Here is a 57671-nt window from a genome sequence, read left to right on the forward strand (position 1 = left end):
CTAAATAAATCCGGAATCAGTGTTCAAATGATTCCAGAATAGGTGTTCAAGTGTTTCCGGAATCGCTGTTCAGATCCGGCCGGAATATGCAGTCATTCAAAGCAGTATGTCTATGACTGTTTCAATGCCTTCCTTTTCTATGGGCAACGCAGAGCGGCGTTGGCATTACCCATGGGCAAAAATATCTTCCGTCTGCCTAAGGAAAAGAGAGAAATTAGGGTTAAGCAAGGTCGCCCAAATCAAATCATTCCCAAAGGCAAAGCGTTAGACGAATACGATTATCACGTGTTTGAAACTGGCAAACGCCTGTATCGCACCCGTAACGGACTGAGCATTAAAGCCGTGTATGAGCGACTCATGCAAAAGCACTACTTTGCGTCGCGCGTGAGAAATAGCATTCAACAAGAGCGAAAAACAAATGAACGATTCAAAGTCACATTAAAGCCAATCACTGAACGCCCAACGTTGTCGCAATTCGCCTACTGGCTGAACAAGGAATTCGGCGGCAATCTTCCAGCGCGAGACAGAAAGCGTAAAAACCCTATTGAATTCAACAAGGATCTCGCTGGCCGTACTGGGGACGCGTTTTTGAATGATGACGGATTTGGCAAAGTATTTGAGCTAGATGAAACGCCATTTGATGAAGAGCTGGTATCTGAATTCGACCTAACACGCCAGACAAAAATCGGTAAAGCAACACTGTATTTCGTGATTGATCGTTTTTCGCGCTACATCGTCGGGATCTACATTACGACAGAAAGTCCGTCATACAATACTGTGCGGCAAGCACTATTCAATGCGGCAACTAACAAAGATCGTTTTTTAGAGCAGTATGGCTTTGCTCCGGGGGAAATCACGTGGGATTTCTTTGGTGTTTGCACAACACTGTTTGTTGATAACGCGGAGTTTCGTAATCGTAAATCAGAATCCGCAGTGAGCGACTTGAACATTGATGTACAGTTTGCTCGCAGAGGAAGAGGCGATGACAAACCGCATGTTGAGCAACTATTCCGTACTTTTTCGCTTTTCTTTCAGGGACTCAGTAAAGCACATCAAACCAAGTCGCGTGCAGATATCGCAGCGCAACTAGCGCGAAAGAATGCTGCAATCACACTCACAGAGCTTTATATCATTGCGATTGTTTACATCAACTTCTACAACAATCACAGACGCATCAAAGACTATCCGTTTGCTAGAGAAATGCTGCAAGACTCTGTAGAGCCGGTGCCAGTAAAGTTGTGCGAGTGGGGCGCAAAGTATCGCGCAGGTCACATCATTAAATACGAAGAAAATGAGCTTTATCTGAAGCTCCTGCCGAGAAAACAAGTGTCTGTTCATCAAAAAGGCATTTATTTCCCGGGTGAAAAGCTCTGGTACAACAGCGAATTTACGTTTGAGAGTGGCTTACAGCATCGCAGTGACAGCAGAAATACCGTTATCTATTTTCAAGCACGTTTCAATCCAAATTTCATCGACATCATTTTTCTTGAAACCGAGCAGGGTTTAAAACCTGCAACGCTTGATATGCATCGGTCTGGGGCTTTTAGCGGCTTGTCATTCTATGAAGTAGAACTTCAGCAAAAAGCACTAAAGGTTCACGAAGAAAATTCCGCTCAAGAGTTACTTGAATATCGTTTAGGTGTACAGCTTGTCATCGACAAGCTCGTTAAGGCTGCTAACAAAGAACGCATCCCTGGGACGTTACCACAGCTGGCAAAAATCAACGAAAGCAGAAAAGCAGAAGCGATTATTAATCGCTATTCAGACATTGAGCGTTATCTCGAAGCTGTTCGCGCCGGGATAGAACCACAAGACCAGCCGGATCAATCTGAGCATAACGATAGTAATCGCAGTATCTATGACGACTTCTATGGAGATGATGATGAATAAGCTACCTGTTCGCGTTGCTAAAGCACAATATACACCGTCCGATATCCCCGACTATTCAGGGAATCCACTTGTAGAAGCGCTACCACCTCAGCTCGCACCATATTTACTGAAGCAGCGTTTGACGGTCATGCCGACCAGCGAGTTCATCGAGGGGATGGCACGCAAAGATCGCGAAGATCACTTAGAAAAAATCTATCGCGCAAGACTCATATCAACGCAACATCTTGAGCTGTATTTAGATATCTATAACTTAATTCGGCATGGATACTTGCACAGGAACCCGCTAAGAAGCGAAGTTATAGCATGGAGTTATGACATTGCTGATCCGAATTTAAACAATGCTGACGTCATACAACCATTGATTGAAAGTACGCTTGTCCCAAGCGTCGCCGATGCCATGTTTCTCACGGGATTTTCTGGCAACGGCAAATCTACGATGACGAAGCACATTCTGTTCAACATGTTGCCTCCTGTAATTGAGCATACTCTCGTCGAATTTGATGAGCCGCAAGTTGTCTATCTCTACGTTGATATGCCGCATGATGCCTCGCGCAGCGATCTCATTCTCAGACTACTCACAGAACTAGATAGTGCTTTAGCGAAAACGACATTTGGCAATCCGGAGTATCGTAAAGTTGTCACGAAAAAGAATGGTGATCCTGTGAAAATCGACTCTATGCTCGATGTGCTCATCACGGCTTTAAATCGACATCACGTTGGTGTGCTCGTTATTGATGAATTTCAGAATATGTTGGTCGCCTCAAAGCGGTTTCGAACTGAAACACTGCAAATGTTTGATCAACTCGCGAATCAGCTATTTATTCCAACACTAAAAATCGGCACGCCAGATAGTTTGTCGCTGTTTGACAATAACTCGCGCCACAAGCGTCGCGTGGGTAGACCGTTCGAGCTGTCTCGACTCAACGAGCAGCAAGTCTGGAATGACATGCTGAACATGCTCTATGGCTTTCAGCCAATAAAACATCCCATTACTCGTGATGAAAAAATCGATGCATTGCTACTCACGTTAACTGCTGCCGTACCGGGTTACACACTTGGATTATGGAAAGCCACGCTATTGAACGCGATCAGACTCGGTAAAGAGCGCATTACAGAGTCACTCATTAAGCAGACATTTAAACAGCACTTTCCACTACTCAGATCTGCAACTCGTAACATCAACTTGGGAAAGAAAGGCGGCTACGCTGATTTACTCACAGTACAGCAGTACTTAGATATGAATAAAAATAGCACTGCGCTCAAACACCTGGAAAACTTTATCGAAAATAACAATGTCAAAGGAGCAGCCGCTACAGATGTCATCAACGATATTACTGACGCTGTTGATACTCACAACTTTACCGCTACACAAACAAAGAAACTCGAATCGCTCAAAACTAAGCTCGCGAAAAAAGCACAAGAGAAACTGGGACCGCAAACATTGGAGCACAAGCCGTAATGAAGCGACTCCAGTTATTTCCGAATGAGCATGTATACAGCGGCTTGATCCGCTACCGCTTTCGGTCTGCACAAGCTTACATGAGTGATAAGCGATTCTTTGCACACAATCATTTGCCGTATCAGTGGTTTCGCTCGCAAGTGCCGCTTAATCATCTGATGAGCCAAACTCTGGATAGCATTGCACCGGAGTCCGCTAAGCAATTCGCCTTACGGTTGAACCATACGCCGTTTGCGCCCTGGTTATTGTCGTTGCCTGATGGCATGGCCCCGCATACTCTCAAAGAGTCAAATCATCGGCCTAATACGGAAGAAAACCCGTTTCAAGTGGATCGGCGCTGGAAGTATTGCCCGAGCTGCATGCAGATGCAAAAAGCCAAATGGGGGGTGAGCTACTGGAGAGCCGCTCATCAATTACCCGGGGCACTTGTCTGTGACGAACACGGCACGCCACTGTATAGTCATGATGCGCTACGCTATTTGAATTTCACGTTGCCTGATAAATGGGAGGGCACCAGCACCCCCGTCCCAATGGTGGATGCGTGGCAAGTCAGTTGGCAGCCATTTATTTACGCTATCGCAGGTCGCCTTCAATGCCAACCAACGTGGGGCGTTGAACTCCGCGACAGTATCTACGAAGTCTTGAAACTATCGAAACCTCTTCGACGAGGTGATCGCACGGTCGTGAATGCCCTGTTTGCGCAAATGCGCAGCGAATTAGGCGAGGCGTGCCTAGCCGGGCTATTTACCGCGTATGCCCGGCAGTTTACCCGCCCGACGAACGTATTGTGGATCACGCTCTCGCCTTTCGGGCAGTCAAAGGGTCTGCGCCATCCGTTGTATTGGCTGGCTATTGTGTTTTGGCTAAGGGAGCAGCTACCCGCACTCAAGGATGAGTATGAAAACGGTGTCACTACAACCTTATGAAACGCTGTTTAGTTGGCTAAGCCGCACGCACATCCGCTACGGTGTGGGGCCCGTGGCTCGCACGTATTACGCATTGCTAGGCAAAACCAAGGTACGGCTGCACCCGTATCTTCCCCAAGGGCTTAGGGATTTTGCAGCGCTCACCGAAAAAAGTACGGGCACATTACTCTCACAGCATACGCTGTATCCGCTGTTTCGCTTTTTCCATGCGGATGAGCAAGGGCGTCTTAAGCAAACGCTGCTGACCGGTGAGGGCTCATCGATCCATGCGGCAAACATTCCTCATGCGCGGCTACATATCCCGTTACATCACAAATACTGTCCACTGTGCGCCCGTGAACAGCGTCTGAGGCTGGGTTTTGCCTATTTTGATATCAGGCACCAGCTTCCCGGCCTTATCGCTTGTGAGCGCCACCAGGTCACTTTAACCGGTGTGCTGTGCGGAGATGGAGCGCTAGACAGTGCCATTGCCCTACCACAAGAAAAACGCCCGGTATCTGCGGTGTCCGTTATCACATCTGCCTTCAGTCAATTCTGTGTCGCGGTAAGCGAGCAGTGCAGTACCTCCGTGATGCAGCCCTACCAGATGGATAACTATCGCCACCTCCTTGACAGAAAAGGCTATCTAACACGCCACCACCAATTGCGCTTACAGCAAGTCAAGCAGGCTTTAGGGGCGCGTTATGAGGCGCTGCAACTCGATAGGGGCACCGAGTCTCTGCGTGATTATGCGTTTTTAGGGCCGCTGCTGCGCCAGCGGACAGGGTATCCAGCGCATCCGTTAAAACACCTTCTTCTCGGGTTTTGGCTCTTTGATGGTGCGTCAACAGGGTATCTAAAGACCATTACACCGGTTGAGCAACAGGTGCTGCCGCTGGCGGATACCGCCAGTCTGGAGGCTAAAACGCTGGCGTTACTCAAACAACAGGTGAGTTTTGCCACGATTGCGAAACGCTTGGGTAAATCACGGTGTTATGTACGGCGTATCGCTCAGCTCAACCAGGTAAGCTATCGGCACAATGCCCTGATGTTCGATGCCCGCGTGCGGCATCGTGTGATCATTCAAGCCTTGTTAGGGCGTCATCGACGTACCATCGCCAACAACCTCGGCGTGGGAATGGGTTATGTGGAGCAAGTGATTGCAAATACCCGGAGGCTTCGTCAATGGCGACAAGTCCTCACCCACAAGCATAAACGCGTAAAGGCGATCTATGTGATTAAGCAGGCGCGAATAGCCCATCCTGATTGGCTGCAAAAGGATATCAAGCAACAGGAAAGCCAGGCGTTTTTCTACCTGTATCACCATGATCGGGAAGCGCTCAAACAGTGTCTGCCACCCCGTCGAGCGCCGACTCCGCCGCCTTTTGATTGGGCCAAAGAAGATATGCGGCTGATCGCAGCGCTCAAGCAGCTTACTGCGCCGTACCCGCAGTCGCTCAGTGCCGCAGGCAGAGCGATAAGCGACAACGGGCACTTACGGAAAAACCTGACCAAGTTGCCGCGTACCCATGCGCAACTCGTTGCATATCAAATCATTGATAAATAATGGCTTTGTGGTCAAACCAGTCACTCTCTCGTGCCGGAATCAATGACTTAGCATTTTTTTTAAAATCGTTACTGTAAAAACCCAAAAAAGGGTCCTACAGATATAAATAAGGTAATACGAAAGAGATAACGCCCCTTAAATTGATAAGCAATTGGTGTGATAGGGCTTTTATTGGCTAATGAACAGAATGGATTTTTATCCATTTTGCGTGAGATAGGTAAGTGAAAACAACACATCGTGTAAAGCAGGCGACCTACTGGAACACGGCCAAGCGAAGCTTGGGAAAATAAGAATGGGTTGAAACCAATAAACCGCCCCCAAACCCAATTTTTTTTGAGGGGGGCTACCTCAGGATGAAAAGCATGACTCGTTGGACAACCACGCGTATTGATAACCACAGCCTCGCCCGTTTTATCGGTTCCCATCCCTATGTGGTGCTGTCGTGTCACGCTGCTATTCCCGCGCCTCATTTATTTCTATTTTTACGCCTGATGCGTGAGCTCAATACACTCGGCGCAGATGATTGTGAGTTTCATGTCTTTTACATTGATGTTGATGAGAGAACCGGTATTCCTACACCACAGGTGGAAATCATAGGGAGTAAGAGTAAACAGGGCTTATTCGAGGCGTTAGCATCACGTTATGAGAAAAGTTACAGGCAGACTTAATTCTTGCAGAGATGATCGGGAGCAAACTGCTTTACTCCCGCGCTATAGTCTTCGATTAAACCGCTTCAGCATTTAATTGCGCTTGATATTCTCTTGCTAACAATGGCAAATCAAGCATGCTATACCTAACATTCGAAGAAACTGGGTAAGTGGAGTAAACAAAATCTATAAATTCATTGAAATACATTTTGCTGGTTTTCTTGATAATCGCATCAAGAATATCAATCTCACCTGAAGCTAAGTGTTGGTCAACGTCGTTGCCATGGTAAGAAATAACAAATTTATCTGAACCATAGACAGTTTCTTCTCTTTCGATAAGAAAATCATCATCAAACTTGGCAATATCAGTAATATTATCAACATAGGGCCCGTAATGATTGAAAAGCCATTTTATGTCAGTCATTTGGGCGTCATTGATTAAGGACGAATACCAATCAGCCAGATATACTAGCTTGGTTAATCGCGCTTTAGATAACTCACTTTTATGAGGATAGTTAGAACAAAAGTAAGCCATAATTGCTTTTATCTTATTCACTCTTTCCTCCCACAGTCCTTTTTAGTTCGTTGAGTAACTCTAGCTCTATGTCTTGACGATGTGGTGCTCTCGCTGACTTATCTAAACGGATCGCACTCTTAATAAAATCAACCATGTAGCTTTGGTATGTTGAACAATAGCTTGTAATCTGATTAACCTTTTGAGAACTAAACGCTTTCTTCCGTTCAGACTCTATGACTATTACCCCTATGGGCTTATCAGCCTCCGAAATAGCAATGGCAACAAAACTACAACTTTTTAGACATAACGCATCGACTTTTGTTTCATCATAGCCGTAAACTCTGTGCATGTAACTCTTATATTCACCACTGTTTTCACTATAGGGTGTACATTTATCAATATCAACATGGACACCGTGTTGCCAAGCTTTACTAATAACACCTTGGTTTCGTGGGAATTTCTGTCTGTGAACTTCGGCGTATAAGGGATTCTTAGAGTGCCGAGCCAGTAGATAAAATTCTTTGTTCACATAGTAGTAAATGGTCGCACGTTCGTGAGTTTCCAGCTTCAGTTGCCTCGAGCTTCCTTTGAGCCATGTTTCCACCAGTTTAATCTGCAATTCTAATAGTTTATTTTGTAAGTCATTCGTGTCTTCAGAGGCGCTTTCGAGTTTCTGCTCCAGTTCACTTACCTGTGCATTTTCTTCTTTCAATCTCTTATTTTCTTTATCGAGATTAGACAAATCTTCAAATGTGCCTTTCCCCCCATAGAGGATCAATCCAATACCCAAAATAATGGCATAGCTCCATGGGTTACAGTAAACGGGGTCATATCCCTCATACCCTGCATAAAAAGATGCTGCCACACTTATAATCGCTGAGCCGATGGCAGCAAACGCGATATACCACCATTGACCTACTTTGACAGAAACATCTTTGATTGTTCGGGAGTTTCCACTAAAGCCAAATCTTAAGCTAGATGGGCTTTTGTCGAACTGACGCTGATTTTTGCGATTTTCCTTCATCATTAATACAGAATTGCCTCTCACTAGGTTAAAGGTATCATTTTTAGCTCTCAAGCCGAAGTACAATGAATCCAAAGTTCGAGAATTCGAGAAGAGCAATGAGTATTTTGATAAAAACTACCTCAACGTGCGAAAAGAGAATAGAACCGTCAAATACATCACTTACCCCCTCGAAAAATGTCCTGATTTGCGAAGTTTAGTGATTAAACATAATGTCTTCTTATGCGCCATTAGGCCCAAAATTGCGGTTGACGGTCCTTTTCCCCTGAACGTGTCATTTATCGCACGTTTCGCAAATCCCCACCGACCACCCTCTGGCATTGCCCCAAGCAACGTACACGGTGCATCAGCGCTGGGATGGCGCATTCGTGATAAGCTCCAAGTAAAAAGGGGGGAGCACACTTGCTTAAACCGTGGAGCGCTCCTTTCCCGCAACGGGCCTATGCCAAACGATAATGGAGCTTGAGTAGCATGACAATCCCGGGATCCCAGGCGCGGCTGGCGCAAATTGTCGAAGCGCTGGCGCGATTAGAAAAACAAAAAACGGCGTTGCTTAATGAACGTAGTGCGCTTTTGCAACAAAGCATGGCGCATCAAGCACAGTACTTCAGTCAGTCTGAGACGCCCGAGGCCAAGGTTGCCCTGTTTAAGCAATACTTTCGCGGACGCGAAGATGTTTACCCCTTCCGCTGGGAGTCTAAGCAAGGGAAAGCCGGATACAGCCCTTCCTGTGCCAATGAATGGCAAGCTGAGATCTGCAACAAGCCCAAAACGGCATGTTCAGAATGTGCCCACCAAGCCTTCCATCGCTTTGATGACAGTGCCATTAATGCCCATCTTCGAGGGCAACGCACGATTGGGATCTACCCGTTAACGGCGCAAAATGAATGTTACCTGTTAGCGTTTGACTTCGATAAAACGGACTGGTTTGAGGCAATATCGGCACTGCGAAACGTGTGTGAGTCACTGTCTATTGACTACTTAGTTGAGCGTTCCCGTAGTGGACAAGGCGGCCATTTGTGGCTCTTTTTTGAAAAAGCGACAGAGGCAAAATCCGCACGCCAATTGGGCACAGCGCTGCTCAATCTGACCATGGACACATACCCGGCCCTTAACTTTGACTGCTTTGACCGCATGTTTCCTAACCAAGACGCCTTACCCAGCGGCGGGATGGGGAACCTCATTGCATTACCGTTACAAAAACAGCCTCGCTTGTCGGGGAACGCCTGCTTTATTGATGCTGACGGAGGCGTTGTCGAAGATCAATGGCAAGCACTGGCGGCGACGGGCAAACTATCACCTGACACTATACGGCAACTACTCGAGCGTCTCGCCGATTACGTGGACGTGGAACCGCAAGTCGCCGAGTTAAAACCCTGGGAAAAATCGACGACCCTTAATACGCCCAAAATTGACGACTGCCCCGCGACAATCGACATCGTTGTGGCTGACAAGCTGTATATTGCTATTGCGGTTTTACCCAACAAACTGGTCGCAACGTTAAAGAAGTTAGCGGTGTTTGCCAATCCTGATTTTTTTAAACGCCAGGCGATGCGATTTTCAACGATTGGCGTACCTCGCTATCTGTGTGCGGCGCACATTGAATCGGGCTATCTGCACCTGCCCAGAGGATTAAAAGGGCAAGTTGAAGCGTTACTGGAACAACAGGCTTGTACCATCCGATATCAGGATAAACGCTATGCTGGTCAGCGACTCCCGGCCCTGCGTTTTGAGGGCACACTTCGCAGCCAGCAAGCGAAAGCGCTAAAAGCCTTACTGGAGAATGAGCATGGACTGGTCATTGCGAATACGGGGTTTGGTAAGACCGTTGTTGCACTGGCATTAATCGCCAAACGCGCAGTCAATACATTGGTATTAGTGCACAATAAGGCGCTCGCGGAACAATGGATTGAGCGATGCAAGATATTCCTCAAAGACGCTGAGATGGGATCACTCCTGGGCGGAAAGGATAAATTAAATGGACGAATAGACGTTGCGACGTATCAAAGCCTGATCAGTAGAAATGGCATTGATATTCATGACAAAGTAGATAGCTACGGGCAAATTATTGTCGATGAATGCCATCACATTCCGGCCTCAAACTATGAAACGTTGTTAAAGAACGTCGCGCCTCAATTCCTGGTTGGCTTTACCGCGACACCCAAAAGACAAGATGGGTTGGAAAAGCTAATGTATTTTCAACTTGGGGCGGTGTTATTTGAGTCTAAACCAGAGTCGGTAAAATTCAGTCAAACGGCCTATGGCTGTGATACCCAAATCGCTTTTCCTCCGTCTTGGGTGGATGGTTCGGAGCCGGTAAAAATCACCCAGATGTATCAATACCTGCAAGACAATGCGTCTCGAAATCAGCTCATCACGCGCAGCATTGCCCAGGCAATAGAAGCCAAGCATCAATGTCTGGTGCTCAGTGAACGTAAAGAACATATTGCAATACTCAGCGAGCAATTAAATACACAAGGTATCAATACTATTGAGCTGCATGGTGGCGTGAGTACTAAGATCCGTAAACAGCGGATTGAACAGATTCAGAAGGGATTACCTGAAAGGACTGTCATCATTGCGACGGGTAAATATGTGGGGGAAGGCTTTGACTTGCCTTATCTGGATACCTTGTTTTTGGCGCTCCCAATTTCATGGAAAGGGGTTGTGGCCCAGTACGCTGGCCGTATTCAGCGTCACTACCCGAATAAAACAGAAGTAACGGTGCACGATTATATTGATGATTTTCCCATGCTACAGAGAATGTGGAAAAAGCGTGCTAATGGATATAAGGCCGTTGGGTATAGTGTCAAAAGGATCGGTAGCGGCAAAACTGACAAGCTTCTTTGACCCAGAATGCTAATCCATGTTTATCTAACTGGCTGCATAATTCGAAGTGTACTCCGTGGTATTTTTAATTCTTTTCTCGTTGATACCTACGATACATTAACCCTAATCATGAGTCGTTAATCGGCTCGCCAAGATAGCTAGCGCTGCTTGTTGATTGAGATACTGTGACGGCAAGTCCACCGAGCGGGCAATGAAACCGGTAGGCACATGCAGGACTTCTACCCCGACATGGGTGGCAGCCAAGCGGGTGATCGACGATGGGATGACCGTAAAGACCAAATCAGCGGAAAATGACGACATCGGTATGTTCTTACTATCGCATGCGCTCGACCGTCAGGCCGTGGGCCTGGGCGAAGGCTAGGACTTTGCTTTCGGTCGCGACCACATTGTGCTGATAGCGACAGCAGAAAGCAATCCAATGTTGTTCGGATTTGAAGACAGCTCGCACATCATTCAAGCCATGATCAATGCCATATTGGGTGGTATCGATGGGCACAGCCTCATGGGCGTGAAAGTGTTCCCGCGCAAATTGGGTCAGCAGATCGCGAGGCTCCGTATCTGCATCCACCTTCCATACATAATTGCAATATACAGTCATGGTGTCTCCTTTATGCTTGGTCTAGGGAAATGTCGCTGAGCCGGATACGCTGCACGGTCACGTGTGCCGCACGCCAATTTGCCAGCTCGCTGTCCAATAACACCCGTTGCAATGAGCGCACGCAGCCCTCTTTGAGTGGATGCAGTATTGAGATCTCTCCATTTGAGGCGGTCCAATGATAGCTACCTTCTTCCGTGTGGATAGGTACAGCACCTTGTCTTGCGCAGTGAACGCTCATCGAATTGTCATTGAAAAGCGTGACGAGACAAACCTGGGTAGCGGCGTTGTCAGCGGTTAGTGTGTAAAGTAGCCAGCCATCGGGGTAAGTGAGCATGTCATACTATCGTGTCAGTGGTATCTCTCTTTACGCTAGTATAAGGTAAGGGTTAGATCAATAGTCTCTTATAAACAATGAGTTAGTATCACTTTGATACTAACTCCCGTGCGAATCGTTGTTAGTAGCTATGTGCTTGTAATTACGCTAGAACTTAACAAGGATTCGGATAACCGGCTGGTCAATACGCCAATTTTAGGGCGATGACTGACGTATAATAAAAGGAGAGATAAAGTGGAACCACAAGAGCATGATGATGAAGCATTCGCACTTTTGGCATTTATTGCGATAGGTGAGCAAACTCTCGCAGAAAATTCTCAAACGTTTGAAGATGTAGAAGCCTTTTTGCTAGATCTTTAAACGACTATGCTTAAGATGTAGGCACATCAGTGGGCCTCTTAACAGTCTTCGTTTTAATTTGATATTTATAGAAATCGAATGGGTTTTATTCAGAGGTCTATAAGACTACTTTGTCTTCGTTTTAGTTAAGCCGGTTCAGATACGTCTGGAGCCGCAAGATCTGTGAAATTTCCAACGTTGATTTTATCTTCGTCCGGAATTTTATCCAGTGGATATAAATAACTCCCCTAAAGCATTTTTCTTCTTTTTGCCTTGAAGGCAAAAATTCAGGCTTTGGTACAGGTTGCATATGTACTTTTCTGCGGTATGTTGTCTATGAATTCCGGCAATTTACGAAGTATGACAAAGGAATACCCCGATCGATAATTATATTCATGTTAGGGAATAATTGATGTGGAAAAGTCGTTCAAAAATTGAAAGTGCAGGTTTCTGGTTTATTCTTATCTTCATTTCTTTGATGTTGGCTGACTATTTTTTCTTTAGCAGTTAACTGTATTGGAAGTGTGGCTTGAATAAACGCTTCTCACGGCAATATCGGTACATTATTTTTCAAGAGATAATGTGATTGATTTAAAGAATGGATGTTTCACTTCATAAAGGTTGTCACACCAAAATAAATAGTCTGTTAGAGCAATTGATGAGAATTCGAAATAACCTGCAACTAAGTTTACCCGTTGTCGGGACACTCTTTTACCGATACCTTTTAGTCACGCTGAAATCGAAAGTGTGCTGATTGAAGAAGTGGAAATCACAAAATAGTCGTAAAGAACTGCTCGTATATTTAAAACCTTGAGGTCAGATATGCGGGCAGTATCCCAAATACTTCTTTATTTGCCGGATTACTTATTAATATTTTCAAAAATTCATTGTGCTGTGTGTTTCATCGGGACATTTACGGTTACATTTAGTCGCAAACATATTTCCTGATAAAGTGGTAGAATAATCCGCTTCGTACGGGCACTTTCGTTCGTGAGAGTCCTTTTCTTTCATTACCAAATATGAATTTTCAGAAGCATGACCATTTTCACACGTCTTTTCCGGGTCTTGTCAATAAGTTTGAGCGCGTTTTCACTCCTGATCTTTACGCAAAGTGCGTTTGCAAAGGGTGTATCGGGCCTTCTTCCGCTTAATTTGTCTCTGGTTTTTGAGCAAAAAATTGAACAGGTGTTCGCTGTGACCGGCGACGCGCCGTTAACAAAACCTTATCACGTTAAGGCATTGCTGGAACGGGTTGATAGTATTAAGTCGACTTATCCTGCGCTTTATGCCGGTATTCAGCCCTATCTTGAAGTGTATAAGAAGCAGGCAGGGCTTACTCAGGCGCGCGTCGATGTCACACTGGCTGAAAGTGGAGACATGAATCTACCAAATCGTCGCGGAACGCAGGTTGATGATCCTTTTGTATTTTCTGCCGGCGGTTTCTATCAACCTTCAGACTATTTGCTGTTTGCTGCAGATGCCATTTATAGCGACGAGGCAGGCATGCGTCATGCCGCCTCCTATGTCGCTGTTGGTGGCAGTTATATGCAAATGGAGTTTGGATATCGGGATCACTGGTTTTCTCCTTTCGCTTATTCATCCATGTTGGTCAGTACGCACGCGGAAGCATCACCTTCTGTCACGTTGTCAAATGCTGAACCTATTTCAGACTGGAATATTCAATACACGCTTTTCTACTCCAAACTTGAGCCCCATGAGCAGATACGGCTGGGAGATACAATGTCGCCGGGAAGCCCGCGTCACGGGGGAATCCATATCAGTTTATCGCCATTGGAAAACTGGACTATCGGCGTTAACCGCACCTTGCAATTCGGCGGGGGAGAGCGGGATTTCTCATTTGGTGACGTACTCGAAGCGCTGTTCGACCCCGCTGGTAAAGATAATGTTGGTGACGTAGAAACCGATGACCCGAATTACGAGTTTGGTAATCAGCAAGCATCGATAACCACGGCCTATCAGTTTAACTGGGGGATGCCGGTACAGCTTTATGCTGAGTTTGGCGGCGAAGATACCCGTGACGAGTCCAATTATAAGTTAGGCAATCAAACTTACGGGGTAGGTTTATTTTTACCTGTGGTCACCGATAAGATGTCATTGCGCGCGGAATTAAACCATTGGGCAGACAAGTGGTATGTCCATCATCTTTATCCTGCGGGCTATACCAATAACAACATAATTATGGGGCACTGGGCTGCAGAGCAACGTGAAGACGGTGATTCACCTGCTTCGACGGTGCTGACGTTAGGTATGGACTACCAGATAGATGCTGAGCGGCACTGGTCAACCAGGGGAACGCTGATTTCTAATGACGACGAAGGACAGGCCGGTTATGAAACCGGATATTTGTTACAAATCGACTATTCGCAAAATACTGGGACAGGAGATCTTGGCGTAGGAGTGTTTATCAGTAAAAATACACTTGGCGATACTCAAAGCGCCCTTACATTGTCTTTTTCCTGGAACTAGCATGCGAACCACTGTTGCTGAACTGTCGCGAGCTCGTAAAGCGTTATTTATGACGCATTTAGCTTTAGGTGACTACCTCTATCAGCGCACATTTCTGAAGCAAATCCGGCAACAGTACCCACAGTTGCAACTGGATATCTGGTTTGATGACTTTCGTAAGCAGAAGAAATCTTGGCATCAGGGCCGCACGTCTTTGCTTTCCGGCTGGCTTCAGCAGGAACCATTTATTACCAACATTTATGCGCAATCCCGGTCTGAAGCCCATCGTGCTGAGCAAGTGGCTAGAGCAAAGGCAGAAAAATACGATGTTGTTTTTTTCATCGCCAATACTCGCAGCACGGTATTTTCACGTTATGCACGGGAAATCGGCGGCAATAAAGCATGGTGTGCAGGTGCGGTAAGTGCAGGTGGCTGGCAGTGGCTGAATCGCTTCAGGTACCGTCATTGTGATGCCCTCTACATTCGCGAAAATAGCCATAAACCGATGCCGATATTGCAACAATATCAACGTGCTTTTTCGACTTTTTCCCCCCTGGAAGATGTTAAAACTCTTGAGCCGTTGGATCTGGATGCTGCAATTGTAAAGGCGACTCAGTCGATGTTGACGCAGTGGCACCAACAGCACTCTACATCCCGCGTGCTGTTGATAAATGGAATTTCAACAACCTCCAAGCGTGATTATCCTGACGAGAAATTGTCTGACGTATTGATTAAGATGGCGTCTGCGTGTTCCGATACACTGTTTGTAATTAATACACCACCGCATCGCTTAGCCGGTATTAAAAAGCTGGCTGACGTTTTAGTGCAGAAACATCAGGTGAAATGTGAGGTGTTTACTGCCACGCAAGGCATAACAGAATTAGCGGCGATGGTTGCGGGTGTAGACGGGGTGCTGAGTGTGGAAACGGCCATCATTCATTTTGCGGCCGCGACAAATACACCTTTCGTGGCACTTATGCGAGAGAAAACCGCACATTGGTGCCCACCCCAGTCACTGTGTACACTTTATTCACCGGGACATGTGAGTGAGCTCTCCTCTGCGTTAATCTCAAAAGTATGTCTTAAGTATCTGATTTAAGAGCTGATTTTTTATCTGTAACTGCGAGTTGTTCGGCTTTGGTTATTGTCTCAACTTCCACAGCGGTACTGCCCTGAACTGCATTTTTTGTCACGCTGGCAGGGGTGACGGCGCTGATGCCTTTTAACAGCCTGCCGAGAATATCCGCCCCGGTGATGATGCGGGGCTGTGCACCCCAAACCAGTACTACGTCAACGTCGATGGTTCCATCGTCATGGGCATCCAGTGTTTCCTGGGCTTTCAGGTGCCACAGCACTTCAGATAACATCAGCGATTCGTCCCGCACGATTAACGGACGGTGACAGAAATCATAAATATCAAACGGTTTGTCGGTATCAAAAAGGGCTGCCCTCAAAGCACCGTCAGCATCAAGAATGAGTAACGGATTGTCTTTCTCATCGGCGAGCACAACCCATTTATGTCCGCTCTGATTAATTTGCTTCAGAAGCTCATCTGCGCTGTTACGCACAAATTCAGGCACAATGGGAAAGTCTAGTTTGGCTGGCAGCCGGATAATGGATTCCGGCTCCAGCAATTCGCCTTCCTGCATCACCGATACTTCATCGATGGCAAGGAAGTTCAGTGCACCGGTACCTTCCACATGATCAACCTCTGCCTCTTCGGCATCCACATGCTGTTTAATCACTTTACGTAGGTCGTTATCCCGCATGTATTCAACGCCTTCCCGGCCCAGCCAGCCATCAAGCAGCAGGGCAGAAGGCTTGGATACGGGATACAGGATAATCTGATAGAAGCGCATTACCGGTGATAACACTGACGCCATACGCATTGCATTTCTGGAGAAATAAGCCTGCGGCATGATTTCACCGAAAATGGTAATAAAACCGGTGGAGAACAGGAACGAAGCTGCACCCGTCAGCACGGAGTCTGACAATAACGCCAGTAATACGTTAATGCCTACGTTGCCCCATAAAATAGTAGTGAGCAGGAAGTTTGAATCTTGTCTCAGCTTCAGAATTTTAGCTGCGGTTTTATCTCCGTGGCTTACCTCCATTTCCAGTTGCAAACGGCTGACCGAAAAGAACGCAAGATTGAGTCCTGAGAACATGGCTGATTGTGAGATACAGAAAAGGATCCCAAGCCATACATAAAGTTCCTGATTGCTTAACGCAAAATCCATAAATAAATACTGCCTGATATTAAACGGGTGGCGAGTGTAAACCGGTTACGCAAATATGGGTAACCGGAATTTTTATCGACACGAGATAACTACAATCGTAGCGTATAAAAAGGGAACGGCAACACAATGCTGCGCCTGAGCGGTAACATCCGGATGGAAAGACAAAAAGGCTTCTTTACTGCGGTATAAAGAAGCCGTAAATCACCTCAGATAACCTCTTTACTGGGCTTGAATAGCAATACACCAAACACCGGACCCGCGGTGTTTCCTTGTTTCGGCTCAAACCTCACGTTTACTTTATCCTTCGCTTTGGTTAGTGCTTCAGGGATATCGTAAACCATATCAAAGAATTTCCCCGGATGATCAAAATTAAGCTGCTGGGTCGCCACTTTTTGGCCATCAATGAAAATATAAAATTCTCGCGGGCGCTCCTCACCCCAATACGTAGCTTGAAGTTTTAACGGACCGGACGCGGTATCGAAATCGAAACTAAAAAATCCACCCGTCCTCGCATCACGGCCCTGTTTGCCCCTGTAAACAACAGGGTAGCTGATTTCCGACTCTAAATTATGATCACGTTCGGGCTGCATTTCTCCTAAATGCATGACATCTACGGAACGCTCTGCCAGATCTTTTGAACGGGCCTGCTCTTCAGCGTAAGCAATTTCAGCTTTCGACCATTCCGCGTTGGTAAATTTCTCAAAATACACGGCACTTCGCCGGTGATGATTGGCATAGAATGGTGAGAATGTCATGTCGGCAGGACGACCAATACCTTTGGATTGGTATATAGCTTTTTCTGGTTGCAGGCTGATGAGTCCGCCAATGAGATCGTCCCCAACCAGAGCGGGGGCAGTGCCGTTCCACGGCTCATCACTACTGCCAAGATCTGCCGCCATTACCATTGGGCCTTGCAATACTGCTACTACGTTGTCGTTACCCGGAGTGGCTTCCAGGCGAAGTGGCAACGGAAGCATCAGTTCCACTTTGTCGCCTGCTTTCCAGCGACGGTGAATAGTTGCGTATCTTCTGGATTGCGAAGCCCCGACAGGAGTCCCGTTGACGGTAACCGACCAATCATCGCCAGCCCAGGCTGGAATTCGCATGGCAAGACGAAATGCTTTGTCCGCTTTATTTACAGTAAGCGTTACAGAGCCCTGATAAGGGTAAGCGGTTTCCATAGTGAGTGCGGCCTTGCCTGCAGCCCAGTTTACTGTAGAAGGAATAAATAAATTCACAAAGAGTGTGTCGTCACCTTGCCACCAGATAGAGTCACCATGTTTGGCATGGGTCTCCATACCTGAGCCGGTGCAACACCAAAAGCTGTCAAATTTGCTTGAGTGATGGCGGGCTGCTCCTGACATAAGCGGCGTCATGTACGTTACCATGCCGGTGGCAGGATCGATTTGCGCTAACATATGGTTGAGGTGGGCGCGCTCATAATAGTCGAAATATGCCGCGTCAGGCTGCCAGCTATAAAGATGACGGGTTAATTTCAACATATTGTAAGTGTTGCACGCTTCGCAGGTTTGCTCGGTGATATGGTTAGCAATACTGTCTGGAGTAAAGAAATATTCGCGGTCAGCATTACCACCAATTACATAGGAGTGGTGATTGGTTACGGTTTCCCAGAAAAAGTGTGCCGCGTTTTGATCACTGGCTTTCCCTGTTAGTTCATAGAGTCGGGCCAGACCAATTAATTTGGGGACTTGCGTATTGGCGTGAATATTCGCCAGCTCATCTTCACCGTTAGCCAGTGGTGCAAGCACTTTTTTATGGTACAAACGTTCTGCAAGCGAAAGCCAGCGTTTGTCACTGGTTCGCGCATACAATTCCGCGAAGCTTTCGTTTATCCCCCCATGCTCGCAATCCAGTACGGTTTGTACCTGTTCATCCGTGAGGGCGGCAAATAGGTCTTCAATGTAGGTCGCCAGCCCTGCTGCAACAGGAATACCCGTGTCCAGGCCACAGTATGTTTGTGCGTCAAACAAACCCGCAAACAGCTTATGCCAGTTATAGAAGGGCACCCAGCAACCGTTTAAGTCAAAACCTGCTGAACGAATATCACCGCGCTTGATTTCAGGAAAGATTTCTTTGCCATCAACGATGGTTTTGTCTTTACGCTTGCGGGTGAATCCTGCGACGTAGCCATCTCCCTGTGCTTCCTGGCACCTGGCAAGCTCATCGATAATATAAGCTAGGCGTGTTTTTGCTTCTTTCTTACCGGTTTGAGCGTGCAAAAGCGCTAATGCGGACATGTAATGACCAAGGCTGTGTCCGGCTATCGTGTCTCCCTCCCAGCCGCCATAAATCTCACCTTTCGTTTCTAATCCGGAAAATTTGTGGAAGTTGTGTAAAAAGCGGTCCGGTGAGAGTTCCATGAGGTAATGGCTGTTTGCCGTGACGGCATTCAGAAAGTCAGAATCGAGCAGGCGCACGTCGTTAAGAGGTAACGCACTGGCTGAGCCGGGCAAAGTAGCTGCGCTGTTCTGTTTTGCCTCTTTTCCGGAGCAGGCCGACAGCGAAATGGTGGAAAGCGTGGCAAGGGCAGACATGCCTTTTAAGACCCGCCGGCGATTGGGTTCCGGACACAGATGACACATAACGATTCCTTTTAGTTGCTGGCACTGTGACAGTACTAAATATTTGTACGGTATATCTTTATCCATTGTTTGAATAAATAAAACCGTATAGCAAATGTTATTTATGCCAATAGCGCCGTATTCATAAAGGTATCGCTTTTACGATAAACCTCAACCGCGGATTAGGTGTCAGAGCGTCGAAAGGGTAGCAGGTTACGAGTTGAACCTCTTCTTTGTTCCGTTCGATCAACCAGCGGCCTGATTGTGAATCAACAATATCGGTCTTACTTACCCGATAGGTGCGCCATTGTCCGCGATTGTCCTGGATCTGAAAGGTATCTCCGGCTTTCACGTGCTGCAGAAAATTGAAATGGGTGTCGCGGTGACCGGAGTATACCTGGGTGCCGGTTTCCCCGGGCAGTGCCGTGCCATCGATGTGGCCGGGGCCAAAGGCCAGACTGCTGCCATGACTGCCCGACAATATGTAAAGGCGCTGACTATGGCCGGGAAAAGTCAGTACGGCAACGGGCCAGGTATCTGACCATGACCAGGGTTTAACGGTGTGGCCGGTAGCCAGGGTTTCTTCCCACGCTCCTGCAATAAGCCGTTGCGCTAATACTGCCTTTGCCGCAATCCACAAGGTATTACCGAAACATAGTGTACCGGCTATCAAAAGCAGCGCGGGGAGTGCCGTTTTAAGCCATTTTACTCTGTTCATCATTGCCGGCACGCCCTATCTCATGTTTCCGCGCTGCCAGAGCAACAACACAAGACCTGCAACAGTACACAGGATGCCAAGCCAAAGAGTGAAGTCAGCAGTGGTAGCGGTTTGCGGATATTGCAGTTCCTGTTGCGACATCCCCCGTGGAAGTTGATTCGCGACTTGTAAGCGGAGCGGCGGACGAGTGCTATTTTCAGAAGTAACGGGCGTCTGGTCGATAGCAACAAATGACGTAAAGCGGGACAGTAAATTATGTTGCAGGGCCACTGCTGTAATGTCGTCTTTAACCTGCTCTTCATTGAGTAAGCCACTTCGTCCTTCATCTTCAATATGGGCAATTTTTTGTCTGGCCCAGCGGGCGCCGGCGCCGCTGTTTTCGGGCATATCTGAAGATGCCAGCGTTTTCGACCAAAGCTGACTGGCTGTTTCGCCGCTCACGGTGACACTACTGACAGGTGTTTTTGTGGAGGCAAAAGACAGCAGGGGTTCGTTAAGATACAAATCCGGTGTATTTGCAGGATATACCTCTGCACCTTCCGGCCACCCCGGCACAATGTTTTTGGCAGCACTGTGGTTAAGCTTTACGAACAGGCTGTTCATCTGCGGGGCAATATCCTGCGGACTGGCAATGAATTCGTAGGTGCCCCGACCGGTTGATGCCGCTTTGTGCATAAAGTAACTGTTGGGAGCAGAGCCTATCCCCACGGTGAATAACCGCGATGTACCTGCGGTGTCGTGAATAAGACTGAATAATTCTGCTTCGTTACCTACAGCACCATCAGTGATGAATACCACCTGGTGAAGGCGTTCGTCCGCATTTTGTGCAAAGGCCGCAGTCAGCGCAGGGAACATTTGCGTGCCGCCATCAGCCTGCAACTGATTTACCCATTGCCGCGCTGCTTGTCTTGCCGGATGTGTCGCAAAATTTGCCTCTGCGAACATCAGCGAGAATTTATCGTTAAAAGCGATAACGTTAAAACGGTCGGTATCCTTAAGTTTATCAATGGCTGTAATCAGACTGGATTTAGCCTGAACAATTGACTGTCCCTGCATAGAACCCGATGTATCAATGACAAATGTAATATCACGGGCTAATGTTTGCTGCCCGGTAATTGCCGGAGGCACCACCATCAGCATGGAGAAATATTCATCACCGGATTGTTCTGAAAACAGGGCTGCCACCGGTTCAGATGAAGGAGCCGGAAGCCAGCGAAGCACAAAGTCCCTGTCCATTTCACTATGACCCTCTTTAAGGGTGACAGTGAACGTTTCGTCTTGTTTTGCAAGGTCAATGTCATGATACAGCGCGTATACTGAAGTGAGTGGCAAGCCACTTTTCAGAGAAATATTGAGCGCCAGGGGATTCGTCTTTCCACTGCCCGGCAGAATAAACGGCGGAAAAAGATCCGCAGGGTCTGCATACCCGGTGGTTGCCCGGGTCTCCGTTTCAAGGCTGTTCATGTTCATACCCGGCATGTACCTGGGTGTCAGTGTTGTTGGCAGCCTCCATGAGAATTCGCCCCGGCGGAACTCTGCAATATCAAGAAATTGCAGTGTGACCTCTATGGTTTCTCCCGGTGCGATATGACTAACTTGCTGGGTAAACAAATTGGGGCGCTGCTGTTCAGTCAGTGCAGCCCGTTTTCCCTGCACCACTGCGTCGCGGTAAAGGCGCCGGGCTTCCTGCCGTGGCTTGATAATGCCTTCAATCACCCGTGAGCCGGTACGGATAGTCATACGAGTAACAGCCGCCTTGTCCGGCAGCGGAAAGGTGTACACACCATTGACCGGACCGTTGCTCTGGTTTTTAAAAATCTGCCGGTACGTCACGTTCACCAGTACGCCGTTGATCTGAACATCTGCATCCGTGAGTACATGTAAAGCGGCCTGCCCGTTTGCGTCGTTGCTTTGTAACGTCATATTACCGGACTGGTAGCGGGGTAGTGTGTCAGCAAAAGAAGCAAAAGCCGGCCACATGAAGAGTATCAATAGCAACAAATTAAAGTGGCTGCGGGCAGGGCAGCGGCGGCTGGGGTTCGTGAGCATGAGCGTCTTCCGTTACGGTGTGTAGGGTTATTTCAGCACTGTAATCTGGCAAGTTTGCGGAGGATATGTGGCGAAGAAGCAATGAATTCAGGCGAATTATGGAGTAAAGTGAAAGATATTCCTCTACACACAGCAACACGGTTCTGAGTTATCTATGTCGCACCGGACTAGCCGTAAAAACAGCATGTTAACAGCACCTTACCGGTGGTGTTTAATGCTGGGTGCCTGTGTGAGTCTGACGCTTGGGTTTATTGGTGTGGTCGTGCCGGGTATGCCGACAACGGTCTTCGTGCTGATTGCTGCCTGGCTGGCGGCCCGCAGTTCACCGTCGCTGGCTTTATGGCTGGACAATCACAAAGTCACCGGACCGATAATTCATCACTGGCGAAACGGACGCTGTATGCCGCGCAGTGCAAAATATGCTGCCACGGCAGGTATGTCACTGTCGGCGGTGATCATGGCAGTAACAGCCACGCCGGTTTGGGTGATGGCCGGTACGGATATCATGATGTTGTGTGTGCTTATCTGGTTGTGGCGTCTGCCGGAACCTGAGTTGCCGGATGGTAAAGCCTGACATGACACTCTCCGCTGGTCATGAAGCAACACTCAGACACTTACAACTGACACTCTATGCGATGCAAAGCCGGTTCGAAGCGGGGAGCAGCGAGTTTGAGCTCATCAGCCTGTTGCAAAAACCACCGTATTCGCTTTTCGATGAAAGCGCCTTGCGCGACAGTCTGGCGCTGTTCCGTTGTCACTTTATTCTGTTCCATTGTCTTTACCGCCTTCAGGATGAGTGGCTGGCGGAAAAACAGGGCTTACTGAACATCCACACTACGTCCATCCGGCTGGAGCCCATGCCGGATGAAACAGAAACCCCTGCACTGGCAGATCCGCTGCGGGATTACTATCTGGATTGGAACAACTTTGACAGCACCGGCAAAGAAGATGTGGATGCGCTGATAGACAGTTTCTGGGTCAAAATGAGCAGCGGCTTTCACATGTCCGCAGACGAAAATACGATTAATGAAGCACGCAATGTGCTGGAGATCGCACCGGATATACGACTGACCCGCAGCCTGATAAAGAAACAATATCGTCATTTATTGCACAGGCACCATCCTGACAAAGGGGGGGACAATCCGGTTGCAGCTGAGTTGGTGAGAGCCTGTGAAGTATTGCTGAGTGCGGTTAAGCAGGAACCGCTGGTCTAAACATTATCGGTACGTAGTCCGCCGAAATAGATTTTCATCAGGATGGGGGCTTTCGTGGTGATGTCGAAGGCTTCCGGCGCTTCAAGATATTCTGACAAAATGCCACGCATAAAACAGTTCATCGCCAGGGTGTAATCTTCAGGCGTGATATCCGCTGACAGCTGCCCCAATTTAATGGCCCGTTTGTAGTATGCAGCGAACGCCTGAATTTTGTCGTACTTTGCTTTTGTGTGTTTTTCCTGACTGCACTTTAAGTCACCACTGTAATCACATTTTAACATGAAGAGTGTAAGTGTTTTACGAAGTTGCTCATCTTGATCGAGATCGAGGAATATGTTCGTACATAACTCCTGTAACTGACCGACAGGATTGGGGTGTTCAGCTTCCAGTCCTTCCATGATCCGTTCAATAAAAGGAGTATGCAGATTCTCATGGAGCGCATCGAAAATCTCCATTTTGTTTTTAAAGTGCCAGTACACGGCACCCCTTGTTACATCTGCCTTACGGGCGATTTCTTCAAGGGATGCTTTAGCGACGCCGCGCTCTGTAAAAACATCGACAGCGGCCTTTAATATGGTCTGTTTTGTGAGCTCAGCATCTTCTTTTGTTCTGCGCATCGTATTCTCCGCGAGATTGACAACATACATACAAGAACGTATCTTTAGAAGGTAAACTTTTAATGTGCAATTGTCCAGCCCTTGTGGCTGTATCAGGAAGACTTATTGTTATGAAAAAACTGCTTTTAACTGCCGTCACAGCGATAGCGCTGGCCGTTGCCGGTGGCTGTTCTGACCAAAACGGGCAACAGGCCGCACAGGCGGGCCAGGGTGGTCAGCAACCCGCACCTTCTGTGTCTGTAGTGACAATTGCCAGTCAGCAGGTAGAGCACACGGTTACACTGCCCGGACGTGTGAGCCCGATGCGCCAGTCGCAGGTGCGTCCGCAGGTAGAAGGTGTGCTGACCGAACGTTTGTTTGAAGAAGGTGCGCTGGTGGAAAAAGGCCAGCAACTTTACCAAATCGATGATGCCCGTTTCGCTGCGCAACTGGCCAGTGCGAAAGCTGATCTGAAAAGTGCGCAGGCGAGTTTGAAAACGCTGGAAGCACGTTCAGCCCGTTATAAAGATTTGCTCAGCCGCAACGCCGTCAGCCGTCAGGAGTACGATGATGCACTGGCTGAAGCCGAGCAGGCAGAAGCGCAAATCAGTGTCGCCCAGGCCGCGGTAGATTTAGCCAAAGTGGATTTAGACTACACCAAAGTGTACGCCCCTATCAGCGGTCAGATCAGCCGCAGTTATGTCACCGTCGGTTCGCTGGTAACAGCCAATCAGGAACAACAACTGGCTACCATTACCCAGTTGAATCCGGTTTATGTTGATATGCAGCAAAGCGGCAAAGGTGTTCTGACACTGCGTAAAGCGATGCAGCAAAGTGGCACTCTGCCGGTGAAGCTGATTCTGGATGAAACCACAGGTGAAGCGTATGAACATCAGGGAGAACTGAAATTCTCTGAAGTGACGGTAGATGAAACAACCGGTGCAGTTGCACTGCGTGCAGAACTGCCTAACCCTGATTCACTGTTGATGCCGGGTCTTTTCGTGAAAGCCACCGTGGTGCTGTCTAACACCGATGAGTTGCTGGTACCGCAACGTGCGACCACCCGTCAGCCAGACGGTTCGATGGTGGTCATGACGGTGAATGCGTCGGACAAAGTTGAGCCCCGCCAGATCACTGTATCAGGTGCATGGCAGGATCAGTACATGGTGAAAGGTGGCGTGCAGGCTGGTGACAGAGTCATTGTGACCGGTTATCAGAAAGTGCAGCCGGGTATGCAGGTGAATGCTAAACCCTGGCAGGCCGGTAACGCTCAGGCGAAAAACGGACAGTAAGCGCGACTAATTTTCAGGCAGGAACACATTCTTTATGGCACGTTTTTTTATTGATCGCCCTGTGTTTGCATGGGTGCTGGCTCTGATCACAATCATGGCCGGCCTCTTGTCTATACAAGGTCTTCCCATCGAACAGTATCCCAAGGTTGCCCCTCCCTCGGTAACCATCAGTGCGTCTTATCCCGGCGCCTCTGCGGAAACTATCGAAAATACCGTCACCCAAATCATTGAGCAAAGTCTGTCGGGTATCGACAATCTGCGTTATTTCGTATCAAGCAGTGAAAATACCCGGATGACGATTACCCTGACCTTCGAGCCTGGCACTGACCCGGACACTGCGCAGGTTCAGACTCAGAACAAGGTACAAAGCTCCGTCTCCCTGTTACCTACACAGGTGCAGCAGCAGGGCGTAACCGTGACTAAATCAAACGATACGTTTGCTGTGGTTATCGGTTTCTACTCTAAAGACGGGCGCTTGTCCCAGTTCGATTTGAGTGACCTGCTGGTATCAGAATATCAGGATCCCATTTCCCGTGTGAACGGCGTGGGTACAACCCGTGTATTCGGTGCCCAGCGTTCTATGCGTATCTGGCTGGACCCTGACAAACTGTACAGCTACAACATGACGCCTGTGGATGTTCAGGGCGCTGTACAAACTCAGAATACAGACATATCTGCCGGACAACTTGGTGGTCTGCCGGCCATTGAAGGTCAGCAAATCAATGCCACTATCACGGCGCAGTCTATCCTGCGTACCGTGGAAGATTTCGAAAATATTGTATTGCGGGTTAACACCGACGGTTCACAGGTGCGCGTGAAAGACGTGGCACGGGTTGAACTGGGCTCTGAAAACTACAGCTACATTGCCCGTTATAACCGTCAGCCGGCGTCCGGTATGGCGGTATCTCTGGCGACCGGTGCGAACGCACTGGACACCATTGAACGGGTAAAAGCCAAAGTTGAAGAAATGGCGGTGAACCTGCCTGACGGTGTTGAGGTGGTGTATCCTGTCGACAGTTCGCCGTTCATCAAACTGTCAATTGAATCAGTGGTTAAAACCCTGCTGGAAGCCATTGTACTGGTATTCTTCGTGATGCTGCTGTTCCTGCAAAACTGGCGGGCGACACTGGTACCCACTATTGCCGTACCTGTTGTACTGATGGGAACATTCGCGGTTCTGTTTGCCTTCGGCTATAGCATTAACGTACTGACCATGTTTGCTATGGTCCTGGCTATCGGTCTGCTGGTGGATGATGCCATCGTTGTGGTAGAGAACGTTGAACGTATCATGGAAGAAGAGGGGCTTTCTGCCAGGGAAGCAACCCGTAAATCCATGGGGCAGATCACCAGCGCGCTGGTGGGTATTGCTGTGGTGCTCTCTACCGTGTTCATTCCTATGGCTTTCTTCAGCGGCTCTGCCGGTTCGATTTATCGTCAGTTCTCAATCACCATTGTTGCAGCCATGACCTTCTCCGTACTGGTGGCAATTATCTTGTCCCCGTCTTTATGTGCCGTACTGCTGCGCAAAAAAGATGTGATGAACAAGCGTGAAACGGGCTTCTTCGGCTGGTTTAACCGTAACTTCAACAAAGGTCGTGACGGCTACGAGCGCGCGGCTGTGGGTATGGCGGGTAAAATCAAGCGCTTTCTGCTGATTTACGTAGTGCTGGTTGGTGGCATGGCGTTTATTTTCGGTCAGCTGGCAGGCTCGTTCTTACCGGATGAAGATCAGGGACGGGTAATGGTTCTGGTTAATGCTCCTCCGGGCGCAACAGCTGGCCGTACGCTGGAATCGATGAAGACGGTGGAAGATTTCTTCCTGGATAACAAAGGCGATGTGGTGAAAGACATGTTTACCATTGTCGGCTTCAGTTTCACCGGTGCTGCGCAGAACTCAGGAATGGCCTTTGCTCACCTGGTCGACTGGGAGAAGCGGGACGAGTCCAGCAGTGCGTTTACTGTTATTAATCAGGCCTACGGTGCTCTGGGACAAATCGAAGATGCCATGGCATTCCCGATTTTACCGCCACCAATCCGTGAACTGGGTAATGCAACAGGCTTTGATTTCCAACTGGTAGATCGCGCCGGTAACGGCCACGAAGCCCTGATGAATGCCCGTAATCAGTTCCTGGGTATGGCCGCTCAGAATCCGAAACTGGTGGGTGTACGTCCGAATGGCCTGAGCGATGTGCCTCAGTTCAAGATTAACATCGACAGTGAAAAAGCGTCTGCACTTGGCTTATCTCTCAGCGATATTAACAGCACGCTCAGCATCGCCTGGGGTTCTACTTACGTGAATGACTTCATTGACGCCGGACGTATCAAGCGAGTGTATATGCAGGCTGATGCCGCTTACCGTATGGATCCTGAAGATCTGGAAAAATGGTTCGTGCGCAACAGCGATGGTGACATGGTAGCGTTCAGTGCGTTCTCTACAGTAGAGTGGAATTACGGCTCACCTAAACTGGAACGTTTTAACGGTGTCTCTGCTGTGAATATTCAGGGTAGTCCTGCACCGGGCGTATCGTCTGGTGAAGCAATGGCCGTGGCACAGGAACTGGTGAAGCAGTTACCACCGGGCTTCGGTCTGGAATGGTCCGGCTTGTCTTATGAAGAACAGGCCGCCGGTTCGCAGGCGCCTATGCTTTATGCATTGTCTATTCTGGTAGTATTCCTGTGTTTGGCTGCACTGTATGAAAGCTGGTCTGTACCATTCGCCGTCATGCTGGTGGTACCGTTAGGTATTTTAGGTTCGGTAGTCGCCGCGTGGTTATTCGGTTTGCCGAACGACGTTTACCTGCAGGTAGCGTTCTTAACCACAGTAGGTCTGGCAGCGAAAAACGCCATTCTGATTGTGGAATTCGCTAAGGAACAGTACGAGCACGGTATTGACTTGATGGAAGCGGTATCGACTGCTGCCAGGCAACGTTTCCGTCCTATCCTGATGACGTCCATGGCCTTCATTCTGGGTGTAACGCCGCTGGCTATTTCCTCCGGCGCGGGCTCTGAAAGCCAGAACGCTATCGGTATCGCTGTAATGGGGGGGATGTTCGCGGCAACCTTCCTGGCTATCTTCTTCGTACCTATGTTCTATGTAATGGTCGTGAAGTGGTTTGGCGCAAAGAAAGCCACTGAAGAAGAGTAATCCATAGTACTTCTGAACGACGCCGCCCTGCAGTTTGCAGGGCGGCGTTTTTAATTGCAGAGACAGTTCAAGAGTTGTACTTGCTATGTCAGAACGAACCGCGCAAGGACACACTAAACTGGCGCGGGTAACCCAGAATCGGACTACGCACCGATGCCGACGTTATATACTCTTCATTAGTCAGGTTTTTACCAATGATATAAAGACCAAAATCGTCCCACCGGTAACCCAGTTTAGCGTTGATGAGTGTTCTTCCGTCATTGTACATATCAAAGCCATATTCACCTTCATTATAGCTGGATGTGTAGGGGTTGACTGATGTTGGCGCATTGTCTGCGTAGTTGATATTGGCATTCGCATACCATCCGCTATCGGCGTTGTATGTTACACCGGCATTAGCTGTCCATTCTGGCGAATCGGCAAAGCGACGTCCGGAAAGATCATAGACAATTATTTCATTTTCAGTGGGGACTTCGACAATAAAGTCAATGAACCTGGTTTTAGAGTGGCCTGTTGAAGTGTAGACATTCCACTCATTATTAATCATGTAGTTTAACTCAACTTCAAATCCTTTTACTTCTGATGAACCCGCGTTTTGCGTTTCTCTGTCATAAGTATTGTTAGACAGTTGTACTGAGACTTGTTGATCTGTCCAGTCAATATAAAAGACATTTGCATTCAGGGTTAAATGATCGTTTAGCCAGGCAGAACGGAATGAGAATTCATAGTTGACGGTTGATTCTGAGTCGTAATCGTATACGTAGGATTGGCCAGAATTTACCGACACGCCGCCAGAACGATAACCTTCCTGTACGGTAAAGCTAGTAACAATATCGTCACTCCAGCGGTAGCTCACTCCTAATTTTGGTAATAAGTCACTAAAGCTGGCGTCACCGGGTGTGGACGGCTGCGATGCAGCGTCAGCTACTGACATTAAATAAGCGTTTAGTCCTGCGATGATCTGTGTTACCCCGGCATAGGGTGTTCCAGCGTATTGATCCCCGGAAGGAAGTTTATCTACGTTGGAAATAGTATAAATACCTTCGCTGTTAAAGTACTGCTGTTCGTGATCCCAGCGAAAGCCGCCATAAATATCCCATTTATCATTAATGTGCCAAACCGCATCTGCAAAAGCGGCGTAACTTTCAGTTTCTATATTGATAATGGATACCTGCGATACCTGGGCAGGGTCAAAACCGGCATATTCAGCTATTACCAGATCTGCAATGGAAGTATCCAGCCCGTATGCGTATTGGAGATATGTACTGGTTAAACCCAACCGGCTTAACGCGTAAGAAGACAGGCCTTCATTTTTACTATCTTGTTGGTAATCATAATAAAACAGGCCTGCGACACCGCTAAAGTCATCGTAGTCAAAGGTTACTCTTAATTCTTGAGTCAACGTGTTTGAAAGGTGTTCGAGGAGCAGCAAGCCACCTGTATCATCAGGGAAATCCGTGCCGGTATCACCAATGTAATCGCTATCCCATGTGAACCCGGAATCCGTGTCTGACCAGGTTGTGAAGGAGGAAAAGGTGAGGAAATCATCTATGTCATAATTGACTTCAAGTGAAACTAAATCACCGTTACTAAATTGCTCCCGAAGATCATTGTATTGTACGGTTTTGTTATTAAACGGGTTTTCCCCTTCAGCTATTTGTAGCGGTTCTGAACCGCGTAAACTCCTGGTATGTGTATACGTCAGTTGAGCGTAGAACTCTGGCACGGAGTCTGGTGCCAAAAGGATTTTTGCACGATAGGTGTCATCGTCCCGGTAATCCGCGTATTCATGGCGTGTGGAGTTGTAAATATGCCCGTCGATATCCTTGGTTTCGGCACTCACCCGAAAAGCCAGCCAATCATCTACCAGCCCTCCACCCACAGCAAAGCCCAGTTCACGCTCTCCCAGCTCACCGGCCTGAACTCTGTACTGGCCTTGCCAATCAAAAGTAGCTTCGTTAGAAGTGAGTATAACGGCACCCGCCAGCGCGTTTCGTCCTTGCAATGTCGATTGAGGACCCCGTAAAATTTCAACCTGTCTGGCATCCCAAGTTGAAAACGCGCCACCCTGGATCATACGTTGAGGTAATGGCGCACCGTCAACATACACACTTGCCAGGAAGCTGGTGCCTGAACCCGATACGTTGAATCCATCTATTCCTCTAATGCTGAATTTGCCACCGGGCAAGGCAAAAGCGTTTGCTGTTTCGGTAAGTGAGTCAACAAAAGTATTAATATTCTTTTTTTCCAGTTGATCCGCAGTGAGCACCGCTACGCTGGTGGTTGTTTCTTGCAGCGAACGGGCAATTTTGTTACCCGTTACCATGATTTTTTCAATCCGCTGCGTGTCCTCTTCAGGCAGGCTTTGTATATTGTCCTGCTGTGCATAAGCAGAGCTTGTCGTCACCAGAGCGGTAAAAAGACTGTTTTGTATAGCCAAAGCCAGTTTGTTTTTTCTCATGAAATTTGCGTCCTGCGTTTGTGTATTGTTTATTTGTGTTAACTGTAAATGATAATGATTTTCATTATTGGCGGTGGCAGAGTATCACTATTATAACCCCGGTCAAGATTTCTATTTGTGAGCAGGAGCTGAGGGGGCTTATTGTGTTCCTGTTCCGTGTCCGCTTTTAGTCTTAAAAATTAATTCCGATCAATACCTTCAGAGCAGAATATGGCAAGATGCCGGTCATGCTGTAAAACGTATTGATGCGGAGAATGCTGACATGGCTGTGGTTTTACCTCCAAAACCGGTATGGAACCAACTCATCAAATCGGGCTGTCGTGTATTTGTAGGCGGTAATGCCTCTGTACCTTATGCTCTCATTCAGGATCTTATCGATCACAGTACAGGCTTCAGTGACATTGAAATGGTGCACATGCTGGCGTTGGGCGACACGCGCTGGGCAAAGGAGCAACACCGGCAACTGTTTAAAGTAAACACTTTTTTTATTGGCGGCGAAGAAGTGCGCCGTGCTGTAGATGAAGGAAGGGCCGACTACACGCCCGTGTTCTTATCTGAAATATCCAGTCTGTTTACTGACGGCACACTGCAACTGGATGCGGTGCTGGTCAACGTGAGTCCGCCGGATGAGCACGGTTACTGCTCGTTAGGTGCATCGGTAGATATATGCATGTCGGCAGTCCGGCATTGCGATATCGTGATTGCGCAAATCAATGAGTCTGTTCCCCGCACATCAGGACATTCCTATATTCATATCAGCGAAATTACAGCATGTATTCAGGCGGACCAGGAGCTGGTTGAGGTAGCCCCGCCACCCATAGACAGTATTACTGAAAGGATTGGGCAATATGTGGCGATGCTGGTGGAAGACGGCTCAACCCTGCAATTCGGCATCGGTAAAATTCCCAGCGCCACATTAAAATACCTGCTGCACCATAAAGACCTGGGCATTCACAGTGAAATGCTCACAGACAGTATTATTGAAGTGATTGAGTCCGGTGCGATTTCCAACCGGAAGAAGACTTTTCACCCTGGCAAAGTGGTGACCAGTTTTGCTATCGGTACCCGCAAACTATATGACTTCATTGATAACAACCCGCATATTGAGTTTTACCCCAGCAGTTATGTGAATAAGCCTACCAACATCGCCAAAAACGACAAAATGGTAGCCATAAACAGTGCTCTTGAAGTGGATCTCACCGGACAGGTGGTGGCTGATTCCATTGGTTACGATTTTTACAGCGGCATTGGCGGGCAGGTGGATTTTGTCAGCGGCGCATCTATGAGTAAAGGCGGTAAGCCCATCATTGCTTTACCTTCTACGGCAAAAAACGAAACGGTATCCCGTATAAAGCCCTGTATCACAGAAGGGGCGGGCGTGGTGACCAGCCGCGGAAATGTACACTACGTGGTAACTGAATACGGCGTGGCGTCTTTGCGGGGCAAGAGTATCCGCGAACGGGCCATGGAGCTTATCCGTGTGGCGCACCCGAAATTCAGGGGGCAGTTACTGGAAGAGGTCCGCAAGAATTACTGGGTGCCCCATTATCAGGAAAAGTACCCGACGGATATTCCTGAACTGGGCGCAATTCAGTTACAAAAACTGGTGATTCAGGGGGAGACCTATTATCTGCGGCCGCTGAATCCGGCAGATGAACGCCGTCTTCAGGAGTTTTTCTATTCCCATACGAAAGAGACGCTGCGCCTGCGTTACAACTATGACCCTAAACAAATGTCACGGGAGAAATCCTGTAATCTGGTGAGTGTGGATCAGCGCACTGATGCGGCCTTGTGTATTGTGCGTCAGGAAGGTTCGCGGATCACGATTCACGCGGTGGGCCGGTTCTACTTTAATCCTGAAGATAATTCCTGCGAAGCAGCATTTGTTACCCGTGAAAATCAGCAAGGGAAGGGCATGGCCAAGTTGCTGTTGTCCCGCCTGATTGATATCGCCAAAGCCAGAAAGATGCGCCGCATGCTGGCCTATGTGCGGGCTGAAAATAAGCCGATGATTGCGATTTTCGAGAATGCTAATTTTAAGCGCCTGTTTTCCAGTGATCCCAGCGATGTTGAACTGGAATTGAAACTGGAGGATGAAGCGTGACAGTGAGGATATTTCGCGGCAAGGATTGCCTGCATCATGATGTGGGGCATGACCATCCGGAATCCCCGGACCGCTTGTATGCCATCGACGATCAGTTACTGGCGTCAGGCCTGGAAATGACCTGCCAGCATGCCGATGCCAAACCTTGCAAAAAGGAACACCTGGTCTTAGCTCATGACCCGTACTATGTCGACAGTATCTTCAAACGCTCGCCGAAAACGGGTCTGGTATGGGTGGAAGATGATACCGGTATGACCCCCATCACACTGAGCGCTGCGCTGTATGCTGCCGGTGCAGGCATAGACGCAGTAGACTGGGTAATGGACGGAGAGGACCGGCAGGCATTTTGTGCCGTGCGCCCGCCGGGTCACCATGCAGAATACGCCTCGGCCATGGGGTTCTGCCTGTTTAACAACATTGCTGTCGCCGCCCGTTACGCATTGAAACAATATGATTTAAGCCGGGTAGCCATTGTGGATTTTGACGTACACCACGGTAACGGCACGGAGAATATTATTGCCGGTGATGAGCGCATTATGATGTGCTCATCGTTCCAGCACCCGTTCTATCCCCATAGCGGCGCACCGGTTTCTGCCAGCAACATTCTCGGTGTACCACTGGACGCGGGAGCTACGGGTGAAGCGTTCCGGGAAAAAGTGTCTTACTGGTTCGATGCACTGAAGAACTATAAACCCGAGCTGATCCTGATTTCTGCAGGGTTCGATGCCCATGCAGAAGACCACATGGCGCATTTACGCTTGCGGGAAGACGATTACAAGTGGATCTCCGCAGAACTGCGAAAAGTCTCTGATGCCTGCTGCCACGGCAGAATCGTGAGCACTCTGGAAGGTGGTTACAACCACAGCGCTCTGGCCCGCTCCGTCGTCGCTCACATCAAAGGATTACAAGGCGACGCCAACGAAACCGGCGGCGCGTGATTCTGATTAGCATCTGTGGTCGTTTTCGCGTGCGGGGCGAGATGTTGCCTGCAAAACTTACTACGGCAGGTGTTCGTAAAGAGCCGCAGGGAGCAAAGTAATCCGCAAAACCGTCAGCCGCATGGATGCGGCTGCCGAGCTTCCAGGGATGGATTTACAGCGAGTTTTGCGGATTACTTTGCTCCCCGCTCTGCGAACCTTTCCGCCGTCAGCTTCTGACTGCGCAATAGCAGCCTTCGCCGGCTATGTTCAGCATGGCGCCGTTGAAATCCGGTTTTTGTACTTCTGCGGCGATAGTGGTGACAAGATCATCGCCGGTATAGCAGCCGAGTCCTGTTGCATAAGCACCCAGATACCGGAGCTGGTTTTTACTGTCGATGACAGCAACGGCTGGAAAGCTGGGGATTTCAGTATCGAGGGATGAGTATTCGTTGATGTTAAGTGTTTTAAAATCGTAGCCACTATCCTGCAGCAGGTTTGTCAGCTCTTTCTGATGCTGCCGGCTCAGGGAATTGCAGAAGCAGGGCGTGTCTGCTTCAAAATGGACGATGGTGCCCGGAGTGATGCCTGCCTCTGCCATTTCAGAAACAAAACGTGTATCGAAGTCTTTGTCCTGCGAAGCGGATGTGAGGGTAAGGTCGGGATCAAAAGGGACTGTCTGATTACCGCCATATACCCACAGTCCGGTCATTAGTACGCAAAGCCAGACAATCATCAACAGCCAGCTGGCTTTGCCCTTCATCATACGCTGAATTTCTGTATGGCTGCCTGCATGTCCCTGCACAGTGAAGAAAGTTGTACTACCTGTTGCTCAAGTTGCGCTGCTGTGGCGGCTTCTTCCTGAGACAGTTCGTGCATTTTCGCCGTACTTTCCGCAATAGACTGGGAAGCGGCTTCCTGTTCAACGGCAGAACTTGCCACTTCAGTCATGTGCTCAGAGGCCGACGTAATTTGTCCTTCAATTTCAGACATGGCTGAGCTGGCGTTGGAGGAATCTTCTACGGCCTTGTCTACCAGAGTAATACAGGTCTGCATCTGCTCCACGGAGCTGGCGGTGCTGGCAACTAACTGTTCGGTAATGGTGGTGATTTCATCCGCACTTTCTTTCGAGCGGATTGCCAGCGTGCGAACTTCGTCTGCTACCACAGCGAAGCCGCGACCATGTTCGCCGGCACGGGCGGACTCGATTGCCGCGTTCAGGGCCAGCAGGTTTGTTTGCTCGGCTACCGCGGTGATAGAGCGCATGGCATCTGAAATGTTACTGCACCGCTCATTGAGTTCGGCATTGGTTTTTGCTGCCTGAGTCAGCACACTCTTAAGTGAAGCGATGGAGCTTGCCGTTGCATCTATGGCTTGCTTTGAATCGCCGGTGAGTGAGGAAGCCTGACTGGTTTTATCGTTGGCAAGCTGGGTTCTTTCTGTCGTTAGCTGCATCGACACTGCAATTTCTTCAGAAGCGGATGAAACGCTGCTGACCTCATTGGCACTTTCGGCACTTGTACGGCTCAGTTCTACCGTAGCTGACTTAATCACTTCACTGGACGATGCCACTTTGTCTGTCAACTGGCGGGCGTTGGCTACCAGAGACTTAATTTGCATGAGCAAATCAGCAAACTGACTGATGCCTTTGTTGTCCTGCGGGATTTTAATAGTCAGGTCAATGCGGTCCCGTTGTGCGAGTACCTGAGACACGGTGTTACTGAGGGCAAACGCATTGACGCCTTCGTCGTGGGAACGTTTGGCAACATACATAAGCGCCACACATTCAGCAATAGCGAACAGGGCATGTAAAACCAGAATGAAGAAAGTTATATGCCCTTCTTCAAAGATGAAAACACCCGCTCCCTGAGTTTGCAGAACGAAGAAGCCGATGTGATGAACCGCAACAACGGCGGTAGAAATGCCAATTACCAGCCAGTCGCGGAATACGACAAGGATGGCCAGAAGAACGAATATTTCGAAGTGCCACTCAATGAGGCCAAAGGTCTGGTTAATGTGCAGTGCTGTCATCAACTGCACGGCGATGGCGATTGTCGCCCTGCTTAGCAGAGAGCCCGGTTGGGTAAAACTGAAAAACAGCGGCAGTGCAACAATAGGTAAGCCGAAGATAAAGGCGGGTAACAGTTCGCCGGTATACAAGCCGATTGCAACAGCAAGCGCAAACTGTACTGGCAATATAATGCGAAAGATTCTGTGACCGTCAATAATCCAGGGATATTGCATGGGGCGTCCTCAATGTAACTATCTACGCACTGAGTATAGGTTAACTTTCTGTCAACGATGTGCGCCAGATCAAATTAACGCATAGCATAGTACGCATATGTGTACTGCTCCATGGCACTTTTGTCTAATCAGGCGCAATTGTCGCTTATATTGTTTGTATTACAGCCACCGCTTCCACAGCATCGCAATCAGCATAACCACGGCCAGTCCGCCCATTGCACTCATCAATAGGGTAAACGCGCCCGGAGATTCTGTCCCCGGCAGTCCGGCTACATTCATGCCGAATACGCCGGTAAGAAAAGACAGTGGCAGGAAGATGGCGGTGACCATGGACAGTACATACATTCGCATTCCTTGCTGGTCAGCAATCCGGTTTCTCAACTCGTCTTGCAGAACAACAGCCCGTTCGCGGGCTAAGTCCAGGTCTTCGACATAGCGGGCTATGCGGTCAGTTTGTTCCCGTAAAAAGAATGCCTGGTCTTCCTCCAGAAATCCCGAGAAACGGAACAGGGTGTCCAGCGCGTCCCGCTGCGGTGCCAGAAAGCGCCGGATTGTCGCTGCCTGCCGGCGCAGGTCTGCGAGACTTTGACGGTCCTGTTTGTTCAGTGAAATATCCTCTTCAAAAGTGATCAGTGCTTCATCAATTTCGTCAACGGCGTCGTGAATGCGATCAGCGATACGCATCACAAGGTCGAGAAGTAAATCTGACGGGGAAGAAGGCGCATTGCCAGATGTCACATCGTCCTGAAGATTTTGCACCGATAGCAGGCGGCGGTCTTTCCGGCGGGCAGTGATGATAAGGTTTTTCTCACACCAGATCCGTAACGACACCATATCTTCCGGGTCAGCATCGGGGTTTTTATTGATTCCCCTGAGGTATATCAGTACGCCATGATCCAGCTGCATAGCCCTCGGGCGGGTTTCAGGTGCGCACAGCGCATCACTGATGGCACTGGTTACTGATAAATCTGCCAGAATAGTCGCTGAGTCCGGTGCATCACTTTGTACGTGTACCCATTTGTATTCATCAGGCTGGCAGGGTTTTGTCAGTTCGTTTTGCTCAAGCGCCCGGGCGTGGCCGTCTGCTGAAATAATATAGGCGGTTAAAAATGCTGTACCCGTCATAATATGGGTTCCCTGTGCTGCGTTAATTTTTGTGTCTGTGTTAAAGTAGCGCGAGCTAAATTTACCACGAGGTCTTATGCGTAATCTAACCCGTTTCACCTTTGCGTTAACTGTAGCAATGATGTTTTTTGTTACGCAGGCACAGGCATTTACGTTTCGTTTGTCTCAGCAGGACCTGAATCAGGTTGTGCGGATGACCTTTCCGCAAACGCAGTATTACCAGGATATGAAGGTTGTTATCAGCGACCCGTCATTGTTTCTGCAAGCTGATAATAACGTGGCTGTAGAAGTGAATTTGCTGGGTACGCAGGGCGGTCAGAAGATGGAAGCGGCAGCCAGATTAAGTGGTGAACTGTTTTATGACGGCAGTAAAGGCGAGTTGCAGATCATCCGCCCCAAACTGGATGATTTTAACGTGCTGAGCAGCACACTGGAAAATGAGAAGGACATCCTGCGCTGGGCTGAACAGCTTAAAGGGCAGTCTGCACCGGTGATCCTGCTGGTGAATTTTAAAGATCTGAACCTGTCTATACTGGGTAACCGTTTGCCACGGGATATGCGTGTGGAAAGTGGTCAGTTGGTTATCGAATTTTAATCTGTCCGGACGGAGTAGTTATGTCTGTGATTGCTTTTCTTTCAATGGATACGTCGGCCCTTGAAGATTTCTTCGTTTACGATGAAATGCTTATCCCTCATTTCAACGCACATGGCTACGATGTTGAAACCGTTGCCTGGCGGGATGGATCCGTGGACTGGAACAGATTTAGCCATGTGATTGTGCGAAGTCCCTGGGATTATCAGCAGGATCCTGATGGATTTATGGCGTGCCTTGAGCGCATTGAAGCTTCACAGGCCACGCTTCACAACCCCTTGTCTCTCATGAAGTGGAACATTGAAAAAACGTATCTGCAGTCGCTGGAAAGTCAGGGCGTACCGGTAGTGCCTACAAGTTGGGCAGACTCTTTTTCGGCAGACTGGTTTGTTAAGCAATTTGAAGTATTCGAAACAGACGAGCTGGTGATCAAACCGGCGCTGAGCGCTAATGCTGACGATACGTTTCGCATTCATCGTCGTGATGCAGCAAACTACACCGCTCAACTGAGTGAGCTTTTTCATAACCGTAAGTTAATGGTGCAGCCTTTTTTACAAAGTGTTACCGGCGAGGGTGAGTACTCACTCTTTTACTTTGGCGGGCAGTACAGTCACACTTTGTTGAAGCAACCTCAGGAAGGAGACTTCAGGGTGCAAGAAGAGCACGGTGGCAGGTTATCCGCTTTTACCCCTGATGCTGGCATGCTAAGTGTGTGTGAAGCAGCACTCAATGCTATGCCTGACAGCTATTTGTATGCAAGAGTCGACCTCATCCGGACTGATTCAGGCTGGGCAATTATGGAGCTGGAACTCATTGAGCCATCGCTCTATTTTAATATCGATGAATCCTCCGCCGCCCGTTTTGTTGATGTGTTTGTAAGCCGTCACGGTGAAGGCTGAAGAAAACAAAAAAGGGCTGCAGCCGGACTGAGCCCTTATTAATAAAACGCGGCGTTAATCTTTGTCCCGCATTCTCGCGCCGTTACTTACTTTCTCCCGGCTTTGCTGATGATATTGCGGCCGTGGAGCCGATTGTTGGCGGGAGACATTATTTTTCCCCGCATACTGATTTCTGCTCACGGCTGCGTCTCTGCTATTTCCCTGTGCGGCGTAGCTGTTCTGAGCCCTGTACTGTTTAACCTGACGTTCCTGCTGTACCGGCTGCGTGTAGCGCTTTACGTCCGGCGACTGGCGTACAATGTTGTTAGTCTCCGGGCCTTTGGCCCGTGGCTCAATTTGACGGTATTGTTTGTCCGGAGTACTGCGCTTAACTGTTTCATTGCCGGTATACTGTTTCACATGTTTCTGATTGACCGGCTCCTGTCTGTTAACAACAGAGCGGCTTACTACTGCAGGCGCGTTGCGGGTAGAACTGTTGTAGTCCACTTTATGCCTCACAGGCCGCGCATCATTAACGTAACGGGTGTTTTTCGTGCTGACGACGCGGTCTGAATAGCGCACCCGGCGATGCTCCGCACTATGTTGCCATGGCTGATAATCGCGGCTGTAAGACCGCTTGATGTCATTACCATAGTAAAAGCGCTTCACCGGCCGGCGGGTGACAATCACATGGCGGTCGTGCCAGCTGATACCACCGAAATAGAAGGTGGTAGACAGCCGGATCCCGGGATTCCAGTAGAAAGACGCGGTTTGATGGTAGTGAACCGGATGGTGCCAGTACACAGGAGCGATGGCCGGATGCCACCAACTGCCGTAAACCACCCGCGTATCGTAGTAGGGAACATACACAATTTCTTTACGTACCGGTTCAATAACAATCACTTCACGGTCACGCTCAATGCGCTGATATTCATTGTTTGTCAATGTGCCGGCATTCAGTGCGTGCTGACGCAATACCTGAACTCTGGCCAGTACACGGCTTTGACTGATTAGTACATTGTCGCCAAGGGCCTGTAGCCAGTCGAGATCATTGCTTAAAGTATGCAGTATGTCGCTGAAAGGTACGATTGCTTTAACGCTGGGATCCCAGTTGAAATCTCCAATTGCGTCTTCCACTTCCTCACTGTCCATTTCTGCATGAGCCTGACGCCAGCGGTCAGCAGCCACCACTTCCAGAGGATAAGTGGATGCAATGAGAATGTGGGTAAGAATGGTGTCCGGATAGAGGGCAACCGGCGCCAGCAAACTGTCGAGTTCAGCATCGGTATAGGTCGCATTCTGCTGCTGTGTCTGCTGTGTTTCAGCACTGAATGCTGTGGATGGCAGTACCAGGGTTCCGGCAGCCAGAGAAGCGATAACGGCAAAGGTAACAGGTTTCATAGTCACTCCGTTATTCCGCAAAATGTCACGGAATGTAGTCAGTATATGAAACGTTATAGCCGGTTATACATTAACCAAACCTGAACCACCCGTTACGGGTGGTTCAGGTTTGTCAGAATTATTTGAACATGTGAGGGTCGAAAACGTGGCCGAGCTTTTCGGTTTTTGTTTTCAGGTAATGTTTGTTGTCTTTTGTCATGCCGTGATCGATGGGCTTTCTGGCAACAATTTCAACGCCTAAGTCTTCCAGCGCTTTCAGTTTGCGGGGATTATTCGTCATCAGCTCTACTTTGCCGATTTTCAGTGTATCCAGCATGAGTTTACAGATATCGTAGCTGCGTAAATCTGCATCAAAACCCAGATGCTCATTCGCTTCTACGGTATCCATGCCGCTGTCCTGCAGGTTGTAAGCGCGGATTTTATTCAATAGGCCAATACCCCGGCCTTCCTGGCGCAAATACAGAATCACACCGAAACCGTGGTCGACAATATTTTGCATGGCCTTTTCCAGTTGGAAGCCACAATCGCAACGTGTACTGAATAAAGCATCACCGGTAAGGCATTCTGAATGAATACGAATCGGCACGGTGTCGCTTTCTTTCCACGAGCCGTAAGATAATGCCACATGTTCCTGTCCGCTTAATTCAACAAAGCCGTGAATGCGGAATTCACCCATACGGGTAGGGAGTTTGGCGGAACTGATATATTCGTACTTCGGTTGCTTACTGGTCATTGCACTTCTATGCCTGCTGTTACATCCACGATAATGTGGGGATGATGCGCTATTTTACAAGATTAGCGCCTGAGCATTATAGCAATTGTTTATGGATTAGTACTGAGTATCACAACCTGACAAAATTATCCAGCGGAGCGGGGTGAGCAATTGCAAAACCCTGAGCGAAATCCACACCAATGGCACGCAGGGATTCCATCGCCAGCGCGCTTTCTACGTATTCGCCGACTGTCGACATGCCAATGGCCTTGGCCACATCATTGATAGACGACACCAGTACCTTATTCACCGGACTGGTATGCATGTCCTGAACAAAGCTGCCATCAATTTTCACGCAATTAACAGGCAAATCCCGTAAATAGCCGTAGGACGAGAATCCGGTACCAAAATCATCAAGGGCAAATTTACAGCCTAACTGTTTAAAAGTGCGGATAAATTCTAATGTTCTGTCCATCTGCACAATGGTGGCCGTTTCAGTAATTTCAAAACAAATTTTACTGTAAGGCACATTGTGTTGCTCAAAGGCTTTCAGGATTTGCAGTTTCAGATTTTCATCTGCCAGTGCCGTGCCGCACAAATTAATATTGCACTGGGCAAGGTTAGCCAGTTGAACGGGATGGGCTCCCAGCCAGCTGAGCGTATGGGTAACAACCCACTGGTCAATGAGGGGAGAAAGGTCGTATCTTTCCGCTGTTGGCAGGAATGCCGCCGGTTCGTATATCTGGCCCCGGTCTCCCTTCATGCGCACAAGAATTTCAAAGTAATCACCGCCGGCTTCCGTTTGCAGAGGCATGAGCGGCTGGTAATAAAGTTCGAAGCCGCCGGATTGCAGGGCAGACTGAATGCGCTTCACCCAGTCGAGTTCTTCGGTGTAACGTTGCAGGGCTTCATCATTGCCTTTTAACTGATGTATGCAATTTCTGCCGTTCCGCTTGGCCATATAGCAGGCATTATCTGCCAGACTTAACAGATGCTCCGCACTGGCATCAATTTGATCGCTGTTCACCATACCGATACTGACCCCCAGGTTGAATACCTGGTTATCCCAGACAAACCGGTAAGCCTGAACCGCATTCAGCATCTTGTTACCACACAAGAATGCTGATTCTTCAGTTTCGGTTGTGTATAAAGCCGCAAATTCATCGCCTCCCAGCCTGGCCAGCAGACCCCGGTTGCCTAATGTGGATTTCAGCAAGCTGGCAATTTCTTTAATGAGTCTGTCACCTGCTTTATGACCACAGGTATCGTTCACTGTTTTAAATCTGTCCAGGTCGAGGTATTGCAGGATAACCGGCGGAGAGTTTTCTGTACGTGCCTGCATCGCGCTGGCCAGTTGCAATTCAAATTCTCTGCGGTTCATCGCGCCGGTGAGGGAATCGTGGCTGGCGAGGTATTGCAGGCTTAAGTCCATTTCTTTGCGGCTGGTGATGTCAAATACCGAACCGTAAAGGTAAATATCATCACTTTCCCGTTTTAACTGACAGGAGAGTGAAAACCAGAACTCACTGCCATCAGCCCGGGTACCGCGGATTTCTTTTCCCAGAATCACATTTTTATCAAGCAACTCGGCGACCAGCGCCTTACGGTCATTTTCATCTGCATAGAAGGTGGCTGTGTTGGTGACAGATTTGAGCATATCGCCTTCACTGTCATAGCCAAATACGGCACACATAGCAGGGTTGACCGTTTTGAGCTTGCCATCAAGGGTAGAGGTATACAGCCCTTCTGCGGCAGTGCGGAACAGATCGTAAAAGCGCTGGAGATCAGATATCCGGCGGCGCTGGGTAGAGAGCTGATCATCACTCACCGTGCGCTCTTGTATTTCAGCACCAATTCCCAGTGCCATCACCGACAGCACCACGATAAGGATTTCCGGGACCGGTGACACATCGTCAAAAGATATCCCGTTTACCATGTTAGAAAAACAATGGGTAAACGCCACCATGAACAGCCCCCAGGCCAGCAGGTATATGAAGGTGAGGGACGGAATACGGCGATCGCGATATATCAGTGCTTCAAGGGCAAACAGAGTGGTAAATACAGGCATTGCAAAGCAGCCTGTACTGAACGTGAAGAACGGATTACCTAATGCCAGTGTGGCAATAGCCAGTGCGCCAAGGGCGATACTTTGCAGAAGATGGACACGCTGAGGCACACGGGTGAAGAAGTGGCGGGTCAGCTTCAAAAGAACAAAACACACCATCAGCATCAGCAGAGTGAATATAATTTCAAAGTGTTGTTGCAGGCCGCTGGCAATAACCAGTTCCCCTTGCACCCAGACCAGAATTAACAGGCAATTTGCGGCCAGTGCTGACAGCCAGAATCTGCTGCGGGTTTGTTTATACAACCAGGTCAGCAGGAAATAGCCGAACAGCACGGTCAGTGAACCTGTGGTAAGGCCGAAAAGAAGTAAATTATTTTGTTGCCGCTCCGCCAGCTTTTGGGTGTCCCATAAATACACCGGAAATGCGCGGAAGCCATGATCCTTCAACCTGACAGCTAGTGTGGTAGTGACACCGGCCTGTAAGGTTACAGGAATAACCAGTGCGCCCTGCCGGTAATACTCTGCTGCCGGTTCAGATGCGGTTAAAATCGTGGCGCTTAGCAGGTTGCCACGGGCGTCCAGCGTGTAGACACCGGCCTCATCAACGCCGGGCTTTTCAATACTGACTACCAGTGACGACGCACGGTCGAGAACGGAATGGACATCAATGAACTGCCATAACGCCTCGCCATCCTCAAGGGGCATCAATGAATCGCTGACAGGCAGGTTTGAGCGGTTCTGTAGAGCTTCTGAGGGAGTGAGGTTGTCGCCGGCAACATAAACCGGTACTTCGGCATTCAGGTTGACTGACACAAAATCGCGGGAAAGAAGTTTATCGGCGGCGATACTGCACAGCGGACTGAACAACAGCCCGGTTATTATCAGTAACACTGTGACAAAAAAATTGCCGGCTCCCGCCCGCTCAGCACGTCTCATTCCCTGCTCGCACCATCTTGTTTTGATTGTTTTTTATACTAATACAAACCTTGCAGGATCACGAATCCTATTTTGAGTTGATGTGCTGCCATAAAGTGTCTGTATTACTCGCGACGCCGCCAGCGGGCTCCAGCCACATGGCATCACATAACCATTCAATGCAAAGGAGAAAACGTAATTCTCCGGTAGAATAAATAACCTGCATACGATCAGCGCCCCATTCAGGAGGCTGAGGCACAGCATCCAGTAGTGCACCTAACCGGTTAGCAAATTGGGTTGCTCTGGCCGGTGTATCAGGCAGGGGAAACGCCAGTAAAATAAGTTCGTCCTGCCTTTTGGCTTGTTGTTTCAGAGCTTCTGCTGTTAACTGCTGCACGACAGCATACCTCCGCGGGTTTGTTTTGATGGTGTACTGAAAGGGTGGCTGTCCCATCGCGTATCGAAGGGCGAAATACATGCCTCCAGCAATTGCTCACAGGTTGTAAAGTCGCCGCTTTCTGCATCTTCAATGGCTTGTTGTAGAAGATGGGTTCGCGGGATCACCGCCGGATTAAACGGGCGGATATCCTCAGGCTGCGTCGACTGTTCAAACCGTAATGAGCGGTAATTTTGCCACCAGTTATCAAACGCTCCACGATCAACAAAATTATCACGTAGCTGACAGCTAATGTCTGAGAGATTTGTAAGTGCTAACTTTCTGAAAGAATATGTGTAGTCTGACAGTTGCTGTTCCAGCATATTAAGCCACTGATTAACCACAGGCATGGAAGAGGGAGAGGTGCTTTCCAGTCCCATCCGCCGGCACATCGCATTGCCGAACTGACTGATAAACGCCGGTTCGTAGCGTTGCAGAGCAGAGCGGATTTCGTCTACGGAGCAGTGGTCAGAAAAGCAGTGCGCCAGTACGTTCAGATTCCACAGGCCAATACCAGGTTGCTGATCAAATGCGTAGCGTCCCTGATGATCAGAGTGGTTAAAGACGGCATCAGCCTTAAACCCGTCCATAAATGCGTAGGGCCCGTAATCAAAGGTAATCCCGTGCACAGACATATTGTCGGTATTCATCACGCCATGGACAAAACCGTGAGTTTGCCACAACGCAATCAGCCGTGCGGTACGTAAAGTGATGGCCGTGAGCAGGGCCAGATGAGGATTTGCAGCATCGAGGCATTCCGGGAAGTGGGTAGCCAACGTGTAGTCAAACAGTGCATTTAGCTTGTCTTTTTCGCCGCTGTGGAAGAAGTATTCAAAATGCCCGAAGCGTATGTGACTTGGGCAGGTGCGGATCATCATCGCTCCCTGTTCCGGCTGCTCCCGGAAAACGGTTTCTGCGCTGCTGAAGAGGCACAAACTTCGTGATGAGGGAATACCAAGGGCATGCAATGCTTCGCCGCCAATATATTCGCGGATCGTTGATCGTAATACCGCGCGGCCGTCTGCGCCTCTGGAATAAGGTGTCGGACCGGCGCCTTTAAGGTGCAGGTCTGTTACTTTGCCTTCTGTATCCACCGCTTCTGCCAGCAGTAAGCCGCGGCCGTCGCCAAGAAAAGGGTTCCACTGGCCAAACTGATGACCACCATACTTCTGAGCCACTGCGCTTTCGCAAAGTGCTGAGCTTTCATCCGCCAGTAACGTGGTAATGTGATTATCTGTCCACCATGCCTCAGGCAGGCCCAATTGTGCCGCCAGTGGCCGGTTCACCAGGCGCAATTGTTGTTGCTTAAGCACTGCCGGTTTTACAGGGGAAACCATGGATGACAGTGCGCTGGCATAACTGTGAGTAAGCTTCATGGGGGCCTTAAGAAATTCGGGAAAATTAGTCTGATGTGTTTTGATACTGATTTCCAGTTAACATCAGGCTATGTAGATTACTAAAAATTAATTATAAACTCAGCCCCGGAAGAGAGCGTAATCAATAATAATCCCACTAACCACGGCAATCCCACTCAACAAGGAGTATTGAGACGTGTTAACGATTCATCATTTAAATAATTCGCGGTCGCAACGGTTACTCTGGTTACTGGAGGAGCTGAATGTTGAGTACAAATTGGAGAAATACCAGCGGGATGCGAAGACGGGTCTTGCGCCGGTGGAGCTGAAAGCTGTACATCCACTTGGCCGTTCTCCGGTTCTGACCACTGAGAATGTGTCTCTGGCAGAGTCCGGCGCCATTGTTGAATACGTGGTGCGGCATTACGGAAATGGCGCATTTGCTGTGCCGGAGGAAGAAAGTAGCTACCAGCAATATCTGTTCTGGCTGCATTTTGCTGAGGGATCGCTGATGCCTCCCAGAGTGGCGATGCTGGTGTTCTCAAAAGCAAAACAGAAAGTACCGGGGCTGTTAAGACCACTGGCGAAAAAAATCCTCGACGGCATTATGGACGCTTACTACAAGCCGAATCTTATCCAGAGTTTAAAATTCACCGAGTCCCATCTGCAGAATCATGCCTGGTTCGCAGGTACGGAACCCACCGGCGCTGATGTGCAGATGCTGTTTCCGCTGGAAACACTGGTTGCCATGGGGCAGGCTGATGATTATCCGGCGATTAAGGCGTGGGTGAAAAAAATTCATGACCGGCCTGCCTATCAGCGGGCGCTGGAAAAAGGCGGTGAGTACGATTATGCCTGAGATTTCAGAGGTAACGGTGTGCCGGCTCAGTCGTTCAGAGTACTTTCGAGATAATCGTTTATCATCTGCAGGAACGCTTCACCATAGCGTTCCAGTTTGGTTTTACCCACGCCGCTGATATCCAGGAAATCGTTAACCGTAGTCGGGGTTTTCGCCGCCATATCTGCCAGCGTTGCATCACTGAAAATAACGTAAGGCGGTACGCTGTGCTCTTCAGCCAGTGACTTACGCAAATGCTTAAGGCGCTTGAACAGTGCTTTATCGTAAACAGCGGGCGCTTTACTTACCCGTGCATCAGGTTTAAAGCTGAGCCTTGGCACTGCCAGTTCAAGAGGGACTTCCCCTTTAAGTACAGAACGGGCATTCTCGTTTAGTCTGAGCATGGCACCGGCGGTTAAATCGACTCTCACCAGACCTTTATGGATTAACTGGTTAATCATACTGTGCCAGTATCCGTCAGGCTTTTCTTTACCAATACCATAGGTGCTGAGCTGGTGGTGGCCGGCTTCCTGAATACGCTTCAGTGCTTTGCCCCGTATCACGTCGATAACATACTGCGAACCGGCCTGCTGATTCAGGCGTAAAATACAGGAAAGGATTTTCTGGGCGATAACCAGCCCGTCAATCAGCTTCGGCGGGTCAATGCATATATCACAGTTGCCACAGGCGGTATCACTGTACTGAGAGAAGTAATTCAGCAGCACCTGACGGCGACAGGTTTGCGCTTCGGCAAATGCTTCCATTGACGCAAACTTTTGTATTTCCACGTCCAGCCGGTCCGTTGCTTCTCCCTGCTCAATCCACTGACGTACTCTGGCGGCATCTTTTTCATCGAACAACAGCATGGCTTCAGACTCCAGCCCGTCACGTCCGGCCCGGCCTGTTTCCTGATAGTAATTTTCAATACTTCGCGGTACATCATGATGCACCACGTACCGCACGTTAGATTTGTTAATGCCCATGCCGAAGGCCACGGTGGCAATGACAATGTCCACCTGATCATTCAGAAACCGGCGCTGAACATATTCCCGCTCGTCTGCATCTTTACCGGCATGATAGGCGGCACAGCTGATGCCTTCGCGGTGAAGTTTTGCATGAAGGTCGTCCACTTTCGCGCGGCTGTTGCAATAAATAATACCGCTGCCATCCTGCTGTTTTACGTAATCCCGTACCTGGTCAAAGGCTTTATATTTGGGCATGACACGGTAGCGGATATTCGGCCGGTCGAAGCTGCCTTTGTACACAAAAGGATCCTGCAGATTAAGCTGCACCAGAATATCGGCTTGTGTAGCTGCATCTGCCGTGGCGGTTAATCCGATTACCGGAATAGAGGGAAAACGTTGTTTCAGCAGACCGAGAGCACGGTAATCCTGTCTGAAGTCATGACCCCAGTGAGACACACAGTGCGCTTCATCCACGGCAAACAGTGAAACCGTTTGCGACTGCAGAAAAGACATCAGCCAGGGAGTGAGCAATTTTTCCGGCGAGACGTATAACAGTTGCAACGTGCCACCGGTAATGCGGCTGAGTACCGATTGCTGCTGTTCCTGATCCTGTGTGGAGTTAATGTACGCAGCACTCACCCCGGCTTCCCGTAATTGTTCGACCTGATCCTGCATCAATGAAATCAACGGAGAAACCACTACCGCAACCCCTTCTCTTACGAGCGCAGGGATTTGGTAACAGAGCGATTTGCCGCCACCTGTGGGTAATAGCACAAGGGCATCCCGGCCATCAACCACCGCATTGATAACAGCTTCCTGGCCGTCTCTGAATTTGTTGTAGCCGAATACCTTCGACAGCACTTCAAGAGGTGTCGCAGTGTCGCTTTCCGGCAATTTTTCAGGGGTAGGGGATTCGGTAATCGTCATTGCCGGGGGATTTTACGTGTTTTCGCGCAAGTGTTCACGGCATTTGCAGTACAGTTTGCTATATGTTGTTGTGTTAGCGGAAAAAAAAGCTAACATCAGCAGCATCGAATGTGAAGGAGAGTAATATGGCTGAACCGTTACCCGATCTGATTGAAGAACTCGTATCAGAGGCGCAAAACGACGATCCTGCTGCCGTATTAACCACACTGGCCAGTGAAGACGATGTTTCCGTTGCAACAGTCCTCGAATCGTTACCGGTAGAGCACCGGATTGCCACCTGGGAAGGCTTGCCCCGGGACAGAAAAATCGACGTGCTGGTAGAAATGCGTAGCGATCCGCGGGAAATCCTCATCGACGCCACGCCTGACAGTGAATGGTCACTGATGTTTGCCGATATCGAAGCTGAATCACTGCTGGAACTGATGGATTCACTGCCGTCACGGTTGATTGATCTCGCATTTAAAGCACTGGATACCCAGCAACAGGCATTCTTCCGTGAAGCGACACAGTTCAGTGATGATGAAATCGGTCACTGGCTCTCCCACGAACAACTGGTATTGCCTATCAACGCAAAAGTACGTGATGCATTGCGGCTTATCCGCCGTAATGTGCCGGGGCACTGTGACACCCTTTTTCTGACCAACCGCTCCGGTCAGTTTTCAGCAGCGGTAAAGCTAACCAAAGTGTTCGGCGCGCCGGAGCATGTGCCTCTGGTGGAGTTGACGGTTGAGAATATGCCTGTGCTTAAGGGGACCGACGATACCACCGCGGCGTCTTTGCAATTACAACGTTCGGGCTTTGCATCATTACCGGTGGTTGATGACAGCAATAAGTTACTGGGACGGCTGGATGTTACGTCTGCCAGTGAACTGGTGAATGAAAATTATGAACGTCAGGTGATGGCATCCGCCGGTATGGATGAAGACGAGGATTTATTCTCGCCTGTCGCAAAGAGTGCCCGCAACCGTGCACTCTGGTTGGGTATCAACCTGCTCACAGCGTTTCTGGCGTCCTGGTTTATCGGTATGTTTGAAGGCACGTTACAACAGGTTGTGGCACTGGCGGTGCTGATGCCGGTGGTTGCCAGTATGGGCGGCATTGCCGGCAGCCAGACACTCACATTGATTGTCCGTGGTCTGGCACTTGGGCAGGTAACCAAAGCTAACTTCCGCGCTCTGATGATGAAAGAGCTTAAAGTTGGCGGCCTGAACGGCGTGATCTGGGCCATCATCATTGGCATAGTGGCGTCCTTCTGGTTCTCAAGCGCGGCGCTGGGCGTGGTGATTTGTCTGGCAATTCTGGTGAACATAATGTCAGCAGCCCTGGCCGGTGTCTTTCTGCCTGTGTTGCTGGAAAAGCTGAATATCGACCCTGCGCTAAGCGGCTCGGTGATCCTCACCACCGTGACCGATATTGTCGGATTTGTTGCCTTTCTTGGTCTGGGTACCCTGTTTCTGCTCTAGCGCCGGCAGACCGTCACAAGTGCCCGGCATTTTACCGGTACAGACTTGCTTCGGTTTGTACCGGCAGGAGACAATGCAACTTTCTCTTCTAACAAGGAACGTCATTGAACGACTTGCAAAGCCTTGCAGCATCCCGCGCTACCCGTACCGGTGTAATTTGTGCCATCGCGGCCTACATTATGTGGGGCGTAGCGCCGGTTTACTTTAAACAGCTTCAGGTTCTGCCGGCCATGGATGTGCTGATGCACAGAATTATCTGGTCTGCGGTTATTCTGCTGGTGTTAGTGCTGGCACTGAAGCAGGGGCCAAAGGTGATGGCAGCACTGCGTAGCCGCAAAGTAATGCAGGTGCTGTTTTTTGCGGGTTTACTACTGGGAGCAAACTGGCTGCTTTTTATCTGGGCGATTAACAATGACCATTTGCTTGATGCCAGCCTGGGTTATTATATCAATCCGCTGATAAATGTGTTCTTCGGTCGTTTGTTCCTGGGTGAAGTGTTGCGTCCGGCGCAGAAAGTGGCGGTTGGTCTGGCTGCAACCGGCGTCACTATTCTCATTGTGACTTATGGTCAACTTCCCTGGATTGCGCTGGTGCTGGCGATGACTTTCAGTGTGTATGGTTTGTTGAGAAAGAAAGTGGCGGTGGACTCATTGCCCGGACTCTTCATTGAAACAACCTTGTTGTTACCCTTCGCGCTGATTTACTGGGTAGGGTTTGCCAGTGAACACAGCAATATGTTGCATAATGACTGGCAACTGAATGCACTGCTGTTTGCGGCGGGTATTGTAACTACAGCGCCATTGCTTTGCTTTACGGCTGCAGCCCGCCGTATCATGTATTCCACGCTGGGGTTCTTCCAGTATATCGGACCGTCAATCATGTTTATGCTGGCGCTGTTTGTTTACGGCGAGCCCTTTGATATGACTAAAATGGTGACATTTGTTTTTGTCTGGCTTGCTTTGGTGGTATTCAGTACCGATTCGTTACGTGCCTACCGTCAGCAGCGGAAAAAGCTTCAGATTGCGCGGGAGCAGACCTGATTCCTACCCTGAGATTTGGCGGTGTACAGCAGTTTGTCTGCATCGCTGAGCAGGGTTTCAAGGTTATCATCGAAAGCGCTGATTAATCCGATACTGGCTGTCACACTAAGCAACTTATCTTTGTAGAGTACCGGGGTTTCTGCAACTACTGCGCGGAAATTTTCCATCCGCCTGAGGGCATCTTCAGGCGCCATAACCGGCAGATAAATACAGAACTCTTCACCGCCGAATCGTGCAGCCGGTACATCGTTAAACAGCGAGCTGATTAACTCTGCCACCGTTTTCAGCACGGCATCACCGGCATCATGGCCGTAGGTGTCATTAATGCGTTTGAAATGGTCCAGGTCTACGAGGGCCAGTGACTGGCGTTCCACATGCTGGCGATAGCGGGTAGCTACCGTATAGAAAAAATGACGGCGGTTTGGCAGGCCTGTCAGATAGTCAGAATTGGCGACCCGGCGGATAGTTTCCACGCTTTCCAGTAACTCCAGGTTTTGCATTACTCTGCACAGAAACTCTTCATGACAGAAAGGGCTGCGCAGAAAGTCATTAGCACCGCTTTTGAGGAATGTTGCCGGCAAAATACCAGATTTTCCTGACGCAATGCCGATAATCGCCATTTCTTCCTTAGCATATGCGCGGCGTAATTCCGCAATGTACTGAACGCCCTGGTCATCATCAATGCTATAGTCGATGAGCATCAACTGAATGTAAGGGTGTTCAGCAAGGTGCTCCTGCGCCTGCACTTGTCCGCTGGCTGAGTAAACCAGGAAGTTATGACGGCGGAGCAGGGAAACCATGGCCTGACGACTGCTGCGCTTGTCGTCCACCACCAGTACACCCACGCTTTTGTTTTTATCGAGCCTGGCCAGAAGGCGGCTCAGATAGTCGTAGATCTGATGATTTTCCTTTACCAGATAATCTACAATTTCTCTGCTCAGAATGGCTTTACGGGTATCATCGCTGGCGTTATCGGTAACGACAATGGTGGGCACAAAAGCATTGATGGTAAAATCAATAGCTTCTCCGTGAGGGGCATCAGGCAGCGCATAAGCCACGACGGCACAAAGATATTCTTCAGGCATAGACACAGAAAAGCGCATCTGAGCTTCGCTGAGAGAATTTGCCCCTTCGGGAATCAAACCGGCCTTTTTCACCAGTTTGGACACGAGCTGCAAGCTTTTCTGGCTATTTTCAATGACCAGTACTTTTCTTTGCATATCGTGCCTCAGTTGAATGAAATCGCTGCTTTAGCGGTTAATTAAATAATATCGGCTGACCGCAGGTAAAATTTAGAGTGGCTGCAATTTAGCATAGGCCAGTACCAGCCATTTGCTGCCGAATTCGTCGAAATTCACCTGCACTCTGGCGTGATCGCCGGAACCTTCATAGTTCAGTACCACGCCCTCACCGAATTTGCGGTGCATGACACGCTGACCCAACTGAAACCCGGTTTGTTCAAAACTTTCGTGAGACGTCGCCCTTGAAAAGCGGTTATGAACAGGGCGGGATACCGTTGATTTTAACCGTACTTCTTCTACGCATTCCGACGGAATTTCGCGGATAAACCGCGACGCCGTGTGATACTTGTCCTGACCATAAAGCCTGCGGCTTTCCGCGTAGGTAATAAAGAGCTTCTTCATGGCCCGTGTCATTCCAACGTAGGCCAGACGGCGTTCCTCTTCCATACGGCCGGGCTCATCATTGGTCATCTGGCTGGGGAACATGCCTTCTTCAACACCGGCCATAAAGACCAGCGGGAACTCCAGGCCTTTGGCGGTGTGAATGGTCATCATCTGAACCGCATCCTGGTCGGTGTCAGCCTGTGTTTCACCGGCTTCCAGCGAGGCATGAGCCAGAAATGCACTCAGAGGCGTCATTTCATCAGCTTCTTCCGGCACGATAAACTGCTTACAGGCTGTGACCAGTTCCTCAAGGTTTTCCAGGCGTGCCTGTGCTTTTTCTCCCTTTTCAGCCTGGTACATGGCATATAAGCCGGAATGTTTGATAGCTTTGTCGGCCTGTTCTTCCAGTGGTAAATCCGCCATTGCCTGCTCAAGATCGGTTATCAGTACAATAAAACTCTGCAAGGCGTTAGCTGCACGGCCTTTCAGGGAACCGTCGGTGAGTAACAAATTGCTGGCCTGCCACAACGAACAGTTGTGCGCTCTGGCTGTCTCACGGATAGCTGACAGCGTTTTCTCACCCATGCCCCGGCTGGGTGTATTAACTACCCGTTCATAGGCAGCGTCATCGTGAGGGTGGTTAACCATGCGCAGATAGCCCAGCGCATCTTTAATTTCCTGGCGTTCGAAGAATCGCAGACCACCGTAAATCCGGTAAGCCAGTCCTTCATGCAACAGCGCTTCTTCCAGTACACGGGACTGAGCATTATTGCGGTATAGAATGGCACTTTCACTGAGGGCGTTACCCTGCTGCAGCCAGCTCTTAATTTGCGACACAATAAAGCGGGCTTCATCCAGTTCGTTGAAACCAGCATATACAGATACCAGTTCACCGTCAGCACCGTCAGTCCAGAGCTCTTTGCCGAGCCGGCCGGTGTTGTTGTCGATCACCGCGTTTGCGGCTTTCAGAATTGTGCTGGTGGAGCGGTAATTCTGTTCAAGACGGATGGTTTCCGGCTTCGGGAAGTCCTTCAGAAACTTATGGATATTATCGACATTTGCACCACGCCAGCCATAAATTGACTGATCGTCGTCGCCCACAATCATGATGGTGTTTTCACCGGTGCTGCACAGCATGCGCAGCCAGGCGTACTGAATGTTATTGGTGTCCTGGAATTCGTCGACCAGTACCGCGCGGAAACGTTTTTGGTAGTGAGCCAGAATCTCCGGATTACGGGCCCACAACTCATGTGCCCGCAAAAGCAGTTCGGCAAAATCAACCAGTCCGGAGCGGTCACAGGACGCCTGGTAGGCCGCATAAATATCGCGCATCTTCTGCTGGGTATGATCGTTATGGGTATCGATGTGCTGAGGTCTTAAGCCTTCATCTTTATTGCCATTGATGTACCACTGTACCTGTCTTGGCGGCCAGTGCTTCTCATCCAGATTCAGCGCTTTCAGAATACGGCGGATCAACCTGTACTGGTCGTCAGAATCCAGAATTTGGAAATTTTCCGGTAAGCCGGCTTCGGCGTGATGTGCTCTGAGTAGACGGTGCGCCAGACCGTGGAAGGTACCCATCCACATGGTGTGCATGCTGCGCTTCATCAGATGTTCAATCCGGCCGCGCATTTCCTTGGCTGCTTTATTCGTGAAGGTTACCGCCAGAATTGAAAAAGGCGCGATGTTCTCTACTTCCATCAGCCAGGCGATGCGGTGAACCAGTACCCTTGTTTTACCACTACCGGCGCCTGCAAGCACCAGCATGTTCGACTGAGGGGCAGCAACGGCTTCGCGTTGTTTGTCATTTAGGTCGTCGAGAAGTAAAGATACATCCATCGGGCAGATCACCAGCGTAATTAATTTCAGACCGGCAGATTATGCCAGAGCAGGCTGTGAATTTATACAGTAAGGAAAAGGGAATCATTATTCTACCGTGCCATGTGACTGATGTTAAAAAGAAGTCTCAAAACTAGACTAAAGGCTAAGTGTTCGAAAAATATACACTTTGTTAAAGTTTACCTGTACAGTGCTATTCACACAGGAAATAGTATTCACGATGTCGGGTGTTTAGCGTTAATACAGTGGCTATGCGTGAAGAGTGGCAACGTTGCTCCGCCGCGCCTTAAATGACGGGATAGTCATGGATTACAACGTAGATAACGAAACCATTGATTTCGATAAACTGATTATCGAGATTTATGACGCAGCACTCACCCGTAAATGGGGCAGGGTGCTGGCGCAGTGCAATAAAGTGTTTCTGGCCAACAAAACATTTCTCGTACTTCGCGATGTGATCAACGACAGAGAAGTTGCCTGGCGTATGAAGACCGCCGGTGACGGTTGCCCGTCCTTTCCTCCTGAAGTGGATTTATCTTCACTTTCCGCCCTGAAACCTTTTTTCTTCCGGCTCCATGAAGGGGATATCTTTGATACCTGTTCACCAGCATTTCCAAGTTCAGAACATTTTACCTCTATTGCAGGGAAAGTACTGACCCCACTGGATGCAGAAAAAACACTGGCAGCACTGGTGTTGCGGGACGAACGCTACGAAGCATATCTTGGTGTATGCCGTTCGGAGCAGGACGACGATTTTTCAAAATACGAAGAAGTTGCTTTCAAACGTTTAGTGCCGCACTTTGTCCGTGCAGCCCGTTTCTTCCGTGATGAAGAAATATTTCGTCAGCAAAGACAACTGGCGCAGGGCGTTTACGAGCACATCAAAACGGCGTTTGTGGTTTGCGACAGCCAGTTAAGGGTTCAGGCCTGTAACAGTCAGGCAGAGCAATACCTGAATTCAGGTAAAGCCGTTGCTCTCAACAAAAAACGCCTCGTTTTTGCTATGCAGCACCAGCACACCCGCTTTTGTGACAAAGTTCAGGCTTGTCTCTCCGGAGCAGAGAAGGACGAAGTGGTGCACGTTGTTGATGATAACGTGGACGCGATTGAAATCTTCCATATTCACCGGCTTGCCTCTCAGGCAGAAGAGGAGCGGCGTGAGCCGCTAGCCGTTGTAAATATTGTATCCAGAGGAAAACCGGACTGGCAGAACATTCAGTCTTGCTATGCGCTGAACAAGCGGGAAGTATTGATTGCGCGCATGTTGTATAAGTGCGCTTCCTACCGTGATATTGCAGCGGCTGCGGGACTGACTACCGGTGAGGTGGATATTCAGGTACAACGTCTGATAAAAGCCATGGGCGTTAAAAATGAAGAAAACCTTATTGATAAACTGGCCATGTTTTCCGGTACTGCGCCGAAGTTCGTTTAATCTGTTTGCCTGTTCTTAAATTTGTTGTCGTGGTGCTTGTCGTAAGAGGAGTAACCGCCATCGCCTTGCATATGTTTGAGGGCGGGTTTGCACCATCTGCTGTAAAGCACGTATGAAATACATATCTTCGACTCCGGAGCGTGCGAGCAGTGCAACTTTTCAAATCCCGCGAGGCATCTTCCACCGATGCCACATCCCTGACAGATTTTTCTTTGCTGGCGTGGTGGCAAATCCTTAAACGCACATACAGCAAACAAAATGCTCATAATTTATCGCTGGTGGCCGCCGGAGTGGCTTTCTATTTCCTGCTCGCCGTGTTCCCGCTGCTTACTGCCGTTATCTCTCTGTATGGTTTGCTGGTCACACCGGAACAGTTGCAAAGCCACATGGCACACCTGGTGGACGTGGTGCCTGCTGACAGCCGTTACATTGTTGAGGAGCAACTGACCAAACTCACCGGAAATTCTGACTTTGCGCTCAGTTGGGGGGTCTCTCTGAGCTTATTGCTGACAATCTGGAGCAGCAGCAAAGGCGCGAACGCGTTGATCACGGCATGCAACATTACGTACAACGAACCTCACGGCAGGATGTTTCTGAAAGGTTTACTGGCGCGGCTGGTATTGACCATCGGCATTATCGCCTTCGTGATCGCTGCGTTACTGTGTATTTCTGTGTTGCCGGAATGGATAAGCTACTTAGCCGGTTCTGTACTCAACGAAAAGGCGGCAACCTGGCTCACATGGCCTGTACTTATATTCCTGTTTAATGTCGCACTGGCGGCACTGTACCGGTACGGACCCCACCGGAGACCAGCAAAATGGCGCTGGGTAACCGTGGGCTCGGCGTTTGCTTCGCTGGTGTGGGTAATTGCGTCTTTTGCGTTTTCCGTGTATCTGAACGAATTTGCTTCGTATAACAAAACCTACGGTTCACTGGGAGGAATTGTTATCCTGCTGATGTGGTTCTATCTGAGTGCTTACATCATTTTGCTCGGCGCGGAACTCAATTCAGCTACCGAATACCAGACCGATAAAGACAGCACTGCCGGCGAGGAAAAGCCGAAAGGAGAGCGGGGGGCTTACGTGGCTGACCATTCCCCTTCCGATAGTCAGACGAGGTGATCAGCACGCGGACAAAAAAATGGAGCGCATTAAGCGCTCCATGTGAGATATTAAGAGGGGATGATTGCCACTAGTTGAAGTAACGGTCCACTTCTTTTTCAGCTTCATCGCGGCTTTTGCCGTAAGCTTTCTGAATCTTGCCTACCAGTTCTTCACGGCGGCCATCAATTTTATCTACATCATCGTCGGTGAGTTTACCCCACTGTTGCTGAACTTTACCTTTTAACTCTTTCCAGTTACCTTCGATACGATCGCTGTTCATATCTTTCTCCTGTTTCAAAGTTTAATGATGTTACAAAATTCTGTCTGGACCGGTTTAACGGGTCCGGGCATGGTCTGTCTGACGCACTGTGCAATCAACTTATTGCGAAGTCTTACGCCGGCAGTTACCAGTACACAATCAACTCTTATTCCAATTTTCTGGTGCTGAGAATAAGTCACTGAATTACGGTTGTTATTTTATATTCCTTTTCGCTATAGCCGGAGAGAGCGGGCAGGCGTAGGATGTAGAACTTTCACGGTGCCGGCCAGTGATTTCACGGTCTGCGGTGATATTGAAATTTTGTAATGTGCGATCGGTTTGCCGGTGATGTGAGTAGACATTTATGTCGTTGAACGATAATCCTCACCGGTTGATAACATGATGCTTGATCTGTGACGTTCAGCCCTTATCTTTCAGGCTTATTTCGGGGCCTTTAAGCTTTCACGCACTTACGCCAAACCAGGAACACCTATGCAAGTATCAACAAGAAACGCCGGCTTCTGGCTTACACTTAAAAGCGAA

At 49.0% G+C, this 57671-nt stretch carries 45 protein-coding genes (1 of these 45 running past the window's edge); 24 read left to right on the forward strand and 21 right to left on the reverse strand.

Annotation, left to right across the window (positions count from 1 at the left end):
- Nucleotides 1–171: 171 nt before the first annotated feature.
- From ACXAG2_RS19055 to ACXAG2_RS19075, 5 genes are all read left to right on the forward strand, one after another.
- Nucleotides 172–1890, forward strand: coding sequence for a hypothetical protein (locus tag ACXAG2_RS19055; protein ID WP_474869636.1), 1719 nt, complete (start codon nt 172–174; stop codon nt 1888–1890).
- Nucleotides 1859–3349 (forward strand): TniB family NTP-binding protein, encoded by a 1491-nt coding sequence (locus ACXAG2_RS19060; protein WP_474869638.1) that lies wholly within the window; start codon nt 1859–1861, stop codon nt 3347–3349. Before ACXAG2_RS19055 ends, ACXAG2_RS19060 begins: the two co-directional genes overlap by 32 nt.
- Complete coding sequence (locus ACXAG2_RS19065; RefSeq protein WP_474869641.1) at nt 3349–4275, forward strand: TniQ family protein; 927 nt, start codon at nt 3349–3351, stop codon at nt 4273–4275. The genes ACXAG2_RS19060 and ACXAG2_RS19065 overlap by 1 nt, the downstream gene beginning before the upstream one ends.
- Nucleotides 4247–5821 (forward strand): TnsD family Tn7-like transposition protein, encoded by a 1575-nt coding sequence (locus ACXAG2_RS19070; protein ID WP_474869642.1) that lies wholly within the window; start codon nt 4247–4249, stop codon nt 5819–5821. The genes ACXAG2_RS19065 and ACXAG2_RS19070 overlap by 29 nt, the downstream gene beginning before the upstream one ends.
- A gap of 362 nt (nt 5822–6183) precedes the next feature.
- A complete protein-coding gene (locus ACXAG2_RS19075) occupies nt 6184–6489 on the forward strand; it encodes a hypothetical protein (protein ID WP_474869645.1) in 306 nt (101 codons plus the stop codon).
- Nucleotides 6490–6544: 55 nt separating this feature from the next.
- On the opposite strand, the gene ACXAG2_RS19080 is transcribed toward ACXAG2_RS19075, so the two are convergent.
- Nucleotides 6545–7024 (reverse strand): Panacea domain-containing protein, encoded by a 480-nt coding sequence (locus ACXAG2_RS19080; RefSeq protein ID WP_474869647.1) that lies wholly within the window; start codon nt 7022–7024, stop codon nt 6545–6547.
- Nucleotides 7017–8012 carry a hypothetical protein gene (locus ACXAG2_RS19085; RefSeq protein WP_474869650.1) on the reverse strand — a complete coding sequence of 332 codons (996 nt, stop codon included), beginning with the start codon at nt 8010–8012 and terminating at the stop codon, nt 7017–7019. Before ACXAG2_RS19085 ends, ACXAG2_RS19080 begins: the two co-directional genes overlap by 8 nt.
- A gap of 468 nt (nt 8013–8480) precedes the next feature.
- On the opposite strand from ACXAG2_RS19085, the gene ACXAG2_RS19090 reads away from it, so the two are divergent.
- Entirely contained in the window at nt 8481–10859 is a 2379-nt protein-coding gene (locus ACXAG2_RS19090; protein ID WP_474869652.1) for a TOTE conflict system archaeo-eukaryotic primase domain-containing protein, read from the forward strand.
- Nucleotides 10860–11172: 313 nt separating this feature from the next.
- Here ACXAG2_RS19090 and ACXAG2_RS19095 read toward each other — a convergent pair whose 3' ends face one another.
- On the reverse strand, nt 11173–11457 hold the full coding sequence (locus tag ACXAG2_RS19095; RefSeq protein WP_349583319.1) for a hypothetical protein: 285 nt from the start codon (nt 11455–11457) through the stop codon (nt 11173–11175).
- Nucleotides 11458–11632: 175 nt separating this feature from the next.
- Between ACXAG2_RS19095 and ACXAG2_RS19100 the strand changes: the two genes are divergently transcribed.
- The 4 genes from ACXAG2_RS19100 (at nt 11633) to ACXAG2_RS19115 (ending at nt 15695) form a co-directional block, all read left to right on the forward strand.
- Nucleotides 11633–11755 (forward strand): hypothetical protein, encoded by a 123-nt coding sequence (locus ACXAG2_RS19100; protein ID WP_474869655.1) that lies wholly within the window; start codon nt 11633–11635, stop codon nt 11753–11755.
- Between the two features lie 270 nt (nt 11756–12025).
- A complete protein-coding gene (locus ACXAG2_RS19105; RefSeq protein WP_269748469.1) occupies nt 12026–12151 on the forward strand; it encodes a hypothetical protein in 126 nt (41 codons plus the stop codon).
- A 1056-nt stretch (nt 12152–13207) separates the two neighbouring features.
- The gene (locus tag ACXAG2_RS19110; RefSeq protein WP_474869658.1) at nt 13208–14617 is read left to right on the forward strand and encodes a capsule assembly Wzi family protein; all 1410 of its coding nucleotides are present in this window, start codon (nt 13208–13210) and stop codon (nt 14615–14617) included.
- 1 nt (nt 14618) lies between these two features.
- The gene (locus ACXAG2_RS19115; protein WP_474869660.1) at nt 14619–15695 is read left to right on the forward strand and encodes a glycosyltransferase family 9 protein; all 1077 of its coding nucleotides are present in this window, start codon (nt 14619–14621) and stop codon (nt 15693–15695) included.
- On the opposite strand, the gene ACXAG2_RS19120 is transcribed toward ACXAG2_RS19115, so the two are convergent.
- The 4 genes from ACXAG2_RS19120 to ACXAG2_RS19135 form a co-directional block, all read right to left on the reverse strand.
- Entirely contained in the window at nt 15679–16836 is a 1158-nt protein-coding gene (locus tag ACXAG2_RS19120; RefSeq protein WP_474869662.1) for a DUF21 domain-containing protein, read from the reverse strand. The two genes, ACXAG2_RS19115 and ACXAG2_RS19120, sit on opposite strands and share 17 nt — an antisense overlap.
- A 206-nt stretch (nt 16837–17042) precedes the next feature.
- Nucleotides 17043–19439: a beta-L-arabinofuranosidase domain-containing protein gene (locus tag ACXAG2_RS19125; RefSeq protein ID WP_474869664.1), complete on the reverse strand. Its 2397-nt coding sequence runs from the start codon at nt 19437–19439 to the stop codon at nt 17043–17045.
- A 121-nt stretch (nt 19440–19560) separates the two neighbouring features.
- Nucleotides 19561–20139 (reverse strand): class GN sortase, encoded by a 579-nt coding sequence (locus ACXAG2_RS19130; RefSeq protein ID WP_474869665.1) that lies wholly within the window; start codon nt 20137–20139, stop codon nt 19561–19563.
- A gap of 12 nt (nt 20140–20151) precedes the next feature.
- Complete coding sequence (locus ACXAG2_RS19135; protein ID WP_474869667.1) at nt 20152–22185, reverse strand: marine proteobacterial sortase target protein; 2034 nt, start codon at nt 22183–22185, stop codon at nt 20152–20154.
- 184 nt (nt 22186–22369) lie between these two features.
- On the opposite strand from ACXAG2_RS19135, the gene ACXAG2_RS19140 reads away from it, so the two are divergent.
- Both ACXAG2_RS19140 and ACXAG2_RS19145 read left to right on the forward strand, forming a co-directional pair.
- Entirely contained in the window at nt 22370–22759 is a 390-nt protein-coding gene (locus ACXAG2_RS19140) for a YbaN family protein (RefSeq protein ID WP_474843672.1), read from the forward strand.
- Nucleotides 22746–23399 (forward strand): DNA-J related domain-containing protein, encoded by a 654-nt coding sequence (locus tag ACXAG2_RS19145; protein WP_474869669.1) that lies wholly within the window; start codon nt 22746–22748, stop codon nt 23397–23399. Before ACXAG2_RS19140 ends, ACXAG2_RS19145 begins: the two co-directional genes overlap by 14 nt.
- Here ACXAG2_RS19145 and ACXAG2_RS19150 read toward each other — a convergent pair.
- Nucleotides 23396–24016 carry a TetR family transcriptional regulator gene (locus ACXAG2_RS19150; protein ID WP_474869672.1) on the reverse strand — a complete coding sequence of 207 codons (621 nt, stop codon included), beginning with the start codon at nt 24014–24016 and terminating at the stop codon, nt 23396–23398. The two genes, ACXAG2_RS19145 and ACXAG2_RS19150, sit on opposite strands and share 4 nt — an antisense overlap.
- A gap of 110 nt (nt 24017–24126) precedes the next feature.
- On the opposite strand from ACXAG2_RS19150, the gene ACXAG2_RS19155 reads away from it, so the two are divergent.
- Both ACXAG2_RS19155 and ACXAG2_RS19160 read left to right on the forward strand, forming a co-directional pair.
- Nucleotides 24127–25287, forward strand: a complete 1161-nt coding sequence (locus ACXAG2_RS19155; protein ID WP_474869674.1) for an efflux RND transporter periplasmic adaptor subunit — start codon at nt 24127–24129, stop codon at nt 25285–25287.
- Nucleotides 25288–25321: 34 nt separating this feature from the next.
- On the forward strand, nt 25322–28432 hold the full coding sequence (locus ACXAG2_RS19160; protein ID WP_474869676.1) for an efflux RND transporter permease subunit: 3111 nt from the start codon (nt 25322–25324) through the stop codon (nt 28430–28432).
- An 88-nt stretch (nt 28433–28520) separates the two neighbouring features.
- On the opposite strand, the gene ACXAG2_RS19165 is transcribed toward ACXAG2_RS19160, so the two are convergent.
- Nucleotides 28521–30893, reverse strand: a complete 2373-nt coding sequence (locus ACXAG2_RS19165) for a TonB-dependent receptor (protein ID WP_474869678.1) — start codon at nt 30891–30893, stop codon at nt 28521–28523.
- Nucleotides 30894–31155: 262 nt separating this feature from the next.
- Here ACXAG2_RS19165 and ACXAG2_RS19170 point away from each other — a divergent pair, with 262 nt between their 5' ends.
- Together ACXAG2_RS19170 and ACXAG2_RS19175 are read left to right on the forward strand one after the other, a co-directional pair.
- Entirely contained in the window at nt 31156–32997 is a 1842-nt protein-coding gene (locus tag ACXAG2_RS19170) for a GNAT family N-acetyltransferase (protein ID WP_119503259.1), read from the forward strand.
- Nucleotides 32994–33935: a histone deacetylase family protein gene (locus tag ACXAG2_RS19175; RefSeq protein ID WP_474869681.1), complete on the forward strand. Its 942-nt coding sequence runs from the start codon at nt 32994–32996 to the stop codon at nt 33933–33935. The genes ACXAG2_RS19170 and ACXAG2_RS19175 overlap by 4 nt, the downstream gene beginning before the upstream one ends.
- Before the next feature lie 208 nt (nt 33936–34143).
- Here the strand turns inward: ACXAG2_RS19175 and ACXAG2_RS19180 are convergent, their stop codons facing one another.
- From ACXAG2_RS19180 to ACXAG2_RS19190, 3 genes are all read right to left on the reverse strand, one after another.
- Nucleotides 34144–34680, reverse strand: coding sequence for a DUF6436 domain-containing protein (locus tag ACXAG2_RS19180; protein WP_474869683.1), 537 nt, complete (start codon nt 34678–34680; stop codon nt 34144–34146).
- Complete coding sequence (locus tag ACXAG2_RS19185) at nt 34677–36158, reverse strand: methyl-accepting chemotaxis protein (RefSeq protein WP_474869685.1); 1482 nt, start codon at nt 36156–36158, stop codon at nt 34677–34679. The genes ACXAG2_RS19180 and ACXAG2_RS19185 overlap by 4 nt, the downstream gene beginning before the upstream one ends.
- 159 nt (nt 36159–36317) lie before the next feature.
- A complete protein-coding gene (locus ACXAG2_RS19190; protein WP_474869687.1) occupies nt 36318–37283 on the reverse strand; it encodes a zinc transporter ZntB in 966 nt (321 codons plus the stop codon).
- 76 nt (nt 37284–37359) lie between these two features.
- Here ACXAG2_RS19190 and ACXAG2_RS19195 point away from each other — a divergent pair, with 76 nt between their 5' ends.
- Both ACXAG2_RS19195 and ACXAG2_RS19200 read left to right on the forward strand, forming a co-directional pair.
- On the forward strand, nt 37360–37878 hold the full coding sequence (locus tag ACXAG2_RS19195; protein WP_474843656.1) for a YceB family lipoprotein: 519 nt from the start codon (nt 37360–37362) through the stop codon (nt 37876–37878).
- A 20-nt stretch (nt 37879–37898) separates the two neighbouring features.
- Entirely contained in the window at nt 37899–38774 is an 876-nt protein-coding gene (locus tag ACXAG2_RS19200; RefSeq protein WP_474843654.1) for an ATP-grasp domain-containing protein, read from the forward strand.
- Between the two features lie 54 nt (nt 38775–38828).
- Here ACXAG2_RS19200 and ACXAG2_RS19205 read toward each other — a convergent pair whose 3' ends face one another.
- The 5 genes from ACXAG2_RS19205 to ACXAG2_RS19225 form a co-directional block, all read right to left on the reverse strand.
- Nucleotides 38829–40154 (reverse strand): DUF3300 domain-containing protein, encoded by a 1326-nt coding sequence (locus ACXAG2_RS19205; protein ID WP_474869689.1) that lies wholly within the window; start codon nt 40152–40154, stop codon nt 38829–38831.
- 118 nt (nt 40155–40272) lie between these two features.
- The gene (gene ribA / locus ACXAG2_RS19210; protein WP_474848971.1) at nt 40273–40887 is read right to left on the reverse strand and encodes a GTP cyclohydrolase II; all 615 of its coding nucleotides are present in this window, start codon (nt 40885–40887) and stop codon (nt 40273–40275) included.
- Nucleotides 40888–40996: 109 nt separating this feature from the next.
- Entirely contained in the window at nt 40997–43867 is a 2871-nt protein-coding gene (locus tag ACXAG2_RS19215) for an EAL domain-containing protein (protein WP_474869692.1), read from the reverse strand.
- A gap of 67 nt (nt 43868–43934) precedes the next feature.
- On the reverse strand, nt 43935–44243 hold the full coding sequence (locus ACXAG2_RS19220; RefSeq protein ID WP_474869695.1) for a hypothetical protein: 309 nt from the start codon (nt 44241–44243) through the stop codon (nt 43935–43937).
- Nucleotides 44231–45658 (reverse strand): protein adenylyltransferase SelO, encoded by a 1428-nt coding sequence (locus ACXAG2_RS19225; RefSeq protein ID WP_474869698.1) that lies wholly within the window; start codon nt 45656–45658, stop codon nt 44231–44233. The genes ACXAG2_RS19220 and ACXAG2_RS19225 overlap by 13 nt, the downstream gene beginning before the upstream one ends.
- Before the next feature lie 175 nt (nt 45659–45833).
- On the opposite strand from ACXAG2_RS19225, the gene ACXAG2_RS19230 reads away from it, so the two are divergent.
- Entirely contained in the window at nt 45834–46496 is a 663-nt protein-coding gene (locus tag ACXAG2_RS19230; RefSeq protein WP_474869701.1) for a glutathione S-transferase, read from the forward strand.
- Nucleotides 46497–46522: 26 nt separating this feature from the next.
- On the opposite strand, the gene recQ is transcribed toward ACXAG2_RS19230, so the two are convergent.
- Nucleotides 46523–48367: a DNA helicase RecQ gene (gene recQ, locus ACXAG2_RS19235; protein WP_119499791.1), complete on the reverse strand. Its 1845-nt coding sequence runs from the start codon at nt 48365–48367 to the stop codon at nt 46523–46525.
- 125 nt (nt 48368–48492) lie between these two features.
- Here recQ and ACXAG2_RS19240 point away from each other — a divergent pair, with 125 nt between their 5' ends.
- Both ACXAG2_RS19240 and rarD read left to right on the forward strand, forming a co-directional pair.
- On the forward strand, nt 48493–49830 hold the full coding sequence (locus ACXAG2_RS19240; RefSeq protein ID WP_474869704.1) for a magnesium transporter: 1338 nt from the start codon (nt 48493–48495) through the stop codon (nt 49828–49830).
- A gap of 113 nt (nt 49831–49943) precedes the next feature.
- On the forward strand, nt 49944–50870 hold the full coding sequence (rarD, locus tag ACXAG2_RS19245; RefSeq protein ID WP_474844147.1) for an EamA family transporter RarD: 927 nt from the start codon (nt 49944–49946) through the stop codon (nt 50868–50870).
- Here rarD and ACXAG2_RS19250 read toward each other — a convergent pair.
- The gene (locus tag ACXAG2_RS19250) at nt 50846–52090 is read right to left on the reverse strand and encodes a GGDEF domain-containing response regulator (protein WP_474869707.1); all 1245 of its coding nucleotides are present in this window, start codon (nt 52088–52090) and stop codon (nt 50846–50848) included. The genes rarD and ACXAG2_RS19250 overlap by 25 nt on opposite strands.
- Before the next feature lie 72 nt (nt 52091–52162).
- The gene (gene uvrD, locus ACXAG2_RS19255; RefSeq protein ID WP_474869710.1) at nt 52163–54334 is read right to left on the reverse strand and encodes a DNA helicase II; all 2172 of its coding nucleotides are present in this window, start codon (nt 54332–54334) and stop codon (nt 52163–52165) included.
- A gap of 304 nt (nt 54335–54638) precedes the next feature.
- On the opposite strand from uvrD, the gene ACXAG2_RS19260 reads away from it, so the two are divergent.
- The gene (locus ACXAG2_RS19260) at nt 54639–55766 is read left to right on the forward strand and encodes a helix-turn-helix transcriptional regulator (RefSeq protein WP_474869713.1); all 1128 of its coding nucleotides are present in this window, start codon (nt 54639–54641) and stop codon (nt 55764–55766) included.
- A gap of 149 nt (nt 55767–55915) precedes the next feature.
- On the forward strand, nt 55916–56887 hold the full coding sequence (locus ACXAG2_RS19265) for a YihY/virulence factor BrkB family protein (protein WP_474869715.1): 972 nt from the start codon (nt 55916–55918) through the stop codon (nt 56885–56887).
- 70 nt (nt 56888–56957) lie between these two features.
- Here ACXAG2_RS19265 and ACXAG2_RS19270 read toward each other — a convergent pair whose 3' ends face one another.
- Nucleotides 56958–57149: a CsbD family protein gene (locus ACXAG2_RS19270; RefSeq protein WP_119499797.1), complete on the reverse strand. Its 192-nt coding sequence runs from the start codon at nt 57147–57149 to the stop codon at nt 56958–56960.
- A gap of 471 nt (nt 57150–57620) precedes the next feature.
- Between ACXAG2_RS19270 and cysE the strand changes: the two genes are divergently transcribed.
- Nucleotides 57621–57671, forward strand: partial view of a serine O-acetyltransferase gene (cysE, locus tag ACXAG2_RS19275; protein WP_474869718.1) — the beginning only. It continues 765 nt past the right edge of the window; only the first 51 of its 816 coding nucleotides appear in the window; its start codon is at nt 57621–57623; its stop codon lies beyond the right edge, outside the window.

Source organism: Alteromonas sp. ABH4_456 (assembly GCF_056160645.1).

Coding starts and splice junctions, on each gene's coding strand:
- ACXAG2_RS19055 (WP_474869636.1), top strand. CDS start 172: ATGGGCAAAAATATCTTCCGTCTGCCTAAGGAAAAGAGAGAAATTAGG.
- ACXAG2_RS19060 (WP_474869638.1), top strand. CDS start 1,859: ATGACGACTTCTATGGAGATGATGATGAATAAGCTACCTGTTCGCGTT.
- ACXAG2_RS19065 (WP_474869641.1), top strand. CDS start 3,349: ATGAAGCGACTCCAGTTATTTCCGAATGAGCATGTATACAGCGGCTTG.
- ACXAG2_RS19070 (WP_474869642.1), top strand. CDS start 4,247: ATGAAAACGGTGTCACTACAACCTTATGAAACGCTGTTTAGTTGGCTA.
- ACXAG2_RS19075 (WP_474869645.1), top strand. CDS start 6,184: ATGACTCGTTGGACAACCACGCGTATTGATAACCACAGCCTCGCCCGT.
- ACXAG2_RS19085 (WP_474869650.1), bottom strand. CDS start 8,012: ATGATGAAGGAAAATCGCAAAAATCAGCGTCAGTTCGACAAAAGCCCA.
- ACXAG2_RS19090 (WP_474869652.1), top strand. CDS start 8,481: ATGACAATCCCGGGATCCCAGGCGCGGCTGGCGCAAATTGTCGAAGCG.
- ACXAG2_RS19095 (WP_349583319.1), bottom strand. CDS start 11,457: ATGACTGTATATTGCAATTATGTATGGAAGGTGGATGCAGATACGGAG.
- ACXAG2_RS19100 (WP_474869655.1), top strand. CDS start 11,633: ATGATAGCTACCTTCTTCCGTGTGGATAGGTACAGCACCTTGTCTTGC.
- ACXAG2_RS19115 (WP_474869660.1), top strand. CDS start 14,619: ATGCGAACCACTGTTGCTGAACTGTCGCGAGCTCGTAAAGCGTTATTT.
- ACXAG2_RS19120 (WP_474869662.1), bottom strand. CDS start 16,836: ATGGATTTTGCGTTAAGCAATCAGGAACTTTATGTATGGCTTGGGATC.
- ACXAG2_RS19125 (WP_474869664.1), bottom strand. CDS start 19,439: ATGTGTCATCTGTGTCCGGAACCCAATCGCCGGCGGGTCTTAAAAGGC.
- ACXAG2_RS19130 (WP_474869665.1), bottom strand. CDS start 20,139: ATGATGAACAGAGTAAAATGGCTTAAAACGGCACTCCCCGCGCTGCTT.
- ACXAG2_RS19135 (WP_474869667.1), bottom strand. CDS start 22,185: ATGCTCACGAACCCCAGCCGCCGCTGCCCTGCCCGCAGCCACTTTAAT.
- ACXAG2_RS19140 (WP_474843672.1), top strand. CDS start 22,370: ATGTTAACAGCACCTTACCGGTGGTGTTTAATGCTGGGTGCCTGTGTG.
- ACXAG2_RS19145 (WP_474869669.1), top strand. CDS start 22,746: ATGGTAAAGCCTGACATGACACTCTCCGCTGGTCATGAAGCAACACTC.
- ACXAG2_RS19150 (WP_474869672.1), bottom strand. CDS start 24,016: ATGCGCAGAACAAAAGAAGATGCTGAGCTCACAAAACAGACCATATTA.
- ACXAG2_RS19155 (WP_474869674.1), top strand. CDS start 24,127: ATGAAAAAACTGCTTTTAACTGCCGTCACAGCGATAGCGCTGGCCGTT.
- ACXAG2_RS19160 (WP_474869676.1), top strand. CDS start 25,322: ATGGCACGTTTTTTTATTGATCGCCCTGTGTTTGCATGGGTGCTGGCT.
- ACXAG2_RS19165 (WP_474869678.1), bottom strand. CDS start 30,893: ATGAGAAAAAACAAACTGGCTTTGGCTATACAAAACAGTCTTTTTACC.
- ACXAG2_RS19170 (WP_119503259.1), top strand. CDS start 31,156: ATGGCTGTGGTTTTACCTCCAAAACCGGTATGGAACCAACTCATCAAA.
- ACXAG2_RS19180 (WP_474869683.1), bottom strand. CDS start 34,680: ATGATGAAGGGCAAAGCCAGCTGGCTGTTGATGATTGTCTGGCTTTGC.
- ACXAG2_RS19185 (WP_474869685.1), bottom strand. CDS start 36,158: ATGCAATATCCCTGGATTATTGACGGTCACAGAATCTTTCGCATTATA.
- ACXAG2_RS19190 (WP_474869687.1), bottom strand. CDS start 37,283: ATGACGGGTACAGCATTTTTAACCGCCTATATTATTTCAGCAGACGGC.
- ACXAG2_RS19195 (WP_474843656.1), top strand. CDS start 37,360: ATGCGTAATCTAACCCGTTTCACCTTTGCGTTAACTGTAGCAATGATG.
- ACXAG2_RS19200 (WP_474843654.1), top strand. CDS start 37,899: ATGTCTGTGATTGCTTTTCTTTCAATGGATACGTCGGCCCTTGAAGAT.
- ACXAG2_RS19205 (WP_474869689.1), bottom strand. CDS start 40,154: ATGAAACCTGTTACCTTTGCCGTTATCGCTTCTCTGGCTGCCGGAACC.
- ribA (WP_474848971.1), bottom strand. CDS start 40,887: ATGACCAGTAAGCAACCGAAGTACGAATATATCAGTTCCGCCAAACTC.
- ACXAG2_RS19215 (WP_474869692.1), bottom strand. CDS start 43,867: ATGAGACGTGCTGAGCGGGCGGGAGCCGGCAATTTTTTTGTCACAGTG.
- ACXAG2_RS19225 (WP_474869698.1), bottom strand. CDS start 45,658: ATGAAGCTTACTCACAGTTATGCCAGCGCACTGTCATCCATGGTTTCC.
- recQ (WP_119499791.1), bottom strand. CDS start 48,367: ATGACGATTACCGAATCCCCTACCCCTGAAAAATTGCCGGAAAGCGAC.
- ACXAG2_RS19240 (WP_474869704.1), top strand. CDS start 48,493: ATGGCTGAACCGTTACCCGATCTGATTGAAGAACTCGTATCAGAGGCG.
- ACXAG2_RS19250 (WP_474869707.1), bottom strand. CDS start 52,090: ATGCAAAGAAAAGTACTGGTCATTGAAAATAGCCAGAAAAGCTTGCAG.
- uvrD (WP_474869710.1), bottom strand. CDS start 54,334: ATGGATGTATCTTTACTTCTCGACGACCTAAATGACAAACAACGCGAA.
- ACXAG2_RS19260 (WP_474869713.1), top strand. CDS start 54,639: ATGGATTACAACGTAGATAACGAAACCATTGATTTCGATAAACTGATT.
- ACXAG2_RS19270 (WP_119499797.1), bottom strand. CDS start 57,149: ATGAACAGCGATCGTATCGAAGGTAACTGGAAAGAGTTAAAAGGTAAA.